The 54,800-nt window shown below is 73.0% G+C and carries 55 protein-coding genes (1 of these 55 running past the window's edge); 24 read left to right on the top strand and 31 right to left on the bottom strand.

What is annotated here, in order from left to right:
* The 4 genes from AB0D28_RS17515 to AB0D28_RS17500 form a co-directional block, all read left to right on the top strand.
* On the top strand, positions 1-643 hold the end of the coding sequence (locus AB0D28_RS17515) for a hypothetical protein (RefSeq protein ID WP_357386847.1). Its footprint begins 1,169 nt before the window's first position; only the last 643 of its 1,812 coding nucleotides appear in the window; its start codon lies off the left edge, out of view; it ends in the stop codon at positions 641-643.
* 189 nt (positions 644-832) lie between these two features.
* Positions 833-2,692 carry a DEAD/DEAH box helicase gene (locus AB0D28_RS17510; RefSeq protein ID WP_357386845.1) on the top strand — a complete coding sequence of 620 codons (1,860 nt, stop codon included), beginning with the start codon at positions 833-835 and terminating at the stop codon, positions 2,690-2,692.
* 137 nt (positions 2,693-2,829) lie between these two features.
* A complete protein-coding gene (locus AB0D28_RS17505; RefSeq protein WP_357386843.1) occupies positions 2,830-3,045 on the top strand; it encodes a hypothetical protein in 216 nt (71 codons plus the stop codon).
* A gap of 129 nt (positions 3,046-3,174) precedes the next feature.
* The gene (locus tag AB0D28_RS17500) at positions 3,175-3,795 is read left to right on the top strand and encodes a putative glycolipid-binding domain-containing protein (protein ID WP_357386841.1); all 621 of its coding nucleotides are present in this window, start codon (positions 3,175-3,177) and stop codon (positions 3,793-3,795) included.
* Positions 3,796-3,804: 9 nt separating this feature from the next.
* Here the strand turns inward: AB0D28_RS17500 and AB0D28_RS17495 are convergent, their stop codons facing one another.
* The 3 genes from AB0D28_RS17495 to AB0D28_RS17485 are packed head-to-tail and all read right to left on the bottom strand — an operon-like array spanning position 3,805 to position 6,250.
* Positions 3,805-4,896, bottom strand: a complete 1,092-nt coding sequence (locus AB0D28_RS17495; RefSeq protein ID WP_357386839.1) for a PLP-dependent cysteine synthase family protein — start codon at positions 4,894-4,896, stop codon at positions 3,805-3,807.
* A 10-nt stretch (positions 4,897-4,906) separates the two neighbouring features.
* A complete protein-coding gene (locus tag AB0D28_RS17490) occupies positions 4,907-5,749 on the bottom strand; it encodes an SDR family oxidoreductase (protein WP_357386837.1) in 843 nt (280 codons plus the stop codon).
* Positions 5,750-5,791: 42 nt separating this feature from the next.
* Positions 5,792-6,250, bottom strand: a complete 459-nt coding sequence (locus AB0D28_RS17485) for an Lrp/AsnC family transcriptional regulator (protein ID WP_018787850.1) — start codon at positions 6,248-6,250, stop codon at positions 5,792-5,794.
* A gap of 255 nt (positions 6,251-6,505) precedes the next feature.
* Between AB0D28_RS17485 and AB0D28_RS17480 the strand changes: the two genes are divergently transcribed.
* Positions 6,506-6,772, top strand: coding sequence for a BldC family transcriptional regulator (locus AB0D28_RS17480; protein WP_357386835.1), 267 nt, complete (start codon positions 6,506-6,508; stop codon positions 6,770-6,772).
* A 51-nt stretch (positions 6,773-6,823) separates the two neighbouring features.
* Here the strand turns inward: AB0D28_RS17480 and AB0D28_RS17475 are convergent, their stop codons facing one another.
* Complete coding sequence (locus AB0D28_RS17475; RefSeq protein ID WP_357386833.1) at positions 6,824-7,468, bottom strand: UbiX family flavin prenyltransferase; 645 nt, start codon at positions 7,466-7,468, stop codon at positions 6,824-6,826.
* A 143-nt stretch (positions 7,469-7,611) separates the two neighbouring features.
* On the opposite strand from AB0D28_RS17475, the gene AB0D28_RS17470 reads away from it, so the two are divergent.
* The gene (locus tag AB0D28_RS17470) at positions 7,612-8,577 is read left to right on the top strand and encodes a terpene synthase (RefSeq protein WP_357386831.1); all 966 of its coding nucleotides are present in this window, start codon (positions 7,612-7,614) and stop codon (positions 8,575-8,577) included.
* Positions 8,578-8,587: 10 nt separating this feature from the next.
* On the opposite strand, the gene mqnP is transcribed toward AB0D28_RS17470, so the two are convergent.
* Complete coding sequence (mqnP, locus tag AB0D28_RS17465; RefSeq protein WP_357386829.1) at positions 8,588-9,493, bottom strand: menaquinone biosynthesis prenyltransferase MqnP; 906 nt, start codon at positions 9,491-9,493, stop codon at positions 8,588-8,590.
* The gene (locus AB0D28_RS17460) at positions 9,493-10,950 is read right to left on the bottom strand and encodes a menaquinone biosynthesis decarboxylase (protein ID WP_357386827.1); all 1,458 of its coding nucleotides are present in this window, start codon (positions 10,948-10,950) and stop codon (positions 9,493-9,495) included. The genes mqnP and AB0D28_RS17460 overlap by 1 nt, the downstream gene beginning before the upstream one ends.
* Positions 10,951-11,076: 126 nt before the next feature.
* Between AB0D28_RS17460 and AB0D28_RS17455 the strand changes: the two genes are divergently transcribed.
* Entirely contained in the window at positions 11,077-11,949 is an 873-nt protein-coding gene (locus AB0D28_RS17455) for an alpha/beta hydrolase (protein ID WP_357386825.1), read from the top strand.
* Between the two features lie 100 nt (positions 11,950-12,049).
* On the opposite strand, the gene AB0D28_RS17450 is transcribed toward AB0D28_RS17455, so the two are convergent.
* Entirely contained in the window at positions 12,050-12,604 is a 555-nt protein-coding gene (locus tag AB0D28_RS17450) for a carboxymuconolactone decarboxylase family protein (protein ID WP_357386823.1), read from the bottom strand.
* Positions 12,605-12,667: 63 nt separating this feature from the next.
* Between AB0D28_RS17450 and AB0D28_RS17445 the strand changes: the two genes are divergently transcribed.
* Complete coding sequence (locus AB0D28_RS17445) at positions 12,668-13,138, top strand: MarR family winged helix-turn-helix transcriptional regulator (protein ID WP_357386821.1); 471 nt, start codon at positions 12,668-12,670, stop codon at positions 13,136-13,138.
* A gap of 9 nt (positions 13,139-13,147) precedes the next feature.
* On the opposite strand, the gene AB0D28_RS17440 is transcribed toward AB0D28_RS17445, so the two are convergent.
* The gene (locus AB0D28_RS17440) at positions 13,148-14,632 is read right to left on the bottom strand and encodes an ATP-binding protein (RefSeq protein ID WP_357386819.1); all 1,485 of its coding nucleotides are present in this window, start codon (positions 14,630-14,632) and stop codon (positions 13,148-13,150) included.
* A gap of 96 nt (positions 14,633-14,728) precedes the next feature.
* On the opposite strand from AB0D28_RS17440, the gene AB0D28_RS17435 reads away from it, so the two are divergent.
* On the top strand, positions 14,729-14,953 hold the full coding sequence (locus AB0D28_RS17435; protein ID WP_357386817.1) for a hypothetical protein: 225 nt from the start codon (positions 14,729-14,731) through the stop codon (positions 14,951-14,953).
* Here the strand turns inward: AB0D28_RS17435 and ccsB are convergent.
* From ccsB to hemL, 6 genes are read right to left on the bottom strand one after another with little or no spacing between them, the layout of a single operon-like run.
* Complete coding sequence (gene ccsB / locus AB0D28_RS17430) at positions 14,922-15,896, bottom strand: c-type cytochrome biogenesis protein CcsB (RefSeq protein WP_357386815.1); 975 nt, start codon at positions 15,894-15,896, stop codon at positions 14,922-14,924. The genes AB0D28_RS17435 and ccsB overlap by 32 nt on opposite strands.
* On the bottom strand, positions 15,896-17,515 hold the full coding sequence (locus AB0D28_RS17425) for a cytochrome c biogenesis protein ResB (RefSeq protein WP_357386813.1): 1,620 nt from the start codon (positions 17,513-17,515) through the stop codon (positions 15,896-15,898). Before AB0D28_RS17425 ends, ccsB begins: the two co-directional genes overlap by 1 nt.
* A complete protein-coding gene (locus AB0D28_RS17420) occupies positions 17,515-18,414 on the bottom strand; it encodes a cytochrome c biogenesis protein CcdA (RefSeq protein ID WP_357386811.1) in 900 nt (299 codons plus the stop codon). The genes AB0D28_RS17425 and AB0D28_RS17420 overlap by 1 nt, the downstream gene beginning before the upstream one ends.
* Positions 18,414-18,989 carry a TlpA disulfide reductase family protein gene (locus AB0D28_RS17415; protein ID WP_357386809.1) on the bottom strand — a complete coding sequence of 192 codons (576 nt, stop codon included), beginning with the start codon at positions 18,987-18,989 and terminating at the stop codon, positions 18,414-18,416. Before AB0D28_RS17415 ends, AB0D28_RS17420 begins: the two co-directional genes overlap by 1 nt.
* Entirely contained in the window at positions 18,989-19,636 is a 648-nt protein-coding gene (locus AB0D28_RS17410; protein WP_357386807.1) for a histidine phosphatase family protein, read from the bottom strand. Before AB0D28_RS17410 ends, AB0D28_RS17415 begins: the two co-directional genes overlap by 1 nt.
* A 3-nt stretch (positions 19,637-19,639) precedes the next feature.
* Positions 19,640-20,977, bottom strand: coding sequence for a glutamate-1-semialdehyde 2,1-aminomutase (gene hemL, locus AB0D28_RS17405; protein WP_357386805.1), 1,338 nt, complete (start codon positions 20,975-20,977; stop codon positions 19,640-19,642).
* A 146-nt stretch (positions 20,978-21,123) separates the two neighbouring features.
* On the opposite strand from hemL, the gene AB0D28_RS17400 reads away from it, so the two are divergent.
* On the top strand, positions 21,124-21,456 hold the full coding sequence (locus AB0D28_RS17400; protein WP_357386803.1) for an STAS domain-containing protein: 333 nt from the start codon (positions 21,124-21,126) through the stop codon (positions 21,454-21,456).
* A 93-nt stretch (positions 21,457-21,549) separates the two neighbouring features.
* Here the strand turns inward: AB0D28_RS17400 and AB0D28_RS17395 are convergent, their stop codons facing one another.
* Together AB0D28_RS17395 and AB0D28_RS17390 are read right to left on the bottom strand one after the other, a co-directional pair.
* Positions 21,550-23,142: an ABC transporter permease gene (locus AB0D28_RS17395; protein ID WP_357386801.1), complete on the bottom strand. Its 1,593-nt coding sequence runs from the start codon at positions 23,140-23,142 to the stop codon at positions 21,550-21,552.
* Positions 23,139-24,065 (bottom strand): ABC transporter ATP-binding protein, encoded by a 927-nt coding sequence (locus AB0D28_RS17390; protein ID WP_357386799.1) that lies wholly within the window; start codon positions 24,063-24,065, stop codon positions 23,139-23,141. The genes AB0D28_RS17395 and AB0D28_RS17390 overlap by 4 nt, the downstream gene beginning before the upstream one ends.
* A gap of 53 nt (positions 24,066-24,118) precedes the next feature.
* On the opposite strand from AB0D28_RS17390, the gene AB0D28_RS17385 reads away from it, so the two are divergent.
* A complete protein-coding gene (locus AB0D28_RS17385) occupies positions 24,119-24,643 on the top strand; it encodes a MarR family transcriptional regulator (protein ID WP_357386797.1) in 525 nt (174 codons plus the stop codon).
* A 4-nt stretch (positions 24,644-24,647) separates the two neighbouring features.
* On the opposite strand, the gene AB0D28_RS17380 is transcribed toward AB0D28_RS17385, so the two are convergent.
* Together AB0D28_RS17380 and AB0D28_RS17375 are read right to left on the bottom strand one after the other, a co-directional pair.
* Positions 24,648-25,205 carry a response regulator gene (locus AB0D28_RS17380; protein WP_357386795.1) on the bottom strand — a complete coding sequence of 186 codons (558 nt, stop codon included), beginning with the start codon at positions 25,203-25,205 and terminating at the stop codon, positions 24,648-24,650.
* Positions 25,202-29,569, bottom strand: a complete 4,368-nt coding sequence (locus AB0D28_RS17375) for a HAMP domain-containing protein (protein ID WP_357386793.1) — start codon at positions 29,567-29,569, stop codon at positions 25,202-25,204. The genes AB0D28_RS17380 and AB0D28_RS17375 overlap by 4 nt, the downstream gene beginning before the upstream one ends.
* A 170-nt stretch (positions 29,570-29,739) precedes the next feature.
* On the opposite strand from AB0D28_RS17375, the gene AB0D28_RS17370 reads away from it, so the two are divergent.
* Positions 29,740-31,794 (top strand): SpoIIE family protein phosphatase, encoded by a 2,055-nt coding sequence (locus tag AB0D28_RS17370; RefSeq protein ID WP_357386791.1) that lies wholly within the window; start codon positions 29,740-29,742, stop codon positions 31,792-31,794.
* 495 nt (positions 31,795-32,289) lie between these two features.
* Here AB0D28_RS17370 and AB0D28_RS17365 read toward each other — a convergent pair whose 3' ends face one another.
* Positions 32,290-33,822, bottom strand: a complete 1,533-nt coding sequence (locus AB0D28_RS17365) for an FAD-binding oxidoreductase (RefSeq protein WP_357386789.1) — start codon at positions 33,820-33,822, stop codon at positions 32,290-32,292.
* A 100-nt stretch (positions 33,823-33,922) separates the two neighbouring features.
* On the opposite strand from AB0D28_RS17365, the gene AB0D28_RS17360 reads away from it, so the two are divergent.
* Both AB0D28_RS17360 and AB0D28_RS17355 read left to right on the top strand, forming a co-directional pair.
* Positions 33,923-36,016, top strand: a complete 2,094-nt coding sequence (locus AB0D28_RS17360; RefSeq protein WP_357386787.1) for a S9 family peptidase — start codon at positions 33,923-33,925, stop codon at positions 36,014-36,016.
* 15 nt (positions 36,017-36,031) lie between these two features.
* On the top strand, positions 36,032-36,175 hold the full coding sequence (locus tag AB0D28_RS17355) for a hypothetical protein (RefSeq protein ID WP_167796966.1): 144 nt from the start codon (positions 36,032-36,034) through the stop codon (positions 36,173-36,175).
* Positions 36,176-36,179: 4 nt separating this feature from the next.
* Here AB0D28_RS17355 and AB0D28_RS17350 read toward each other — a convergent pair whose 3' ends face one another.
* From AB0D28_RS17350 to AB0D28_RS17335, 4 genes are all read right to left on the bottom strand, one after another.
* Positions 36,180-37,691, bottom strand: coding sequence for an FtsX-like permease family protein (locus AB0D28_RS17350; RefSeq protein ID WP_357386784.1), 1,512 nt, complete (start codon positions 37,689-37,691; stop codon positions 36,180-36,182).
* Complete coding sequence (locus AB0D28_RS17345; RefSeq protein WP_357386782.1) at positions 37,688-38,389, bottom strand: ABC transporter ATP-binding protein; 702 nt, start codon at positions 38,387-38,389, stop codon at positions 37,688-37,690. The genes AB0D28_RS17350 and AB0D28_RS17345 overlap by 4 nt, the downstream gene beginning before the upstream one ends.
* A complete protein-coding gene (locus AB0D28_RS17340; RefSeq protein ID WP_357386780.1) occupies positions 38,386-38,922 on the bottom strand; it encodes a PadR family transcriptional regulator in 537 nt (178 codons plus the stop codon). The genes AB0D28_RS17345 and AB0D28_RS17340 overlap by 4 nt, the downstream gene beginning before the upstream one ends.
* A 70-nt stretch (positions 38,923-38,992) precedes the next feature.
* The gene (locus AB0D28_RS17335) at positions 38,993-39,559 is read right to left on the bottom strand and encodes a TIGR03086 family metal-binding protein (protein WP_357386778.1); all 567 of its coding nucleotides are present in this window, start codon (positions 39,557-39,559) and stop codon (positions 38,993-38,995) included.
* A 31-nt stretch (positions 39,560-39,590) separates the two neighbouring features.
* Between AB0D28_RS17335 and AB0D28_RS17330 the strand changes: the two genes are divergently transcribed.
* Positions 39,591-40,379, top strand: coding sequence for an AraC family transcriptional regulator (locus AB0D28_RS17330; protein WP_357386776.1), 789 nt, complete (start codon positions 39,591-39,593; stop codon positions 40,377-40,379).
* A gap of 199 nt (positions 40,380-40,578) precedes the next feature.
* Here the strand turns inward: AB0D28_RS17330 and AB0D28_RS17325 are convergent, their stop codons facing one another.
* Genes AB0D28_RS17325 through AB0D28_RS17300 form a run of 6 tightly spaced genes read right to left on the bottom strand, consistent with a single transcriptional unit; the run spans position 40,579 to position 46,159 of the window.
* Complete coding sequence (locus tag AB0D28_RS17325; protein WP_357386774.1) at positions 40,579-42,117, bottom strand: SpoIIE family protein phosphatase; 1,539 nt, start codon at positions 42,115-42,117, stop codon at positions 40,579-40,581.
* 2 nt (positions 42,118-42,119) lie between these two features.
* On the bottom strand, positions 42,120-43,466 hold the full coding sequence (locus tag AB0D28_RS17320; RefSeq protein WP_357386772.1) for a sensor histidine kinase: 1,347 nt from the start codon (positions 43,464-43,466) through the stop codon (positions 42,120-42,122).
* Positions 43,463-44,476, bottom strand: coding sequence for a SpoIIE family protein phosphatase (locus tag AB0D28_RS17315; RefSeq protein ID WP_357386770.1), 1,014 nt, complete (start codon positions 44,474-44,476; stop codon positions 43,463-43,465). The genes AB0D28_RS17320 and AB0D28_RS17315 overlap by 4 nt, the downstream gene beginning before the upstream one ends.
* Positions 44,473-44,892, bottom strand: a complete 420-nt coding sequence (locus AB0D28_RS17310; RefSeq protein ID WP_357386768.1) for an ATP-binding protein — start codon at positions 44,890-44,892, stop codon at positions 44,473-44,475. The genes AB0D28_RS17315 and AB0D28_RS17310 overlap by 4 nt, the downstream gene beginning before the upstream one ends.
* Positions 44,889-45,299 carry an STAS domain-containing protein gene (locus AB0D28_RS17305; protein WP_357386766.1) on the bottom strand — a complete coding sequence of 137 codons (411 nt, stop codon included), beginning with the start codon at positions 45,297-45,299 and terminating at the stop codon, positions 44,889-44,891. Before AB0D28_RS17305 ends, AB0D28_RS17310 begins: the two co-directional genes overlap by 4 nt.
* Positions 45,299-46,159 carry an STAS domain-containing protein gene (locus AB0D28_RS17300; RefSeq protein WP_357386764.1) on the bottom strand — a complete coding sequence of 287 codons (861 nt, stop codon included), beginning with the start codon at positions 46,157-46,159 and terminating at the stop codon, positions 45,299-45,301. The genes AB0D28_RS17305 and AB0D28_RS17300 overlap by 1 nt, the downstream gene beginning before the upstream one ends.
* A gap of 159 nt (positions 46,160-46,318) precedes the next feature.
* On the opposite strand from AB0D28_RS17300, the gene AB0D28_RS17295 reads away from it, so the two are divergent.
* Positions 46,319-46,675: an STAS domain-containing protein gene (locus AB0D28_RS17295; RefSeq protein WP_018789120.1), complete on the top strand. Its 357-nt coding sequence runs from the start codon at positions 46,319-46,321 to the stop codon at positions 46,673-46,675.
* A 10-nt stretch (positions 46,676-46,685) separates the two neighbouring features.
* Here the strand turns inward: AB0D28_RS17295 and AB0D28_RS17290 are convergent, their stop codons facing one another.
* The gene (locus AB0D28_RS17290) at positions 46,686-47,954 is read right to left on the bottom strand and encodes an MFS transporter (RefSeq protein WP_357386762.1); all 1,269 of its coding nucleotides are present in this window, start codon (positions 47,952-47,954) and stop codon (positions 46,686-46,688) included.
* 49 nt (positions 47,955-48,003) lie between these two features.
* Here AB0D28_RS17290 and AB0D28_RS17285 point away from each other — a divergent pair, with 49 nt between their 5' ends.
* The 4 genes from AB0D28_RS17285 (at position 48,004) to AB0D28_RS17270 (ending at position 49,919) form a co-directional block, all read left to right on the top strand.
* Positions 48,004-48,687 carry an FCD domain-containing protein gene (locus tag AB0D28_RS17285; RefSeq protein WP_357386759.1) on the top strand — a complete coding sequence of 228 codons (684 nt, stop codon included), beginning with the start codon at positions 48,004-48,006 and terminating at the stop codon, positions 48,685-48,687.
* Positions 48,688-48,727: 40 nt separating this feature from the next.
* Positions 48,728-49,198 (top strand): large conductance mechanosensitive channel protein MscL, encoded by a 471-nt coding sequence (mscL, locus tag AB0D28_RS17280; protein WP_187690944.1) that lies wholly within the window; start codon positions 48,728-48,730, stop codon positions 49,196-49,198.
* A gap of 77 nt (positions 49,199-49,275) precedes the next feature.
* Positions 49,276-49,524 carry a hypothetical protein gene (locus AB0D28_RS17275; protein WP_026268772.1) on the top strand — a complete coding sequence of 83 codons (249 nt, stop codon included), beginning with the start codon at positions 49,276-49,278 and terminating at the stop codon, positions 49,522-49,524.
* A gap of 29 nt (positions 49,525-49,553) precedes the next feature.
* A complete protein-coding gene (locus AB0D28_RS17270; RefSeq protein ID WP_357386757.1) occupies positions 49,554-49,919 on the top strand; it encodes a hypothetical protein in 366 nt (121 codons plus the stop codon).
* Here the strand turns inward: AB0D28_RS17270 and AB0D28_RS17265 are convergent.
* Complete coding sequence (locus AB0D28_RS17265; protein WP_357386755.1) at positions 49,882-51,117, bottom strand: benzoate/H(+) symporter BenE family transporter; 1,236 nt, start codon at positions 51,115-51,117, stop codon at positions 49,882-49,884. The genes AB0D28_RS17270 and AB0D28_RS17265 overlap by 38 nt on opposite strands.
* A gap of 58 nt (positions 51,118-51,175) precedes the next feature.
* Here AB0D28_RS17265 and AB0D28_RS17260 point away from each other — a divergent pair, with 58 nt between their 5' ends.
* The 4 genes from AB0D28_RS17260 to AB0D28_RS17245 all read left to right on the top strand — a co-directional run bounded on the left by AB0D28_RS17260 (position 51,176) and on the right by AB0D28_RS17245 (position 54,594).
* Positions 51,176-51,739, top strand: a complete 564-nt coding sequence (locus AB0D28_RS17260) for an XRE family transcriptional regulator (protein WP_357386753.1) — start codon at positions 51,176-51,178, stop codon at positions 51,737-51,739.
* Between the two features lie 93 nt (positions 51,740-51,832).
* Positions 51,833-52,552, top strand: a complete 720-nt coding sequence (locus AB0D28_RS17255) for a protein phosphatase 2C domain-containing protein (protein ID WP_013283512.1) — start codon at positions 51,833-51,835, stop codon at positions 52,550-52,552.
* A gap of 52 nt (positions 52,553-52,604) precedes the next feature.
* The gene (locus tag AB0D28_RS17250; RefSeq protein WP_357386751.1) at positions 52,605-53,804 is read left to right on the top strand and encodes a GNAT family N-acetyltransferase; all 1,200 of its coding nucleotides are present in this window, start codon (positions 52,605-52,607) and stop codon (positions 53,802-53,804) included.
* Between the two features lie 40 nt (positions 53,805-53,844).
* The gene (locus AB0D28_RS17245) at positions 53,845-54,594 is read left to right on the top strand and encodes a ZIP family zinc transporter (protein WP_357386749.1); all 750 of its coding nucleotides are present in this window, start codon (positions 53,845-53,847) and stop codon (positions 54,592-54,594) included.
* Positions 54,595-54,800: the final 206 nt, after the last annotated feature.

Raw genomic sequence — 54,800 nt, 5'->3', positions numbered from 1 at the left:
CCCGCCACCACCGGCGATGACCGGCGCTCCGGACCCGCTGCCCGCGCCGCCGTTCCCGCCACCACCGGCGAGGAGCGACGCTCCGGACCCGCTGCCCGCGCCGCTGTTCCCCGTCCCGCCGGCCGCACCGGCGTTCCCGCCCGCGCGGGCCGCCGTACCAGGTCCGCCGGCCGCGCCGGCCCCGCTCGTCGCGCCACCGGTCACGCCCGGCACGTCAGGCGCCGCGCAGCCGTCGTGGGCCGCCGCACCCGTGCCGGACCCACCGCCCGTGGTGCCGGCCCCGGCGCTGCCGACCTGGCCGCCGCCGGCCGTGCCCGCCCGCGACGCCGACACGACCCGTCCGGTACGCCCGCAGCCCGCCGGCCCGGACCTCGCCACCGCCGCGTACGGCGGGACGGACGGCCCGGGATTCGCCACCGTGTCCTTCCCGCAGGGCAACCCGCTGGAGAACTCCGGTTCCCTGACCGGGCACATCCTGGCCCAGGGCTGGTCCGAGGACAGCCCGGCCGCCCGGGGCGGCAACACCAAGGTGATCATCGTGTTGGCCGTCGCGCTGGCCATGCTCATCGGGATCAGCCTGCTCGTGGTCGTCCTGGCCAACGACGCGTTGAGCGGCCTGACCGGGACCATGCTCATCGAGTGACAGGGGTGAGCCCGCCCACTACCGCCTCGCACTGTCGTGGCGGAGTGGGCGATTCGCCGTACACTTGTCTGCGATCACTGACCCGGCGCGCCCCGACTGCGCGCCCATGGGCGATCTTGCGGGCGATTCGGCGGCGTGACAGGCCGCGGCGGGCCATCGCGAAGATGCGCCCCGCTCGAGAGGTATTTCTTGACCACGTTCGCTGAACCCAGCACGTCCCCGTCCGTCGACCCGACCCCGGAGAACATCGACTTCGCCTCCCTCGGCCTGCCCCGGCAGGTCGTCGAGGTGCTCACCCGGCAGGGCATCACCACCCCGTTCGAGATCCAGCGGGCCACGCTGCCCGACTCGCTCGCGGGCCGCGACGTCCTCGGCCGGGGCCAGACCGGCTCCGGTAAGACGCTCGCCTTCGGCCTGCCGGTGATCTCCCGGCTCGCCGACCGCAACCGGGCCCGGCCGCTGCACCCGCGCGCCCTGGTCCTGGTCCCCACCCGGGAACTCGCCATGCAGGTGAACGACGCCCTGATGCCGCTCGGCAAGGCGGTGGGCGTGTTCCTGAAGACCGCCGTCGGCGGTGTGCCGTACGACCGGCAGATCGACGCGCTGCGCCGTGGCGTGGAGATCGTCGTGGCCACCCCCGGACGGCTCGGCGACCTGATCGAGCGCGGCGTGTGCCGCCTCGACGACGTCGAGATCACCGTGCTGGACGAGGCCGACCAGATGGCGGACATGGGCTTCCTGCCCGAGGTCACCCGACTGCTGGCGAAGACTCCGGCGGACGCGCAGCGGCTGCTGTTCTCGGCCACTCTGGACAACGACGTCGACACGCTCGTCAAGCGGTTCATGACCGACCCGGTCACCCACTCGACCGCACCAGCCACCGCCGCCGTGTCCACCATGGATCACCACCTGCTGCTGATCCCGCCGCACGACAAGTTCGCGGTCGCCGCGTCCATCGCCGCCCGTGAGGGCCGCACCATGCTGTTCGCCCGTACGCAGCTCGGCGTGGACCGGCTGGTCGAGCAGCTCGCGGCCGTCGGTGTGCGGGCCGGTGGGCTGCACGGCGGCAAGACCCAGCGCATGCGCACCAAGACGCTCGCCGAGTTCCGCGAGGGCCGGACGCCCGTGCTGGTCGCGACCGACGTGGCGGCCCGGGGCATCCACGTCGACGGCGTCTCGCTGGTGCTGCACGTGGACCCGCCGAAGGACCCCAAGGACTACCTGCACCGGGCCGGCCGTACGGCTCGGGCCGGCGAGTCCGGCGCGGTGGCGACGCTCGTGCTGCCCAAGCAGCGCCGCACCACGCTGGCCATGATGGAGAAGGCGGGCGTCGAGCCGGCCGAGACCCGGGTCCGGGCGGGCGACGAGGCGCTGGCCGAGCTGACCGGCGCGCGCGAGCCCAGCGGCGTACCGGTGCGGGACGAGCCGGAGCCGCGACGCGGCGGCGGCCCGCGTCGCTTCGGCGACCGCGACGGCCGGGGCTTCGACCGTGGCGGACGCGGCTTCGGCGGCGGACGCGACTTCTCCGACCGTGGCGAGCGCCGCTTCGGCGACCGTGACGGCCGGGGCGAGCGCCGCTTCGGCGACCGGCCGGCGGGCGAGCGGTTCGCTGATCGCGGCGGTGACCGCCGGTTCGGCGACCGGCCGGCGGGCGAGCGCTACTCGGGCGAGCGGTCCGGCGGCGAGCGCCACTTCGGGCGGCCGGAGCGCCGCGACGACCGGAGCTTCGGCGGCCAGCGGTCCGACGACCGCGCTCCGCGCGGCGACGACAGGCGCTTCGGCGAGCGGTCCGACCGGCCGTACGGCGACCGGCAGCGGCCGGTGGCCGGACGCGGGTACGACCGCGACGAGCGGCGGTACGACGACCGGCCCAGTGGTTCGCGCGGCTTCGGCGACCGGCGCCAGGACGACCGCCCGCAGGCCGAGCGCCGTTTCGGTGACCGGGGCGACGCGCGTCCGGCCGAGCGCCGGAGCGGTTTCCGGGCCGAGGGGCGGGGCCGGGACGACAGGCGCGGTTTCGGCGGTCGTCCGCCGGCACGTACCCACTGATCTGAGCGCACCCACTGCCGCCGTCGAGCATCCGCTCGGCGGCGGCAGTGCGTCTGTGGTGATTTCGGCTCCCGTTCTAGCTGCGCGGCGTGAGGACGGGATACCGCCGGGTCGGCTCATTCCCTACCTTCGAAGTCGTGACCAAGGAGACGGGACCGGGCGAGCTTGTCGCGGCCGGTGAGATCTTGAAGATGCTCGGCGTGGGCAGGTCGAGATTCCGCGAGATCCGGCGGCACCCCGCATTCCCCGCGCCGTATCAAGAGCTGTCGGTCGGCGCGGTCTGGTTGAAGCGGGACGTCGAGCGGTACATCAGGGAGCACCGGCAGCCCCGGCCAGCGGACGACGACGAGTAGGCCCGGGTTCCCGGAGCCGCTCGCCCGGCTGAGGGCGACGAGCAGGGATAGGCAGGCAACAAGCCCGGGACCGGGGCGGCGTTCGCGCATCCGCTGCCGCCGACGGCCGGGTCGCGTAACGTCCGGACCATGCCGAAGTCGCTCTTCTGGGCCCGGACCGACACCGCCGGCTGCGAGCACGTCGTGCTCGACGGTGGGCAGGGGCTGACCGCGCAGGGCGTGGCACTCGCCGTGGATCCGGTCCCCTACACGTGCCGCTACCGCCTGGCGCTCGCGCCCGACTGGTCGACGAACCGGCTGGAGGTCGAGGCCGAGGGCGCCGGCTGGTCGCGGAGCGTACGCCTGGAGCGGGGCGGGGACGGGTGGCGCGTGCGTACCGGCGAGGAGGGTGACCTGGACGCGGCGCTGAGCGCGGCGGGTCACCCACCGGCGGGCCTGCCGGGTACCGACGATCCGGGCCGGCTGGCCGAGGCGCTCGACGTGGACCTGGGCGGCTCGCCGCTGACGAACACGCTGCCGATCCGCCGGATCGGGCTGGGGCGGCTGCCCGCCGACCTGGCGACGGCCGTGAACGTGGCCTGGGTGTTGCTGCCCGGCCTGGCAGTGGTGCCCGCCGAGCAGGTCTACACCTCGCTGGGTCCGGGCCGGGTTCGGTACGCCAGCGGCACGTTCACCGCCGACCTGGAGGTCGATCCGGACGGTTTCGTGGTGCGCTATCCGGGGCTGGCCGAGCGGGTCGACCCGCGCTGACCGCCCGGTTCAGGCCGGCCAGGCGCCCTCGGTCAGGAACCGGTCGATGGTGGCGAGGTGCGGGGCGAGGTCGAGGCCCTGCGCGGCCACCCACTCGTCGGAGTAGTAGGTGTCGACGTACCGGTCGCCCGGGTCGCAGATCAGCGTGACCACCGACCCGGTACGCCCGGCGGCGCGCATCTGCGCGATCAGCCCGAACGCGCCCCACAGGTTGGTGCCGGTGGAACCGCCGACCCGGCGGCCGAGCACGGCCGAGCCGGCCCGCATCGCGGCCAGCGACGCGGCGTCCGGCACCTGCACCATCCGGTCCACCACGCCGGGCAGGAAGGACGCCTCGACGGTGGGCCGCCCGATGCCCTCGATCCGGGAGCCCCGGTCGGTGGAGACCGACCAGTCGCCGGCCTGCCAGGCGGGGTAGAACGCGGAGTTCTCCGGGTCCACCACGCAGAGCTTGGTGGGCAGCCGGCGATAGCGGGCGTAGCGGCCGATGGTGGCGCTGGTGCCGCCGGTGCCGGCCCCGACCACGATCCAGGCGGGCACCGGGTGCCGTTCCAGCGCGAGCTGCGCGTAGATCGACTCGGCGATGTTGTTGTTGCCCCGCCAGTCGGTGGCCCGCTCGGCATAGGTGAACTGGTCCATGAACCGGCCGCCGCTGTCCTCGGCGAGCCAGCGCGCCTCCACCACCACCTTCGACGGGTCCCCGACCAGGTGGCAGCGCCCGCCCTGGAACTCGATCTGGGCGATCTTCTCCGGCGACGTGGAGGCGGGCATGACCGCGATGAACGGCAGCCCGAGCATCCGGGCGAAGTACGCCTCGGAGACGGCAGTCGAGCCGGACGACGCCTCGACGATCGTGGTGTCCGGGCCGATCCAGCCGTTGCAGAGGCCGTAGAGGAACAGCGAGCGGGCCAGCCGGTGCTTCAGCGAGCCGGTGGGGTGCACCGACTCGTCCTTGAGGTAGAGGTCGATCCCCCACTCGCGGGGCAGCGGGAAGGGCAGCAGGTGGGTGTCGGCGGAGCGGTTGGCGTCCGCCTCGACCGCGGCGATCGCCTCGGTCACCCAGCGCCGGCTGGCCTCGTCGCACCGGTCGAAGTGAGTCACGACGGCAACGTTACAAGCGAGGTGACCTCGCGTTTGCCTGGACCCGGCGGGTCTGCCGCCGCTGGCCGGCCCGCCCGGCGGCCCGGATCACCGGTGTGAGGGCCAGCGCTAGCCGGGGGAAGGCGTCCAGGAGCCGTACCTGGGCGCCACGCCAGCGCGGCAGGCTGACCACCGGGCGGGGCCGCCGGGCCAGCCGCACGGCCCGCGCGGCCACCCGCTCCGGCGTGAGCAGCGAGCCGGTGAAGGACGCCAGCGCTCCCGGGTCGTCCAGCTTGTCGTGCAGCATCGGCGTCCAGATCCCGTCCGGGCACAGGCACGACACGTGTACGCCCCCGACGCCGGCCATCCGCAGGTCGCTCTGCGTGCCGAGGCTGAACGCGAGCAGGGCGTGCTTGCTGGCCGCGTACACCGTCTCGCCCGGCGCGGCGATCAGCCCGGCCAGCGAGACGACGTTGAGCACGTGGCCGCGGCCCTGCTCGCGCATCACCGCGACGGCGGCGAGCGTGCCGTTCATCGCGCCGAGCGCGTTCACCTCGACGACCGCGCGCCGGGTCGGGGCGTCGTGCGCCCAGGACGGGCCGGTGACCAGGATGCCCGCGTTGTTCACCCAGAGCCCGAGGCCGCCGGGCGCGGCCGCCGCCTCGGCGGCGACGTCCGCGCAGGCGGATTCGTCGCGTACGTCGAGGGCGCGCGACCAGCCACCCAGCGGTGCGGCGGCTTCCGCCACGGCACCCGCGTCGACGTCGGTGAGCAGCACGTTCCACCCGTCGGCGTGCAGGGCGGCGGCGATCGCCCGCCCCAGCCCGCCGGCCGCGCCTGTGACCACCGCCGCACCGCGTCCCGAGCTCGTCATCGGCGCACGGTAACCGCAACCCCCGCGCGGAGGCCAGAGGCGTCAGGCGGTGGGGGGTTCCAGCGGCTGCGGGCGGTTCTCCCACTTGGTCGACAGCGCGATGCTGGTACGGGTGGACGCCACACCGGCCGTCCGGTTCAGCCGGACGATCAGCTGCTCCAGCTCGGCGATCGTGCCGACTCGCGCCTTGAGCAGGAAGGACTCGACGCCGGCCATGAAGTAGCAGGACTCGATCTCAGGAATGCGGCGGAACGACTCCAGCACATCGTCGGTGTCCGCGTCGGAGTCCTCGATGATGCCGATCAGCGCGGTGACGCCGAGCCCGATCGACTCCGGCTCGACCTCGGCCCGGTACGCCCGGATCACCCCGCTGGACTCCAGCTTGCCGACCCGCTCGTGCACGGCCGGGGCGGAGAGGCCGACCTGACGGGCCAACTCGGCGTACGACAGACGGGCGTTGCCCCGCAGCAACTCCACGAGGCTCAGGTCGATCGTGTCCACGGAGAGTGACCCTATCCGCTCGACGGCTACCGAACGCGGTCGGTACCCGCGGCCCGGCCCTTCACAAACGTACGATCAGGGGGTTCTCCGCCGGTACCATTTCCGAACTTCCCAGTGTGTGCGTTTTTCGCGTTTGACGGACACGCCCGGTAGCCGGTGCTGTAATTGCCATACGTCCCTCATGACGGCTCTGGGCTCGCACCGGCCGGGGGCAGTGTGTTCAGCCGGGGGCTTCGTCGACGCGAGGAGGGGGCTGTGGACACTGGAGATCGCCTGCTGACACCGGGTGAGGTCGCTGCGCTGTTTCGGGTGGACCCGAAGACCGTGACCAGATGGGCAGCGGCCGGCCGGATCGGCAGTATCCGGACTCCAGGAGGGCACCGCCGGTTTCGGGAATCCGAGGTGCGGGCCCTGCTCGAGGGGGAGGGCATGCTGGACGAGGCGGAGGACATGGGCAAGGCCCGCAACATGGGCCAGACCGCTTCCACCGGCCCCGGACCGGCGAACGCCGGCATGTACTGAACGTACGGGGCGCGGTCCGGCCGAGGGCCGCGCCCCCGCACGCCGGGCCGGTCAGTCCGCGGCGGCCTCCCGGCGCCCGGCGGCCACCTCGCCGGACCACCGCCGGAACAGCGTGTGCTCCACGCCGAGCGCGTCGAGCACCTTCCCGGCCACGAAGTCCACGAGTTGCCCGGCGGACGCCGACGCGCCGGCGCCGTAGAAGCCCGGGCTGGCCGGCAGCACCACCGCGCCGGCGTCGTGCAGCGCGATGAGGTGTTCCAGGTGACTGCGGGTCACCGGCGTCTCCCGGGGCACCACGACGACCGGGCGGCGCTCCTTGAGGTTCACCTCGGCGGCGCGCTGGAGCAGATCCTTCGACAGCCCGATCGCGATGCCGGCGCACGCGGCGGTGCTGGCGGGCACCACCGCCATGCCGCGTACCCGGTAGGAGCCGCTGCTCGGGCCGGCGGCCAGGTCACCGGCGGGCCAGTGCCGCAGGTCCGCGCCGGTGAGGTCGCGGTCGAGCCAGGCGGCCAGGTCCTCGGCCCAGTGCCCGTCCCGGAACGGCCGGCCGGTCTCGTCCAGCACCGTCAGCCGGGCCGCCCGGGAGACGATCAGGTCCACCGCCTGGCCGGCGTCGAGCAGTGCCCGGACGACAGCCGCCGCGTACGGCGTGCCCGAGGCTCCGGAGACACCCACCACCCATGGTTCGCGCATGCCCTCAAGCGTGCCTGGTCGCGGCGGACGCCGGGCGGGGACCCCCGTTCGGTCGGCCCGCCCGGGATGTCCAGCGGGTTCACGCGACATCCCACGGCATGAAAGTCTTCGATCGGCGATCGACTTCCACGGAGGGGCCGGTGATGACGGGGGCGGTGCTGCGGGCGCTGCGCTCCGACTGCCCCGTCGCACCCCGCATCTCCCCGTACGCCGACCGGGTGCAGGGCTGGCTGGTGGAGCACGTCGACCGGCTCGGCCTGCCGGCTGACCCGGACACCCGGCGACGGCTGGCGCGGGCCGGCTTCGCCCGGTACGCGGGCCGCCTCTACCCGGACGCCACCGAGCCCGACCTGCGGGTGCTCACCGCGCTGTTCACCTGGTTCTTCCTGGTCGACGACGCCTGCGACGGGCGGGACGGGCTGACCCCGGCGCAGATCCGCGCGTTGCGCGACGGCGCGCTCGCGTTGCTGCGCGAGGGTCCGCGCGCCCGCCACCCGGGCTTCTCCGGCCCGCTGCGGCGTCTGCTGGTGCAGGCGTGGCGGGAGCCGCGCCGCCGGATGCCGGCCCGGTGGCGGCTGCGTTTCGCCGACGCGGTCGCCGACCACCTCGACGGGGTGCACCGGGAGGCCACCGCCACCACGTCCGGCCGTCCACCGGGCGTCGCCGAGTACGTGCGGCTGCGCCGGGCCACGTCGGCGGCGTACGTCTCGTACCCGCTGATCGAGTTCGCGTCCGGGCGTCCGCTGCCCGACGCGGTCTACCACCATCCGGCGCTGCGCCGGCTCGCCGACCTCGCGAACGACCTGCTGTCCTGGTTCAACGACATCGCCTCGCTGGAACGCGACCGGGCCACCGGCGGCGGGCACAACCTGGTGCTGGCGATGGCCGCCGAGCGGGGCCTGCCGGTGCCGGCGGCGGTCGACCTGGTGGCCGGGCACTGGCGGGCCGAGATGGGGCGATTCGCCGCGCTCCTGGCGGCGGCGCCGTCGTTCGGGCCGACGCTCGACCAGGCCGTCGCCGTCCACCTCGACGGCCTGGCCGCCGCCGTGCGCGGCACCGTCGACTGGACGCTGGAGAGCGCCCGCTACCCGGTCGGCGCGACGCCGTGAGCCGGTCCGTTTACGGCCGCAGGCCGAGCCGGATCACCAGGTCGAGCAGCGCGAGGACGAACAACGCGATGCCGACGAAGCCGTTCGCGGTGAAGAACGCCCGGTTGACCTTGCTCAGGTCGGTGGGGCTGACCACCATGTGCTGGTAGGCGAAGGCGACAGCGGTCAGCGCCAGCCCGATCCACCACAGCCAGCCGAAGCCGACCCAGGCGCCGAACCAGATGAACAGCGCGAACGTCACCACGTGCGCGACTGTGGAGGCGTGCAGCGCGAAACGCCGGCCGTACCGGGCGGGGACGCTGTGCACGCCGATCTCCCGGTCGATCTCCGAGTCCTGGCAGGCGTAGATCAGGTCGAAGCCGCCGATCCACAGGCCCACCGCCGCACCGAGCAGCCACGCCGGACCGGAGCCGTCGAGCGTGCCGGTGACCGCCAGCCAGGCGCCGACCGGGCCGACCGCCTGGGCCACCGCGAGGATGGCGTGCGGCCAGTTGGTGAACCGCTTGCCGTACGGGTAGACCACCAGCGGCACCACGGCGAGCGGCGCGAGCACCAGGCAGAGCGGGTTGAGCAGGGCGGCTGCGGCCAGGAACACCACGAGCGCGACCGCCGCGCCGGTCCAGGCCGTCCGCACGCTCACCGCGCCGGTGACCAGTTCCCGGTTCTCCGTACGCGGGTTCCGCGCGTCGATCCGCCGGTCCAGGATCCGGTTCGCGGCCATGGCGAACGTCCGCGCGCCGACCATCGCCACGGTGATCAGCAGCAGGTCTCCCCAGCGCACCCGGCCGCCGTTGAGCTGCATGGCGGTCAGCGCCGACAGGTACGCGAACGGCAGCGCGAAGACGGAGTGCTCGATGGCGACGAGCTTGAGGAAGGACGAGACCCGGCCGGGCCGTTCCTGTACTGCCGCCGTCATCAGATCCCGTATTCCTTCCAGCGCTTGTCGACGAGCGAGACCACCTCGGGCGACATGCGCATCTCCTCCGGCCAGCCCCGGGTGTAGCCCTCCTCGGGCAGCTTCCGGGTGGCGTCGATGCCCGCCTTGCCACCCCAGAACTGCTGGTACGAGGCGTGGTCGAGGTGGTCGACCGGCCCTTCGGTGAGCATCAGGTCACGGGCGTAGTCGACGTTGCCGAAGGCGCGGAACGCGACCTCGTTGTAGTCGTGCACGTCGCAGTCCTCGTCGACGATCACGATCAGCTTGGTCAGCGACATCATGTGCGCGCCCCAGATCGCGTTCATGACCTTCTGCGCGTGCTTCGGGTAGCGCTTGCGGATCGACACGATCGCGCAGTTGTGGAAGACACCGGCGGCGGGCAGGTCGTAGTCGACGATGTCCGGGATCAGGAAGCGCAGCAGCGGCGCGAAGATCCGCTCGGTGGCCTTGCCGAGACCGTGGTCCTCCTGCGGCGGCTGGGACGTGACGATCGAGTGGTAGACCGGGTCGCGCTGCGTGGTCATGCACTCGATGTGCATGACCGGGAACGGCTCGACCGGCGTGTAGAAGCCGGTGTGGTCGCCGAACGGCCCCTCGGGCAGGCGCTCGCCCGGCTCGATGTAGCCCTCCAGCACGATCTGCGCGTGCGCCGGCACCTGAAGCGGGACGGTCAGGCAGTCCACCATCTCGACCCGCTCACCGGCGAGGAACCCGGCGAACAGGTACTCGTCGATGTCGGCCGGCAGCGGCGCGCTGGCCGAGTACGCCACGACCGGGTCCGCGCCGATCGCGATCGCCACCGGCAGCCGCTGGCCGAGCCGCTCGGCGACGGCGTGGTGCGCGGTCGAGTTCTTGTGGATCTGCCAGTGCATGCCGATGGTGTTGTGCGAGTGCTGCTGGAGCCGGTAGAGCCCGAGGTTGCGCTTACCGGTCTCCGGGTGCTTGGTGTGGGTCAGCCCGAAGTTGTGGAAGATGCCGCCGTCGCCGGGCCACACCTGCAACCCGGGCAGCCGGTTCAGGTCGACGTCGTCGCCCCGGTAGACGACCTGCTGACAGGGGGCGGTCTTGACCTTCTTCGGCGGCATCGACTTGAGCTGCATGACCTTGCCGAGGCCGCCCATCATCCCGGAGAAGCCCTGCGGCAGCTCCGGCTTGAGCATCTCGCCGATCCGCGCGCCGATCTCGTCGAGGTGTTCCACCCCGAGCGCCATCGCCATCCGCTTCTCGGTGCCGAACAGGTTGATCGCCACCGGCATCTCGCCCCGGGTGGGGCGCTCGAACAGCAGCGCGGGCCCGCCGGCCCGGACGGTGCGGGTGACGATCTCGCTGATCTCCAGCGTGGGGTCGACCGGCGCGCTCACCCGCCGCAGCTCGCCCGCACGCTCCAGCGCCGCGAGGAAGTCCTTCAGATCGGTGTACGGAAAGCGAGCCGCCATAACCCCCATCCTCCCCCACCTCCCTGAGATGCAAGGAAGGGCCCCTTGTTAACGCATCCGGTGGAGGCGGGGCCCCCTGTTAACACCTTCGCCGCATGGACGGAGGTCGGCCGGGTAGTCGGCGGCATGGACGAACCGCGGGTGCCGGCGGGCTTCACCGAGCAGCGGGCCAGAGCCGGCGACGTGGAGATCAACTATGTCCGGGGTGGCCGGGGGCCGACCCTGGTGCTGCTGCACGGCTATCCCCAGTGCTGGCGCATGTGGCGGCACGTGCTGCCGGAGCTGGCCCGGTCGTACGAGGTGATCGCCCCGGACCTGCGCGGCTTCGGCGACAGCGACGCCCCGCCCGGCGGATACGACAAGAAGACGATCGCCGCCGACCTGCACCGGCTGCTGACCGGTCTCGGTCTCGCCGAGGAGATCCGGCTGGTCGGGCACGACCTGGGCACCATGGTCGCGTACGCCTACGCCGCCGCCCATCCCGAGTCGGTCACCCGGCTGGTGCTCAGCGAGGCGCCGATCCCCGACGAGAGCATTTACGCGATCCCGGCGCTGACCGCCGTCGGCCCGGCGGTGTGGAACTTCGGCTTCTTCAACGTCCCCAACGGCCTGCCCGAGCAGCTCGTCGCCGGGCGGGAGGCGCTCTGGGTCGACCGGTTCACCGACTCCATCATGGTCAACAAGGGCAGCCTGGGCCCGGGCGACATCGAGGAGTACGCGGGCCACCTGCGCGACGAGGCGCACCTGCGGGCGAGCTTCGGCTATTTCCGGGCGTTCGGGCAGGACGTCGCGGACAACACGGCGTACCGGGGCACGAAGCTGCCGATGCCGGTGCTCGCCGTCGGCGCGCAGGCCAGCCTGGGCGGGCAGGTGGCCGAGCAGGTCCGCCGCTATGCCGGCGCGGTCACCGGGGCGGTGGTGGAGGACTGCGGCCACTGGCTGTTCGAGGAGCAGCCGGCGAAGCTCACCGCGCTGCTGCTGCCGTTCCTGCGGGGCTGACCGGCGCCGCGCGGCTCAGTGCCGACGGGCCGACCGACGTTGCGCATCACGTGGCGGAGTTGTGCCACACATCAGCTGTCGGATCACATGGCGTAGGGCCTCAGGCGGCGGGCGTCCAGGCGTACGCGGCCAGCGGCGGGTCGAGCGGCGCCTCGGTGAGCCGGTTGGCGAACGTGGAGATCGTGTACGTGCCGACGCCGAGCACCACGTCCAGCGCGTGCCGTGGCTGCCACCCGGCGGCGAGCAGCGCGTCCAGGTCGGCGTCGGGGACCGCGCCCCGGTGGTCGAGCACGGCGACGGTGAAGCGGCGCAGCGCCTCCAGCCGGGGGTCGGGTACCGTCGCGCCGGTCCGTAGCGCCTCGATCAGCGCCGGCGCGGCGGCGTGGCGGACCAGCGTCGCGGTGTGCATCGCCACGCAGAGGTGGCAGCCGTTGCGGGTGGCGACGGTGAGCACGACCACCTCCCGGGCGACCGGGTCCAGGTCGGTGGCCTCGAACGCGGCGTTGGCGGCGAGGAAGCCCTTTAGTAGTTCGGGCGAGCCGGCCATCAGGCCGACGGCGGCGGGCAGATGGCCCAGTGAGCGGCGTACGCCGGCCATGACCGGGCGGGCGGCGGCGGGCGCGGTGTCCGGCTCGTACGCGGTGAAGCGGGACATGACTGTGCCCCTCTCGTAAGATGGTCAACGTGGTTGACGGAATGGTAAACGTGGTTGTCGAACATGGCAACGCCTGACCGCCCCGGCTTCGCGCTACCGCTGCTCCTGCTCGCCGGCTTCCGTACGCTCGTCGACGACCTGCACGCCGAACTGGCCCGCCAGGGGCACCCCGAGCTGCGCCCGGCCCACGGCTTCGTGCTCCAGGCCGTCGGCCCGGCCGGGACCACCGCCTCCGACCTCGGCCAGCGCCTCGGCGTCTCCAAGCAGGCCGCCGGCAAGACGGTGGACCGGCTGGTCGCCCTCGGCTACCTGGAACGCGTGGACGACCCCGGCGACGCCCGCCGCAAGCTGGTCCGGATGACCGCGAAGGGCCGCGACGGGCTGCACCGCTCGGCGGTGGTCTTCGACGAGCTACGCAACCGCTGGGCGGCCACGCTCGGCGCGGACCGGGTCGCCGCCATCGAGGACGACCTACGCCGGATGGTCCCCGCCGACGTGTTCCGCCTGGACGTCCCCGGCTGGTTCGGCGGGTGAGACGCCCGCTCAGCGCCCGTAGAGAAGTGCCGGGTCTACCAGGACCACATCCGCCCGACCGGCCGCGGCGTCGACGAGGTCGTCCTCGAAGCCGTGGCCGCCCGCCAGCAGCAGCCGCGCTCCGCCCGCGTCGAAGCCGGGTCGCTGCCGCACCAGCAGGGCCCGGATCCGCTCCAGCCGCTGGAGGTCGGCCCGGCCCAGCCGGCGACCCCACTTGACCTCACCGATCGCCAACAACGGGCGAGGGCCGTCGCCCGGTGGCGGCTCGCCCACCGCGACCAGGTCGAGTTCGTGACGCGTCCGGGTGTCCGGGTCGGTCAGCGTCGCCGCGCTCACCTCGGCGACGTGCCCGCCGAGAAGCTCGGGTTCGGCGAAGCGCAGCGACCACTGCCGCACGATCTCCTCGAACCGGGGCCCGAGCACCGCGCTTGCGTAGCGCCGCTGTGAACGACGCCAGACGTCGGCTCCGCGCCGCTGCTCCAGAGCCGTCCACGCCGGGCGCATCACTGCCTGGTAGAAGGTGATCAGCGGTTCGGTGATCCGGTAGCTGCTGCGACCGCTGCGCAGCGGGTCGGGCTCACGCACCAGCAGTCCGGCGTCCTCCAGCACGGTCAGCGGGTGCTGGAGGTCGGTGGCCTTCCGCCCGATGTAACCGGCGATGCCGCCACGGCTGGCGTTCCCTTCCGCGACGGCGGCGAGAACCGAGTGGTACAACGCGGTGTCCCTCAGGTCCGGATCCTCGGCCAGCAGGTACCGGGCCTCACGGAACAGCGGCCGGGCCGGGTTCAGGACCGTCCGCACGATCCAAGCGTCGAAGTCGTCCGGCCCGGCCGGGGTGTCGTCCTGGACGTACTCCCGGCGGTACGCGGGGGTGCCGCCGACGACGGAGAAGACGCGTACCGCCAGCAGCGGGTCGTCGATCTGCCAGAAGGCCGCCGCAGCGCGGAAGTCCAGTGGCTGCACCGGCAGTTCCAGACCGGCCCGCCCGCGCAGCGGCGCCGATCCGGCGAGCAGTCCTCCCATGAAGGACAGCGCCGAGCCGCACAACAACAACCGCGCCCGGGAGCCGGTCCGCTCCGGACGGCCGGGCGTCAGCGCATGCTGGATGATCGACGGCAGGTCACGGGCCGCACGCACCAGGTACGGGAATTCGTCGAGGACGACAGTGACGGGGCGTTCCCGTCCCAGCGCGAGCAGCGCGTCGACCGCAGCACCCCAGTCCGGCAGGTGGACGGGACCGGGTGACCCGGAGTACGCGCCCAGCGCCTCACCCAGCCGGCGCAGCGATTCCGTCGACGTCGCCTCGGTAGCGCCGAAGTAGAAGCCGTCGCTCGCCTGCGCAAGTTGGTACAGCAGCAGGGTCTTGCCCTGCCTGCGGCGGCCGCTGACCACGCCGAGCGTCGCGCCGGGCCGGTCGTCGGCCACGAACCGGGCCAGTTCGGCCCACTCGACGTCCCGGTCGAAGATCTCTGCGGGCTTTCCGAGCACCGGCATACCGACACCACACTTCTTATAACTACAGTTCTAAGAAGTGTAGTCCTACATTCTGCGTCACTGACAGCTTCGCCGACGGCGGTTCATCATCGACGGATGGACGACGCGTACGTGGCAGGTGACCCGGACGGCCTCAGCCCGCTCCAAGCGGAGATCCGCGACGCCGTGGCCCGCGAACTGCACGCCCAGTTCGCGCTGCGGGCGGACCGCCTCGAACTGGCCGACCTGCCGGAGGTGGCCTACCAGGTCACACGCCGGGTGGACGAGGTGCTGAGCGGTCGCCCGGCCGCTACACCCCGGCGTACGAGTGCAGGCCGGTGAAGAAGAAGTTCACGCCGAACAGGTTCATCATCACGGTCAGGAAGCCCACGATGGAGATCCAGGTGGCCACGTTGCGCTTCACGCTCGGCGTGGCCCGGGCGTGCAGGTAGCCCGCGTACACCACCCAGGAGATGAACGCCCAGGTCTCCTTCGGGTCCCAGCCCCAGGCGCGACCCCAGGCCGCCTCGGCCCAGATCGCACCCGCGATCACCGCGAAGGTGAAGATCGGGAACGAGAAGGCGTGCAGCATGAAGGTCAGCCGTTCCAGCCCGGCCGCCTCCGGGAGGCGGCGGGCCAGGGTGTACGGGAAGCTGCGCCGCCCCTGCTCCCAGCCGGACCGCATCAGGTACGCGGCGGCGGGCACCACGCCGAGCAGGAAGATGCCCGAGGCGAAGATGATCGTCGAGACGTGGATGATGAACCACCACGACTGCAGCGCCGGCATCAGCGGCTCGATCGGCACGTAGAGCTTCAGCTCGGCGAACGCCAGCAGCAGCACCATGACCAGCGTCAGGAACAGCCCGAGCCGGCGCAGCCACGGCTGCTTCCAGAGCACCACGAGCCAGGCCGCCATGCCGATCCAGGTGCCGGTCAGCACGAACTCGTACATGTTGCCCCAGGGCATCCGGTCGGCGGCGAGGCCCCGGGTGACCACGGCGCCCAGGTGCAGCGCGGCGGCGAGCACGGTGAGCCAGCCGGCGATCCGGCCGGCCAGCACGGCCCGCGCGCCGGTGCGGTCCGGGCGCTGCGGCGTGGCCGGGACGGCCGGCTCGTCGATCGCGCCACCGGCACCGCCGACGCCCGCGCCCACCAGCTCACGCGCCGGTGCGGCAGCGGGCACCTTCCGCGCGTTGCCCAGCGCGAACTCCACGGCGTGGCTGATCATCGCGATCAGGTACGCCAGGATCGCGAACGCGACCAGCTGGTCGGAGAGTGCGGACATCACTCGTCTCCTTCTCGCGCCCGCCGCGCGTCCGGCGCGTCACCGCTCACCGCGGCGACGAGCTGCGCGAACTCGTCGGCGAACCCAGGGTGCTCGGTGCGCGGCAGCCCACCGGCCTCCACCAAACTACTACCGCTCGTCGGAGATCCACCCTCGGGGGCCGAAACCCGGAACCAGACCCGGCGCCGCCGGGCGAACAGCGAACCCATCAGGCCCAGCAGCAGCGTGCCGCTCGCCACCAGCAGCAGCGTCTGACCGGGCGCGTGCCGGACCGCCAGCGTGACGTACGGCTCGGTGCCGAGGAACTCCAGCGTGCTGCCGTCGTCGAGGGTCCACTTCTCCCCCGGCCGCAGCAGCTTGGTGCCGATCTCCTTGAGCTTGCCGTCGTCGATCTGCCGCCGGTCCAGCGCGTAGACCGAGCCGGGGATGCCGGCGTCCATCCCGAGGTTCCCCCGGTACGCGGTCAGGTTCACCATCGGGTTCCGCTCGGCCGGGTACTGCGACGAGACGTACGGCGCGCTCTCCGGCCCGGTCGGCAGGTAGAGCCCGTCGAAGGCGATCTGCTGGTCCGGGGCGCGGGCGCCGGTCTTCGGGTCGACGTTGGCGTCCGGGAAGATCGCCACGCCCTCCTCGGTCGCGTTCGAGTCACCGGTACGCAGGAACGGCGCGTCGCTGGTCTGGCTGCGGCCGTACTTGTCGGTGTACTTCAGCAGCGGCGCGTAGCCGTTGCCGAGCAGGTAGACGTTCGCCGAACCGAGCCGCAGCGGCGAGTTGACCGAGAAACCGGCGGTCCGCGCCTCGCCGCCCGGCTCGTCCACCGTCACCGTGGCCCAGTAGCGGGACGCCAGCCCGGACGGCAGGTAGTCGGCCTCGAACTTCTCCAGCGTCAGGCAGAACGGAGGCAGGTCGGAGCTGTCCACGCGCGGGCCGAGCGACGCCTCGGCGTACTGCTGGCGGGTGTTGCAGAACGCGTTGTCCGCGCCCGCCACCAGGATGCGGTTGCCGTGCCAGCCGTACCAGGAACCGAGCGCCACCCCGAGCAGGACGGCGACCAGCGACACGTGGAAGAGCAGGTTGCCGGTCTCCTTGAGGTAGCCCTTCTCGGCGGAGACCTCGTTGCCGCGCACGGTGACCCGCCAGCGGCGGCGACGCAGCACCGCCGCGATCGCCTCCGGGTCGGCGGCGGCCGGGGCCTCCAGCACCGCGTGCTGCGGCAGCCGGTCGAACCGTCTCGGCGCGGCCGGCGGCCTCATCCGCAGCGCGCGGACGTGATCGCGGGCGCGGGGCAGGATGCAGCCGATCAGCGAGGTGAACAGCAGCAGGTAGATCGCGGAGAACCAGACCGAGCCGAAGACCTCGAACGCGCCGATCTGATCCAGCCGGGGCGCCAGGTCGGGGTGGTCGACGAACCACTGGTTGACGCGTTCCGGGTTGACGCCGCGCTGGGGCAGCACCGAGCCGGGGATGGCCGCGACGGCGAGCAGGAACAGCAGGATCAGCGCGGTACGCATGCTGGTGAGCTGCCGCCACGAGTTGCGCAGCAGCGCCAGCACCGGGTTGACCCGCCGCCGGGGCGCCTGCGCGGGCGGGGTCGACGGCCGGTCGTCGACTGTCGTCATCAGATGCTCACCTCGCCCACGCCGACGGTCGTCTGCAACCAGATCACCACGTTCACCCAGCCGCCGGTGATCAGCGCCAGGCCGATCGCGATCAGCAGCGCACCGCCGATCCGGGTGACCCAGCGGCTGTTGCGCCGGACGGCGCGGAAGACCCCGAGCAGGCGCTGGAAGCCCAGCCCGAAGACGACGAACGGTATCCCCAGCCCGAGGCAGTACGCCACGGCGAGCAGCACAGCCCGGTCGGTCCCGCCCTCGGTGGCCGCCATGCCGAGCACCGCGCCGAGCGTCGGGCCGGTGCAGGGCAGCCAGCTGAGCGCGAAGACCGCGCCGAGGACCGGTGCGCCGAGCAGCCCGGCGGCGGGCAGCCAGCGGATACGGAACTCGCGCTGCATGCCGGGGATCACACCGAGGTAGCCGAGGCCGAGCACCACCACCAGCGCGCCGATGACGATCTCCAGCGTGCGCTCGTACCGGAAGAAGAGCTTGCCGACGCCGGAGAAGAGGATCGCGGTGGCGACGAACACGACTGTGAAGCCCGCGATGAACAGCAGCGTTCCGGCGAGCACCCGGCCCTTGACGGCGGCGGCGGTCCGTTGCGGCGCCGCCCGCTCGGCGACGCTCACGCCGCCGCCGGTGCCGCCGCCCGCGCTGGTGCCGCCGCCCGCGCTGGTGGTGCCGGTGTTAAGAAGGGGCCCTTCCTCTACCGGAGGCGTTAAAAGGGGGCCCTTCCTTGCACCCTCCAGGTCGGAGCCGGCCAGGCCCGTCACGTACGACAGGTAGCCGGGCATCAGCGGGAGCACGCACGGGGACAGGAAGCTGACCAGTCCGGCCAGTGCCGCCGCGCCGACCGCGAGCAGCAGCGGGCCGGACTCGGCGAGCTGGCGGAACGTCTCGCCCATCAGCGGGAGCCGTTCGGCGGCGGCGACTCGGCGGCGACCTTCTCGACGATCGGCCGCAGCTCGTCCCGGGTGACGGCCCGGCGGATCACCACGGCGACCCGGCCCTCGCGGTCGAGCACGACGGTGGCCGGGGTGGTGTTCGGCGGGATGTCGAAGTTGAGCGCCTGCCGGCTGGCCGGGTCGAAGATGCTCGGGTACGTGACCCGGCCCTCCTCGAAGGCGATCGCCTTGTCCTTGCTGTCCTGCACGTTGATGCCGAGGAACGTCACGCCGGAGCCCTTCGTGGCCTGGTAGGTGGCCTCCAGGTCGTCCGCCTCGGCGCGGCAGGGGGCGCACCAGGAGCCCCAGAAGTTGACCACGACGACCTGGCCACGATCGCGGGAGATGTCGTAGCTGCCGCCGGTGAGCAGCTCACCGCTCACCTTCGGCGTCTTGGAGCGCTGCTCGGGGGCGCAGGTGACCGTCGAGCCGTCGGCGTCGCACCGGCTCTCCTGGCTGTCGGAGGAGCAGCCGACCAGCGCCGTACCGGCGGTGACGGCGGCGAGCAGGGCGGCGGCGAGCCTCCGGGTGAGCATCAGGCCCCCTTGGCCGTCCGGGCGGTCGGCGAGATCGAGACGAGGTGGGCGGCCGGCTCGGAGTACCCGATACCGGCGATCTTGGCGCCGTCGAAGTGGAACGAGGTGAGGCTGGCCAGGCCGCACTGGCGGCGACGCGGGTCGTGCCAGAGGCGCTTGCGCTCGACGTGCCGGCGCAGCGTCCAGATCGGGAGCTGGTGCGACACGAGGACAGCCTCACGTCCCTCGGCGGCGACCCGGGCGGCGTGCAGCGCGGCGAACATGCGCTCGGCGATGACCCGGTACGCCTCACCCCAGGACGGGGTCACCGGGTCGCGCAGCACCCACCAGTTGCGCGGGTCACGGAACGAGCCGTCACCCGGCGAGACCTTCTTGCCCTCGAACCAGTTCGCGCTCTCGATCAGCCGCTCGTCGACACCGACGGAGAGGCCGAACTGCGCCGCGATCGGCTCGGCGGTCTGCTGGGCACGCTCCAGCGGGCTGGCCACCACGTGCACGACGGTCCGGTCGGCGAGCGCCTGTGCCGCCGCCTTGGCCATCTGCACGCCCAGCTCGGAGAGGCGGAACCCGGGCAGGCGGCCGTAGAGGATGCCGTCCGGGTTGTGCACCTCGCCGTGCCGCAGCACGTGCACCACGGTCTCCGCCATTGGTTACCCTCCGTGTCCTGCTGCTGCCGCCGCCCGCGCCGCCACCGGCAGGGCGGCGGCGATCTGCTCCCACGCGGCGTCGTCGATCGCGGTCGAGACGAACCACGACTCGAACGCGCTCGGCGGCAGGTAGACGCCACCGGCGAGCATCGCGTGGAAGAACGCCTTGAACGCGGGCACCACCTGGGTGCGGGCGCTGTCGTAGTCGCGCACGTCCGCGTCGGTGAAGAAGACCGAGAACATGTTGCCCGCTGTGGAGAGGCGGTGCGGCACGCCCGCCGCGGACAGCGCCTCGGTGGTGAGCTTGCCCAGCGCGGCGGCGGTCTCGTCGAGCCGCCGGTAGAGCGCGTCGTCGGCCAGCCGCAGCGTGGCGAGCCCGGCCGCGCAGGCCAGCGGGTTACCGGAGAGGGTGCCGGCCTGGTAGACCGGGCCGGCCGGGGCGAGCCGGGCCATGATCTCCGCGCGCCCGCCGAACGCCGCGGCGGGCAGGCCACCACCCATGACCTTCCCGTACGTCCACAGGTCCGCGTCCGACGGGTCGAGGCCGTGCCACCCGGCGCGGGACACCCGGAACCCGGTCATCACCTCGTCGACGATGAGCAGCGCCCCGTTGGCGTGGGCGATGCGGGCCAGCTCGGCGTTGAAGCCGTCGCGGGGGGCGATCACGCCCATGTTGCCGGCGGCTGCCTCGGTGATGATCGCGGCGATGTGCTGCCCCTCGGCGGCGAACGCCTCCTCGACCGCGCGCAGGTCGTTGTACGGCAGCACGATGGTGTCGCCGGCCGCCGCGCCGGTCACGCCGGGCGAGTCGGGCAGGCCGAAGGTGGCCACGCCGGAGCCGGCGGCGGCGAGCAGCGCGTCGGAGTGGCCGTGGTAGCAGCCGGAGAACTTAATGATCTTGGCGCGGCCGGTGAAGCCGCGGGCCAGCCGGATCGCCGACATGGTCGCCTCGGTGCCGGAGTTGACCAGGCGTACCTGCTCCACCGGCGTCCGCGCGATGATCTCCTCGGCCAGGTCGACCTCGCCCGGCGTCGGCGTGCCGAAGCTGGTGCCGAGCACCGCCGCCTCGCGCAGCGCCTCCACCACGGCCGGGTGGGCGTGGCCGAGGATGAGCGGGCCCCAGGAGCAGACCAGGTCGACGTAGCGCCGGCCGTCGGCGTCGAAGAGCCACGGACCCTCCCCCCGGACCATGAAGCGCGGGGTGCCGCCGACGGCACGGAACGCGCGTACGGGAGAGTTGACCCCGCCGGGCACGACGGCCTTGGCGCGGTCGAACAGGGCCTCGGAGGCCGGGGCGTCGGCCGGGTAGCGGCCGGATCCGGCGGAATGCGTCTCGGTCACGATGGGGCCATTGTGTCAGCGCCGGAGTGCTGCCTGGCAGGCACCCCGCAACGGGGGTTACCAGGCTCACCTGCCGGAGCGGCGCGACGGGCCGACGGCGATCGGCTCGACAGGCCCGATGGTCGAGATCGCGATAGGCTGACCGGGTGGATCGTGCCGAACTGTCCATCACCGTACACCGGACGGGTGACGAAGCAGTGCTTCGCCTGGCCGGTGAGATCGACATGCTCACGGCCGCCCAGCTCTCGACTGTGGTGAACGAGGTGCTGGCGGATCCGCCCCCGCGCATCGTGCTCGACCTGGCCGGGGTCACGTTCTGCGACTCGCAGGGCCTCGGCACGCTCGTGGTGCTCAGCCGCAAGGCCAGTCACGCCCAGTGCCTGCTGATCCTCACCAACGTGGGCGACTTCCTGATCCGCGTCCTGGACATCACGGGCCTCCGCAGCGCCCTGATGATCCGCAACGAAGCCACCCAGTAACGCACGCCCCGCCTTCGCGATCTTGCACTTGCGGCCCTCGACCTGGGCGATGTGCCCCTTTCGCCGGGGCCGCAAGCGCAAGATCGGCGCGGCCTAGGCGACGGGGAGGTCGCGGCGGCGGAATGTGAGCAGACCCGCTGTGGCCAGGGTGACCGCCAGGGCGGTCAGCACGTAGAGCGGGGTGGGGGCCCAGGTGTCGCGGAGCACCTGCGGGGTGTGCGTGAACGGCGACGCGTCCAGCAGCCACTGGTCCAGCTCCAGCACGGCGCCGAGCTGACCCAGCAGCACGCAGGCCGCCAGCACCACCCAGGCGGCCGACGCGAGCCGGGGCAGCAGGCCGTAGAGCAGCACGGCGAGCCCGGCCAGCACCCACGCCGCCGGCACCTGGGCCAGGCCGGCGGCGAGCATCCGGCCCAGTTGGCGGGGCACGTCACCGGTGCTCAGCCCGTACGTCAGGCCGGTGGCCAGCCCGGTCACCGCGAGCACCACCACCGGGCCGAGAAGCGCGAACGTCACGTGGGAGAACAGCCAGGTCGAGCGCCGGGTCCCGGTGGCGAGCACCGGCTCGGCGTGCCCGGCGGACTCCTCCGCGCGCATCCGCAGCGCGGCCTGGATGCCGTACCCGGCGGCGGCCAGCCCGGCCAGGCTCAGCGTGACCCCCAGGTAGGCGTCGGCCATCCCCGACGCCCCGCCGAGCCGGGCCACGATCTCCTCCATCCGCGGACTCCCCTCGACCGACCGGCCGGCCGCCTCGGCCGCGCCGCCGAGGATCAGCCCGAGCAGGCCGAACCCGACCGACCACCAGAGGATCTGCCCCCGGTGCAGCCGCCAGGCCAGCCCGAACGGACCGGACAGGGCACCACTCGCGGCGGCCGGGCCGAGCCGGGGCGGCAGCACGCCCGCGCCCAGGTCGCGGCGGACCGAGATCGGGTACGCGAGCGCCGCGAGCAGCGCCGTCGCGGCCAGCGGCAGGAGCAGCACCCACCACCGCTCCCCCTCGTACGGGCGGGCCCGGGCGGCCCAGCCCAGCGGGGACAGCCAGCTCGGCCAGTCGTTGCTCGCGGTGTCCCCGGCCAGGCGCAGCCCGAACGCGGCGCCGAGACCGGCGAGCCCGATGCCCCGCGCCCCACCGGCGGTCTCGGTCAACTGTGCCGCCAGCCCGCCGAGCGTGGCGAACACGACGCCGGTCAGCACGGTGACGAGGCCGTACGCCACCGAGCCGCCGACCGGCAGCCCGGTCGCGACCAGCCCGGCGGCGGTGAGCAGGCCGAGCAGCAGATCCGCCGCGTACGTGACGAGCAGCGCGGCGGTCAGCCCGGCGTGCCGCCCGAGCACGTTGCCGCCGAGCAGTTCCCGCCGGCCGGCCTCCTCCTCGGTGCGGGTGTGCCGGATGACGGTGAGCAGGCTGGCCAGCGCGACGATCAGCAGCAGGAATCCGCTGCGCTGGGCGGTCAGCCCGCCGACGCTGTCGCCGTAGGCGGGGCCGAGCAGCGCGACGATGGACGGGTTGCGGGCGGTGCCCTCCAGGTACGCGGCCCGCTCGGCGGCGGTCGGGAACAGCCCGGCGAAGCTGGCCGCGTACGTCATCGGCAGCACCGCGAGGATCAGCACCCACAGCGGCAGCAGGAGGCGGTCCCGGCGCAGGATCAGCCGGACCAGGTGGCGGGTGCCGGTGAGCGTGCTCATGCCCGGTCCGCCGTCTCGGGGCGCGCCGTGTCGGAGGGCGCCGCCGTCTCGTAGTGCCGCAGGAACAGCTCCTCCAGCGTGGGCGGCGTGCTGACCAGGCTGCGTACCCCCAGCTCGGTGAGCCGGCGCAGCGCGGCGTCGAGCGCGGCGGTGTCGACGTCGAAGCGCACCCGCCGCCCGTCCACCCGCAGGTCGTGTACGCCGGGCAGGTCGGCCAGGCCGTCGAGCGGCGCGGCGACCTCGGCGTCGATCGCGGTGCGGTGCAGGTGGCGCAGGTCGCCCAGCGTGCCGGACTCGACGGCCCGGCCAGCCCGAATGATCGTGACCCGGTCGCAGAGCGCCTCCACCTCGGCCAGGATGTGGCTGGACAGCAGCACGGTGCGTCCCTCGTGGACGGCCCGGCGGACCCAGTGCTGGAAGACCTCCTCCATCAGCGGGTCGAGCCCGGAGGTCGGCTCGTCGAGGATGAGCAGTTCGACGTCGGAGGCGAGCGCGGCGACCAGGCCGACCTTCTGCCGGTTGCCCTTGGAGTAGGTGCGGCCCTTCTTGCGCGGGTCCAGCTCGAACGACTCCAGCAGTTCGGCGCGGCGTCTCGGGTCCAGCCCGCCGCGCAGCCGCCCGAGCAGGTCGATCACCTCGCCGCCGCTGAGGTGGGGCCAGAGCGTGACGTCACCGGGCACGTACGCGAGGCGGCGGTGCAGCGACACCGCGTCCCGCCAGGGGTCGCCGCCCAGCAGCCGGGCGGCCCCCGCGTCCGCCCGCAGCAGGCCGAGCAGCACCCGGATGGTGGTCGACTTGCCGGATCCGTTCGGGCCGAGGAAGCCGTGCACCTCTCCGGTGCGGACGGTCAGGTCGAGCCCGTCGAGAGCCCGGGTGCGGCCGAACGTCTTCACCAGTCCGGACACATCGATTGCTGTTTCCATACTTCAGAAGTTACGCTCGTTTCACAAACTTGTGAAGACTGTAGGGTCACGGGGTGAGTGTCGAGGAGCCGACCATGAACGTGCCGCCCCAGCACGACGAGGAGGAGGTCCACCTCTTCGTCGAGCGGATGGCGATGGCCTTCGCCGACGTGGGCTTCCCCCGGATGGCCGCCCGGGTCCTGTTCACGGTGATGAGCGCCGACGACCCGCTCACCGCGGGCGAGATCGCCGCACGGCTCGGCGTCAGCGCGGCAGCCGTCAGCGGCGCGGTCCGCTACCTGACCCAGTTCGCCATGCTGATCCGCGAGCCGGTCAAGGGGTCCCGGAGCGACCGCTACCGGATGCCCGACAACCCGTGGTACGAGGCGACGATCACCAAGACCACGCTCTACAAGAACTTCATCGACATCGCGGCCGGCGGGGTCGACGCGCTGCACGGGCGCAGCACCCCGGCCGGCGAGCGGGTCGCCGAGATGCGCGACTTCTTCCTCTTCGTACAGGAGGAACTGGAATCGCTCGGCGACCGCTGGCGGGCCCGGCGGGCCGCGACCGGGCACGGTGGCCCGGCCGGCGGCTGAACCGTCAGCGGGCGTTGCCCCAGCGCGCCTGCTCCAGCAGCTCCACAGCGCGCTCCCGGGTCGACGGGTCGTCGTCGGCGCGCAGCAGCGCCGTCGCCTCGTCCACCGCGTCGGTCAGGTGCCGCCACTGCAGATCCCGCTCGCGCACCAGGTCCGACTGGGCGGCGAGCTGCCGCGTCTTCACCCACAGGTCGACGAAGACCGTCACCTTCGCGCGCAGCACCCACGGGTCGAACGGCTTGGTCAGGTAGTCGACCGCGCCGGCCGCGTAGCCGCGCAGAGCGAGCTGGGCGTCCTTGTCCGCGGCGGTCAGGAAGATGATCGGTACGTGCCGGGTGCGCTCGCGCCGCTTGATGTGGGTGGCCGTCTCGAAGCCGTCCATGTCCGGCATCTGGGCGTCCAGCAGGATCACCGCGAAGTCGTCCACCAGGAGCTGCTTGAGCGCGGCCTCGCCACTCTCCACCGCGACCGACTGCACCGGGAGACCCTGGAGGATCGCCTCCAGCGCCATCAGGTTCTCCCGCCGGTCGTCCACCAGCAGGGCCTTGGCCGTCTGCGTCACGCGTTCTCCTCGTCGCCTCGGCTCCGGCTGATCCAGGACGCCATCAGTTCGATCAGCTCGTCCAGGTCAACCGGCTTGGTGATGTAGTCGCTGCCGCCGGCGCCGAGCGCCGACTCCCGGTCGCCGGGCATCGCCTTGGCGGTCAGGAAGACGATCGGCAGGTCCGCGAACCGGTGGTTGCGGCGGATCTGCGCTGTCGTCTCGTACCCGTCCTGGTCCGGCATCATGGCGTCCATCAGGACGATGTCCACCTCGGGGTGCTCGGCGAGATGGCGCACGCCGTCCGCCCCGTTGTCCGAGTACAACACGGTCATCCCGTGCAGTTCCAACGCGGACGTCAGCGCGAACACGTTCCGTACGTCGTCGTCAATGATCAGCACGGTCACGCCGTCCAGGCGCCGGGTCGCCGGCGTCTCCTGTGGCTGCGGCAGCTCCATCGGCATGAGCAGCGACGACGGCAGGCCCGCGCGGCTCGGCGACGGCGGGGCCGGCGCCACCACCGCGTCCGGCGCCAGCACATCGGGTACGAAGAGAGTGAACGTCGAACCCTGACCGGGCGCGGACGAGACGGTGATCGTGCCGCCGAGCAGGCGGGCCAGATCGCGGCTGATGGACAGGCCGAGCCCGGTCCCGCCGTAGCGCCGGCTGGTCGTGCCGTCCGCCTGCTGGAACGCCTCGAAGATCAGCGACAGCTTGTCGTCGGAGATCCCGATGCCGGTGTCGATCACGGTGAACGCGATCACCCGCTGCGCGTTCGTCAGCGCCGGCACGTCGAAGACGGCGTTCTCGGCCGCCGGGCCGATCCGCAGCGTCACCGCGCCGTTGTCGGTGAACTTCACCGCGTTCGACAACAGGTTGCGCAGGATCTGCTGCAACCGCTGGGCGTCGGTGACCAGCGCGGGCGGCAGGTCGCGGCTCACCCGCACCTGGAAGTCCAGGCCCTTCTCCTCGGCCTGCGGCGCGAACGCCTGCTCCACGTAGCCGCGGATCTCGGCGAACTGGATCTCGGTGGGCTCCACGTCCATCCGGCCCGCCTCGATCTTGGACAGGTCGAGGATGTCGTCGATCAGCGACAGCAGGTCCGACCCGGCGCCGTGGATGGTCCGGGCGAACTCGATCTGCTTCGCGCTGAGGTTGCGCTCCGGGTTCTCGGCGAGCAGCCGGGCCAGCAGGAGCAGCGAGTTCAGCGGCGTACGCAGCTCGTGGCTCATGTTCGCCAGGAACTCCGACTTGTACGCCGACGCGCGGGTGAGCTGCTGCGCCTTCTCCTCCAGGCCGAGGCGGGCCAGCTCGATCTCCCGGTTCTGCGTCTCGATGTTGGCCTTCTGCTCGGACAGCAGCTTCGCCTTGTCCTCCAGCTCGGCGTTCGTGCGCTGCAACTCGGCCGACTGGTCCTGCATCTCGTGCGCCAGCCGCTGCGACTGCGCCAGCAGCTCCTCCGTACGCCGGTTGGCCTGGATGGTGTTCACCGCGACGCCGATGGTGAGCACCAGCCGCTCCAGGAACGCCAGGTGCAGCTCGGAGAACGTGGCCACGCCGGCGAACTCGATCACGCCGAGCAGTTCGCCCTCGAACTGGACCGGCAGCACCACCAGGTCGGCCGGGGGCGTGTCGGCCAGCCCGGACCGTACGACGAGACGCCCGTCCGGCTGCGCCTTGACCCGGATCGTCCGGCGCGACAGCGCGGCCTGCCCGACCAGCCCCTCACCCGGGCCGAACGTCACGTCGTGCCCCCGGGCCACGTACCCGTAGGAGGCGGTGAGCCGCAGCCGCATGCTGCCCTCGGAGCTGTCCGCCAGGAAGAACGCGCCGAGCTGCGCGTCCACCAGCGGGGTCACCTCCTGCATGATCATCCGGCAGACCTCGCCCAGGTCGCGCTGGCCCTGGAGCAGACCGCCGATCCGGGCCAGGTTCGAGTCCAGCCAGCCCTGCTCGGCGTTCTTCTTCGTCGTCTCCCGGAGGGTGACGATCATCTGGTTGATGTTGTCCTTCAGCTCGGCGACCTCGCCCTGCGCCTTCACGTTGATCCGCTGGGTCAGGTCGCCGCGGGTCACCGACGTGGAGACCTGCGCGATGGCACGCAACTGCGTGGTCAGCGTCGAGGCGAGCTGGTTGACGTTCTCGGTGAGGTCGCGCCACGTACCGGAGACGCCCTTGACCTGGGCCTGACCACCCAGCTTGCCCTCGGTGCCCACCTCACGCGCGACCCGGGTCACCTCGTCGGCGAACGACGACAGCTGGTCCACCATCGTGTTGACGGTGTTCTTCAGCTCCAGGATCTCGCCCTGCGCGTCCACAGTGATCTTCTGACCCAGGTCACCGTTCGCCACGGCGGTGGTGACCGAGGCGATGTTCCGCACCTGGCTGGTCAGGTTCGACGCCATCGAGTTCACGTTGTCGGTCAGGTCCCGCCACGTACCCGAGACGCCCTTGACCTGGGCCTGACCACCCAGCTTGCCCTCGGTACCCACCTCACGCGCCACCCGCGTCACCTCGTCGGCGAACGACGACAGCTGATCCACCATCGTGTTCACGGTGGACTTCAGCTCCAGGATCTCGCCCCGGGCGTCCACAGTGATCTTCTGCGACAGGTCACCCTTCGCCACCGCCGTCGACACCTGGGCGATGTTGCGCACCTGCGCGGTCAGGTTCGACGCCATCGAGTTCACGTTGTCGGTCAGGTCGCGCCAGGTGCCGGCGACGCCGCGCACCTGGGCCTGGCCGCCGAGCTTACCCTCGGTGCCCACCTCACGGGCCACCCGCGTCACCTCGTCGGCAAACGACGAGAGCTGATCCACCATCGTGTTGACAGTGGACTTCAGCTCCAGGATCTCGCCCCGGGCGTCCACTGTGATCTTCTGCGACAGGTCACCCTTCGCGACGGCGGTGGTGACCGAGGCGATGTTCCGCACCTGGCTGGTCAGGTTCGACGCCATCGAGTTCACGTTGTCGGTCAGGTCCCGCCACGTACCCGAGACGCCCTTGACCTGGGCCTGACCACCCAGCTTGCCCTCGGTACCCACCTCGCGCGCCACGCGTGTCACCTCGTCGGCGAACGACGACAGCTGGTCCACCATCGTGTTGACGGTGTTCTTCAGCTCCAGGATCTCGCCCTGCGCGTCCACAGTGATCTTCTGACCGAGGTCGCCCTTGGCGACAGCCGTGGAGACCTGGGAGATGTTGCGGACCTGGCTGGTCAGGTTGCCGGCGAGCTGGTTCACGTTCTCGGTGAGGTCACGCCAGGTGCCGGAGACGCCGCGCACCTGCGCCTGACCGCCCAGCTTGCCCTCGATGCCCACCTCGCGCGCCACGCGTGTCACCTCGTCGGCGAACGACGACAGCTGATCCACCATCGTGTTCACGGTGTCCTTCAGCTCCAGGATCTCGCCCTGGGCGGCCACCGTGATCTTCTGCGACAGGTCACCCTTCGCCACCGCCGTCGACACCTGGGCGATGTTGCGCACCTGCGCGGTCAGGTTCGACGCCATCGAGTTGACGTTGTCGGTCAGGTCCTTCCAGGTGCCGGCCACGCCCGGCACCTCGGCCTGGCCGCCCAGCTTGCCCTCGGTGCCCACCTCACGCGCCACCCGGGTCACCTGCTCGGCGAACAGCCGCAGCGTGTCCGTGAGCGAGTTCATCGTGTCGGCCAGCTCGGCCACCTCGCCGCGCGCCCCGACCGTGATCTTCTGCGACAGGTCGCCCTTCGCCACGGCTGTCGCCATCTGCGAGATCGACCGCACCTGCCCGGTGAGGTTCGACGCCATGGTGTTCACCGAGTCGGTGAGGTCCTTCCAGGTGCCGGCCACCCCGCGTACGTCGGCCTGGCCGCCCAGCTTGCCCTCGGTGCCCACCTCGCGGGCCACCCGGGTCACCTCGTCGGCGAACGACGACAGCTGATCCACCATCGTGTTCACGGTCCGGCCGATGCGCAGGTACTCACCGCGCAGCGGGCGACCGTCGATCTCCAGCGCCATGTGCTGGGACAGGTCGCCGTCGGCCACCGCCACGATCACCCGGGCGATCTCGGTCGTCGGCCGGCCCAGGTCGTCGATGAGCGAGTTGACCGCCCGCTGCCCCTCCGCCCACGAACCGTCCAGGCCCTCGTCGTCCAGGCGCTCGGTGAGCCGGCCGTCACGGCCGACGATCCGGCTGATCCGCCGCAGGTCGAGGTGCTGCCGCTCCTGCAACGACACCACGTCGTTGAAGGCGTCGGCGACCTCACCGGGCAGACCCGCCCGCCGGGGCAGGCGCACCCGCAGGTCGCCGCGCCCCACCCGGCGCAACGCCTCGACCAGTTCGCCGAGGAGCACCTCGTGGTCGGACGCGGACGGGTCAGCGGTCATCGACTGATTCACCGTGGCCATCGTTCCTCGCTCCGCTCGGGCTCGTGCGGTCACACGGGCCATCCCATCATTGTGCCGCGCGATCCGTCGAGGTCACCGCGTGTGATCGCGCGTCACGCGCGGTATCAGCCCGGCCGGCGGGTTCGGCCGGATGCTTGGCACCCGGGGTGGGCGCGGTGGAGGATACGAAGGTGTCAGCGGAGGCAGGGCCTGCTAGCGGCGGCGCGAACGAGCGCGTCCGCCGGGTCCGCCTCCCCGCCGACCGGCGCACCCCGGCGGCCGCCCGCGCGCTGGTGCGCACCATGCTGCTCGAAGCGCGGCTGCCCGAACTGCTGAACGAGGCGCTGCTGCTCACCACCGAGTTGACCACGAACGCCGTCGAACACGCCCGAACCGAACTGGACATCGAGGTCGACACCGACCGCAACGGCCTCACCGTGACCGTCACCGACTTCGCCTCCGGCCCGGTCGACGAGCTGATCGTGGGTGTGCGAAACACCACGTCCGACATCACCGAGGTGGCCACCCGAGGGCGCGGGCTGCTGCTCGTCGACCACTTCGCCAGCCGGTGGGGCACCACGTACCTCCCCACCGGCAAGGGCGTCTGGTTCCGCCTCGACCGGCCCGGCCCCGGCGGTTCCGCCCGGCCGTCGGCCGGCCCACTGCGCGTCGCCGAACGGACCAGCGACGGTACGCCGAGCGCCGCGGCCATGAGCGACTTGATGCAGATCACCCCCGACGCGTACGCCGACGAGCCGCTGTCCGAGTTCGCCACCGGGCTGCTGACCCGGGTCGCCGAGATGGTCGGCGCCGCCGGTGGCACGGTCCGGCTGGACCGGGGCGACGGGCTCGGCACCCAGGTGTTCGCCAGGTACGGCCGGCCGCCGCGCGAGGACAACGAACTGCTGCGCGTGCCGTTGGCCGTGCACCGGCCGTACTCCGGTGAGCTGGAGCTGGACGCGGCACCCTCGGCGTACGCCCGGCCGCTCGCCGTGCTGGCCGCCGAGCGGCTGTCGCTGCACCTGGAGAACGACAGGCTGCGCCGCGCCGACGTACGCCGCTCCACCTGGCTGACGTTCCTGGCCGAGGCCAGTGAACTGCTCGCCCAGTCGCTCGACGTCGAACTGACCATGGCGCTCGTCCCGCAGCTCGTGGTGCCCCGGCTCGGCCAGTGGTGCGCGGTGCACACCACCGACGAGTGGGGCCGGCTGCGGCTCGCCGCGTCGAGCCACGCCGACGAGGCGATGCTGCCGCAGCTGCACCGGACCCTCCAGGAGACCGGCCCGGACTCGATCCAGTCGCGGCTGCGCGAGGCGTCCCGCAACGCCGCCCAGGTGCCGCTCGGCGGGCCGATGGAGGGCTTCGCCGTACCCCTCATCGCCCGTGGCCAGCGGCTCGGCACCCTCGCCGTGGGCCGGCACCAGCGGCACCGGCACGACCCGGACGAGGTCTCGGTGCTGGAGGACGTGGCCCGCCGCGCCGCCCTCGCCATCGAGAACGCCCGCATCCACGCCGAGCGCCGCCGGGTCGCCCAGACGCTCCAGCAGTCGCTGCTGCCGCCGGTGCTCCCGGTGGTCGAGGGCATCGGCTTCGCCGCCGAGTACGTCCCGACCGGCGACGACGCGGAGGTCGGCGGCGACTTCTACGACGTGCTTCCGCTGCCGGACGGCCGCTGGCTCGTGGTGGTCGGCGACGTGTCCGGCAAGGGCGTGCAGGCCGCCGCCGTGACCGGGCTGGTCCGGGACGTGATCCGGGTGCTCGTCGGCGACGGCAAGCCGCTGCCCGAGGTGCTCGGCCGGCTCAACGAGACGCTTGTCGAGCGCGGCGGCGGACGCTACTGCACGCTTGCGCTCGCGTCCGTCGCACCCGGCGACGGCGACCAGCTCGACGTCTCGCTGCACCTGGCCGGTCACGACCGCCCGGTCCTGCTGCACGGCGGTGGCGGCGCGACGTTCGTCGGTGTGGGCGGTACGGCCCTCGGCCTGCTCGACGCCATCACCACACCGACCGCCGAGCTGTCGCTCAAGCCCGGCGACGCGCTGATCTTCTACACCGACGGCGTCACCGAGCGGCGACGCGGACGCGAGCTGTTCGGCACCGAGCGGCTGCGCGAGTCGGCGGCGCCGCTGGCCGGGTACTCGGCCGACGTGGTGGCCGCCCGGCTGCGCGCCACCACCATCGCCTTCTCCGCCGAACCCCCACGCGACGACATAGCCGTCCTGGTCCTCCGAAACGACACCCCCTAACCCCCGGCCCCGGCCCCGGCCCCGGCCCCGGCCCCGGCCCCGGCCCCGGCGATCATGAACTTAGCCGCTCAATTCGCCCGATTCCTCGCCGCCAACTTCATGGTCAACCCGCTCCGGCCCGCCCGCCACGGACGCCTGAGCCGGCCCCTCGTGGCACCCCAGCCGCCCGCCTCGCGCCTCAACCCGCCCATCGGCGGTGATCAACGAGTTTGTGTCCTCTGGGGGCGCGAAATCTGACGCAAAGTCCTTGATCACCGGGCGAGGCGAGGCGATCACCGGGCGAGGCGGGGCGGGCCAGGGCGGGGCGGGGACGGAGGACGGGGACGCGGGTGGAGCCGAGGCTGAGTGCGGGCCGGGGGTGCCCAGCAGGTGGGGACGCCCGGCAGGCAGGGTGCTCCGGCGGGTGCGCCGGCAGGTGTGGGCGCCCCCCGGCGGGCGGGGCACCGGCACGGGTGGGCCGGGCGTCGGCAGGCTGGTGCCCAGGGGCGGGGCTGGTCAGAGGCCGCCGGGTAGGCGGCCGGGGGCCAGTCGGCGGTGCGGGTCCAGGTGGGCCTTGGCGCTGCGCAGTCGCGGCAACGCGGGCAACTCGCCCCAGAGGTCGACGCCACGGCGTACCGCCGCGGGCGCGGCCACCACCACGCACCGGCCCCGCCGGGCGATCAGCACACTGCGGACCGCGGTGAGGATCGAGGCGACCCGGTCGGGTGGCAGCGCGCCGGACAGGGCGGCGTGCACGGTGCCCGAGCCGGCCGAGCCGCGTACCGGCACCGGGGCGCCGGTGGCGTCGCGCAACGCGTAGACGGCGGCGTGCAGGTCGTTTATCGGCACCTCGATACGCAGCGCCGTGTCGCCTGGCGCGAAGGGGTAGCGCCCCCACCATTCCGGCGCGTGGTGACTGACAATCGTCTCGGGGCCGAGGATCGCGGTGAGGCGCTCGGCCCGTTCGGTCACGTCGGCCGGGCCGCCCTCCAGCAGCACCACCAGGCTGCCCGCCGCCGGGCGGCCGGTCACCGCGGGATGGTCGGGGCGGTTGACCACCGACGGGTGCGTGGCCGGAATCCGTCGCCGGGGCAGCGGCACCGGCACCGGCAGGTCCAGCTCCACGGCGGCCGGGTCGACGCCGGCGGCGAGGACGGCCTGCACCAGGTCGTGCACCTCCAGCGGCGTCCAGACCGGGCGGGACACCCAGAGCCGGCCGGCCGGTACGGCGTGCACCCGCATGGTGGCCGAGACGAGCACGCCGAAACCGCCCTGCGAGCCGCAGAGCAGCCGGGCCACGTCCAGCCCGGGCACCTCGCCCCGGCCGAGGATCGCATCGCCGCCACCACGAACCGGATCGTCGCCGAACACACCACCGGCGGAACCGCCGCCCCCGGCGGGACCGCTGTCACCGGCGGAACCGCCAGCGCCCGCCGGACCGCGCCCGCCCGCCCGGCCACCGCCACGGCCGGGGGCGGCTCGGCGGAGGGCCGCCGTGCCGGACTCGCCGACGCTCACCAGCTCGCCGTCGGCGTCGAGGTAGCGCACGCCGACGAGCTGGGCACACGGGCTGCCGTGCCGGTGCCGCAGCGGGCCGGTCTCGTCGGCGGCGAGCACACCGCCGAGCGTCGCGCCGGGCGAGGGCGCGTCGACCGGCAACCGCTGGTTGGTGCGCGCGAGCGTGGCCTGGACCGCGCGCAGCGGCGTACCGGCGCCGATCTCGGCCACCGCCGCGTCGCGCGACTCGTGCCAGACCCCGGCGAGGCGGCCGGTGTCGAGCATGATGTCCACCTGCGCCGGTGCGGCGCCCCAGTCGATCTTCGTGCCGGCGCCGCGGGGCACCACGGTCAGGTCGTACGCGGCGGCCAGCCGCAACACCTCCGCGGCGGCGTGCGGGCCGCCCGGCACGGCCACCCACCGGGCGGTACGGCCGGCCACCTCGTCGGCCGGGCCGGCGAAGCGGGCGAACGGGTCGCCGCAGATCGCGGCCAGCTTCCGGGTGATGTCGAGGGCTCCGAGTCGGTCGGTGGAACGTGCCGCATCCGCCATGGCGGCTATCGTACACATGTTCGAAAGACCTGGCGGCGAGTCGCGGGATTCGGTCGGCGGGCGACCCCGGCGGCCGCCCGGCGCCCGGTAACGTGGCGCCGTGACCGAAACCCCACCGCCCGTCGCCAAGCGCGTCCCCACCGAGCGCGTCCATCACGGTGACACAGTCCTCGACGAGTACGCCTGGCTCGCCACCAAGGACGACCCGGACACGATCGCGTACCTGGACGCGGAGAACGCGTACACCGAGGCGCGCACCGCCCACCTGGCCGGGCTGCGCGCTGAGCTGTTCGAGGAGACGCGCCGGCGCACCCAGGAGACCGACCTGTCGGTGCCGACCCGCAAGGACGGCCACTGGTACTACACCCGCACGGTCGAGGGTCAGCAGTACGGCGTGCAGTGCCGGCGCGCGGTCCGGCCCGGCGAGACCGCGCCCCCGGTCAGCGCGGACGGCGCCCCGCTCGACGGTGAGGAGGTGCTGCTCGACGGCAACCAGCTCGCCGAGGGGCACGACTTCTTCTCCCTCGGCGCGTTCGACGTCAGCCCGGACGGCCGCTGGCTGGCCTACTCCACCGACTTCTCCGGCGACGAACGCTTCACGCTGCGGATCAAGGATCTGACCACCGGCGAGTCGCTGCCGGACGAGGTGCCGGACACGTTCTACGGCACCGCCTGGTCGAGCGACGCGTCCACGCTGTTCTACGTGACAGTGGACGACGCGTGGCGGCCGAACCGGGTCTGGCGGCACACCGTCGGCACGTCGTCCAGCGAGGACGTGGTGGTGTACCAGGAGGACGACGAGCGGTTCTGGGTCGGCGTCGAGCTGACCCGCTCGGAGCGCTTCGTGGTGATCGACATCCACAGCAAGGTCACCAGCGAGGTCCGGGTGATCCCGGCGGCCAACCCGACCGGTGAGCCCGCCGTCGTCGCGCCACGGCGTCAGGGCATCGAGTACGCGGTGGAGCACCACGGCCACCGCTTCCTGATCCTGCACAACGACGGCGCTGAGGACTTCGCGCTCGCTTACACCTCGGCGGACGCGCCGGGCGAGTGGACGCCGCTGATCCCGCACACGCCCGGCACCCGGCTGGAGGCCGTCGACGCGTTCGAGGACCACCTCGTCGTGTCGCTGCGCGCAAACGGGCTGACCGGCCTGCGGGTGCTGCCGGTGGGCAGCGACGACAGCTGGGACATCGACTTCCCCGAGCCGATCTACAGCGTGGGGCTGGACGCGAACCCGGAGTACCGCACGAACGAGGTGCGGCTGCGTTACACGTCGCTCGTCACCCCCGACTCGGTCTACGACTACGACCTGGTGACCCGCGAGCTGACGTTGCGCCGGCAGAAGCCGGTCCTTCCCGGGCCGGACGGGCGGCCGTACGACCCGGCCGACTACGAGCAGCACCGGGACTGGGCACTCGCCGAGGACGGCACCCGCGTACCGATCTCGCTGGTCTGCCGCCGGGGCACGCCGCGCGACGGCTCGGCCCCCGCTGTCATCTACGGCTACGGGTCATACGAGGCGAGCATGGACCCGTGGTTCTCGATCGCCCGGCTGAGCCTGCTCGACCGCGGCGTGATCTTCGCGGTGGCGCACATCCGGGGCGGCGGTGAGCTGGGCCGGCGCTGGTACGACGAGGGCAAGCTGCTGGCCAAGAAGAACACGTTCACCGACTTCGTGGCCTGCGCCCGGCACCTGGTCGAGGCGGGCTGGACGGCGAGCGACCGGCTGGTCGCCCGGGGCGCGTCGGCCGGCGGCCTGCTGATGGGCGCGGTGGCGAACCTCGCGCCGGACGCGTTCGCCGGGATCGTCGCGCAGGTGCCGTTCGTGGACGCGCTCACCTCGATCCTCGACCCGTCGCTGCCGTTGACGGTCACCGAGTGGGAGGAGTGGGGCAACCCGCTCGACGACCCCGAGGTCTACGCGTACATGAAGTCCTACACGCCGTACGAGAACGTGACCGCCGCCGACTACCCGGCTGTCCTGGCGGTGACCAGCCTCAACGACACCCGCGTGCTCTACCACGAGCCGGCCAAGTGGATCGCCCGGCTGCGCGCGCTCGCGCCGTCCGGCGACTACCTGCTCAAGACCGAGATGGGCGCGGGCCACGGCGGCCCGAGCGGCCGGTACGACTCCTGGCGCGAGGAGGCGTTCGTCAACGCCTGGATCCTCGACCGCGTCGGCCGGGCCTGACCCGTACCCGATCGGATGAGCGACGAGGAGCAGCCGGCGGCGCGACGCGCGCCCGCCTGGCTGCTCCTCGTGGTGGTCGCCGCCGCGCTCGTGGTGTGCTGCTGTTCGACTGTCATCGGGCTGGCCGTCGCCGGCTCCGCCGGCCTGCTCGGCCGCTGACCGGTCAGGTGCTGCGCAGTTCCTCGACCGAGGTCGCGGCGCGCAGGAACAGCAGGCCGGCCACGACCGTGCACAGCACCGCCGCCAACCCGCTCGCCGCGAGCCAGGCCAGATGATCCCACGGTACGTCCGGCGGGACCGTCGTCTTCGGCACCCACTCGACGCGAATGTACGGCGCGGCGGTGGCCGGATCGCCGCACAGATCCGCACCGGCGTCGCAGAAGGTTCGCGCGAAGCCACCGTTCCCCGGCGCCGGCATGACGCCCCGGACCAGCAGGTAGCCGACGGTCAACGCGAGCCCGATCGCGGGTACGGCGGGGGCGAGCGCGGCCCAGAGCAGTGCCCGGCCGATGGTGGCTCGTGGCACGCCGGTCGCCACCTGCGCCGCGTACGCCCGTCGCCGGCTGGTGATGCCCTCGACCACCGCCACGAGCAGCCCACCGCCGGCGATCGCCATCGCCACCACGACCGCGAGGTCGACCAGGTCCATCGCGCCGAGGTAGAAGCCCGGGTCGGCCATTCCGGAGCCGGTGCGGCGGGTCACCTCGGCCTGGGCCTGGAAGTCGGCACGCATCGCCGCGGCACCGGCGCCGAAGATCAGCGCGGCGAGCAGGGCGGCGAAGGTGCGGCTGCCGGCCCACGGGTCGGCGACCAGCCGGCGGGCGGCGAGCAGGGCGGCCGGGCCGCGTCCGTGCCGGTGCAGCAGCCGGCCGGTGTGGTACGAGATCCAGCCGGTGCCGGACACGACACCGATCGTCGCGGTCAGCCCGCCGACGACGAGCAACGTCGGCACCTGCCAGTCGGGTGCCACGGCGCCACGCCGCTCGTACCAGAGCAGGAGCGGGCGGATCGCGGCGAACATGGCCAGCGCGGCGAGGATGAGCACGCCCGGCCACGGCCAGGGCGCCCGGGTGCGGACCTTGCGCACGACGCCGAACGGGGTGGTGGTGACCCGCCGCAGCAGCAACGCGCTCACCAGCGCGGCGGCCAGCGGCAGGCCGAGCACGACGGCGGCCACCGCCATCGGCGCCGGGTGCACGTCGGTGGGCAGCGGCAGCCGCCCGTCCGCGTCGGGCCGGTGCAGCAGCCCGCGCCCGGCCAGGAAGACGGCTAGGCCGACGAGGGTGCCGATCAGACTCGCCACGCCGGTCTCGGCGACCGCGACCCGGGTGACCTGCCCGGGGGTGGCACCGGCCAGCCGGAGCGCGGCCAGCCGCCGGTCCCGGCCCGGCGCGCCGAGGCGGGCACACTGTCCGGCCAGGCCGAGGACCGGCACGCAGAGCAGCAGCAACGCGAACGCGACGCCGGGACGGAGGCCGGGTTCCCGCAGCAGGGCGTTCGTGTACTGGTCGGACTGCGTCCAGGCGTCGCCGGGCGGCTTCACCACCGACAGCACTGTCAGCGCGGCCAGCCCGGCCAGCGTCGCGAGCGCGGCGCTCAGCGCGGTGAGCACCACCCGGGCGACGTCGGTGCGGGTGCCGGCCAGCGCGAGCCGCAGCAGCGTGCCCGGTCTCACCGTGACCCACCCGGCAGCGCCGGGTCGAGCCCGAGCCCGGTGTGGTCGACCATGCCGTCGCGCAGGCTGACCTCCCGGTCCGCGTACGCGGCGATGCGCGGCTCGTGGGTCACCAGCACGACAGTGGTGCGCTGCTCGCGGGCCAGCCGGACGAGCTGGGTGAGCACCTGCTCGCCGGCCAGCGTGTCGAGCGCGCCGGTCGGCTCGTCAGCGAAGATCACCCGTGGTTCGGTGACGAGCGCCCGGGACAGCGCGCAGCGCTGCTGCTGCCCGCCGGACATCTCACCCGGCCGGGCGTCGGCGACGTCGGCCACCCCGAGCCGGTCCAGCCAGGAGAGCGCCGCGGTCCGCGCCGCTCGCCGCCCCGTGCCGGCGAGCAACAGCGGAAGCGCGACGTTCTCCGCGGCGGTCAGCTCGGCGACGAGCTGACCGAACTGGAACAGCACCCCGAATTCGGTACGGCGCAGCCGCGAGCGCGCCGCCTCCGACCACGTGTCGATCCGTTCTCCGCGCCAGGTGACCTGACCGGCGTCGGGGCGCAGGATGCCGGCGAGGCAGTGCAGCAGCGTGGACTTGCCACAGCCGCTCGGGCCGGTGACCGCGACGATCTCGCCTTCGGCCACGTCGAGCGTCACACCGCGCAGCGCGGGGGTGTGACCGTAGGCGCGGACCACTCCGCGCGCTTGCAGGAACGTCACGAGCGCACCTCCCGGTGCCAGTCGGCGACCCGGTCCAGGGTGGTGTGCAGCCACCGGAGATCGGCGTCGAGGTGGGCGATGGCGAAGTCGGCGGCGACCACCTCGTCGAGGCGGACGCCGGGGGTCGTCTTCAGCGCGGTCAGTTCGCGCAGGCGTTGCGTGTGCGCCTGCCGCTGGGCGATCAGGTAGGTGCGGGCCTGGCCGACGTCGGCCACCAGGAGCGCGACCACCACCTTGGCGAAGAGCGTGCTGGCCACGTACGGCATCGGCGGCTCGACGGTGCCGAGCCAGTGGTCCAGCGCCGCCCGCCCGTCGTCGGTGAGCGCGTAGGCGGTCCGGTCCGGACCGCCGTCCCGCTCCTGGCCGGTCGGCACGACCAGGCCGTCCCGGTGCAGGCGGGCCAGCGTGGCGTAGACCTGCCCGAAGGCGAGCGGCCGGGCCCGGGGCAGCCGCTCGTCGTGCGCACGCTTCAGCTCGTAGCCGTGGCGTGGCCCGGCGGCGAGCAGCCCGAGCAGGACGTGCTGAGTGGACACTCCCTTACTATTCGCTGAGTGAATAGCACTGTCAAGAACGGCCCGCGCGGGACAACGCGGGCCGTTCGGTTCAGCGGGCCCAGGCCGGGTCGCGGCCGGTCCGGCCGAGCAGCGCGTCCATGCCGTCCGGTGCCGCGCCGGTGGGCACCGGCGGGCCGAACGCGCCCATCTTCTGTCCCATGTCGCCCATCCGGTCCATGAACTCGTGCCCCGCCGCCACCACGGCCGGGTCCACCGCCAGTTCCTGGCCGGTGGCCCGGGCGAGGTCCCATCCGTGGACGGCGAGGTCGATCAGGGCCATCAAGCCGACCGTCTCCTGCGGCAGCCCCATCCCGGGCGAGACGCCATCCTGCGCGGCCGGGTCGGACCACGCCTCGGTCAGCCGGTCCGTCTCGGCAGCGAACCGCTCCCGCCAGCCGCCGGTCAGATGGTCGGCCTTGCCGGACCAGTCGACCTCCTCCCGGCGGGCCAGCGTCTGGAAGTTGACCACCACGTCGAACAGGTGGCCGAGCAGGTCGCGCACCGTGTAGCCGGGGCAGGGCGTGGGCAGACCCAGCTGGTCGTCGGAGATGCCGCGTACCACCGCCACCGTACGCGGCGCCGCGACGGCGAGCAGCTCACTAGTCTTCGTGCTCATAGGGGCAGCGTATGAGGGCGGTCTTGAAGAAATGCGACACGAACCGCGACGCGACAACCGGGGCATCCTCGATCCGGACCGGCTGCGCCGGCGGGTACGGTTCCGACGCCGGCTGCCCGCCCCGGCGCTGCGCCTGTGGGTCGAGCACTACTGGCTGATCGACTGGGACCTGGACGAGCCGTTCGAGCAACGGGTGGTGCCGCACCCGGCCGTGAACGTGGTGTTCCAGGCGCAGGAGGGCGCGCCCGAACAGGGCGAGATCGCCGGCGTCGACACCGGCCTGTTCGCCGTCACGCTGCACGGCGCCGGCCGGGTCTCCGGCGTCCAGTTCCGCCCGGGCGGTTTCCGGCCGTTCTGGCGGCGCCCGGTCGCCGAGTTGACCGGCCGGCGCGTACCGATCCCGGACGGGCCGGTCTGCCCGGGCACCGACGACGAGCGCTGCGCGAAACTGGACGCCCTGCTGACCTCGTGGTCGCCGGTCGCTGATCCGCTCGCCGCCGAGGCCACCGCCCTGGTCGAGGAGATCCGCGCCGACCGGACCGTGCTACGGGTCGCCAACTTCGCCCGGCGGCACGCCGTCTCCACCCGCCGGCTCCAGCGCCTCTTCCTGGACCACGTCGGCGTCGGTCCGAAGTGGGTGATCCGCCGCTACCGGCTCCAGGAGCCGATCGAACAGGCCGCCGCCGGGCCGCTCGACTGGTCGCGGGTCGCCGCCGATCTGGGGTACGCCGACCAGGCCCACCTGGTCCGCGAGTTCACCGCCGTCACCGGGGTCTCCCCCGCCGCGTACGCCCGCTCGCTGGCCGCCCTGCGCCAGTGAGGCGCGGTCCTCAGCCCGACCGCCGCGGTCTCCCGGTCTCCCGGACTTGCTCTGCACCCCCCGGCGCGCCGCTCTGCTCCCGCCCACGACCACCCGCCGCGCACCCATCAAGCAACCGGAGAGATCTTGGTACGAAAGTGCCCCCATAGGGGCCATTCCGTACCAAGATCTCGCAGTTGCCGATGGGCGCGGAACACGGTCAGCGGCGGCGGACCGCCACCACCGCCACGTCGTCCTGGATCTCCGGCGGCGCCAGCTCAACCAGCAGTCGCTGGCAGAACTCGTCCAGGTTGTCGTCGACCCGGGTGGCGGCCACGCCGAGCGCCGCCATGCCGTCGTCGATGGTGGCGTCCCGCCGTTCGATCAGCCCGTCGGTGTAGAGCACCAGCGTGGCCCCGGCGGGAAGCACGAACTCCAGATCCGGCGGGCGCTTCGCGCGCACCCCGAGCAGCGGCGCGGACTGCGCCACGAACTCGACCCGGCCGTCGCGGCTCAGCAACGCCGGCAGGTGCCCGGCGCTCGCCAGCCGGACCAGCCCCGTCGGCGGGTGGAGCAGCAGCACGCAGATGGTGGCCAGCTCGTTCGGCAGCAGGGTTCGCATCAGCTCGTTGACCCGGTCCAGGATCACCCCGGGCTGATGGCCCTCGACCGCGTACGCCCGCACCGCGTGTCGCAACTCGGCCATCACGGTTGCGGCGTGCAGCGAGTGCCCGGCCACGTCGCCGATCGCCACCAGGAGATGCCCGTCGAGCATCACCAGCTCGTAGAAGTCGCCGCCCACCTCGGTCTGCGCGCTCGCCGGCTCGTACCGGACGGCCAGGTCCAGGCCCACGACGTCGGGCAGCCGCTGCGGCAGCAGGCTGCGCTGCAACGTCACAGCGATCCGGTGCTCCTCGTCGAAGGACCGTTGCGCCTCCACCGCCGAGGCGACCGCCTGGGCGAGCTGCACCAGCACCGGCGTACGGACGGTCTGGGTGGCGGTCGGCACCACCACGTAGAGCGGGGCGCGGTCCTCCCGCAGCCGGGAGGCGGCAACCGTCACCGTGTCACCGTCCGGCCAGTCCGCCACCGCCCAGTTGGCCGGCTCGTCGACCCGCACCCGGGTGCCGATCGGCACGCCGGTGTCGTCCACCACCCACGGCACGATCCGGGCCGGCGTGTGCGGGTCGTCCGCCACCCCGGCCAGGCAGTCCCCGTCGAACGTCTCGGCGACCACCGCGGCCGGGGCCTTGAAGATCCGCGCCGCGCCGCTCGCGGCGGCCTCCAGCAGCCGGACGAAGTTCGGCGTCGCGTGCATCTCCACTGTGGCGTCGGCGAGCGCGGCCAGCCGTTCGGCGAGCTGCTCGGCACGCAGCCGGGCCTGGTAGTAGCGCAGCACCGCGTGGGCGGTGGCGACCAGTTCCTCCGGCTCGATCGGCTCGGCCAGGTAGGCGTCCGCGCCCCGGGTGAGACCCTGCGCCCGGTCCACCACGTCGACCGCGTGGGCGGAGACGTGGATGACCGGGATGTACGGGTACTCGTCCTTGATCCGCTCGCACACCTCGAAGCCGCTCATGTCGGGCAGCCGCACGTCGAGCACCACGAGGTCGATGTGTTCCCGGCCCACCCGCTCCAGCGCCGCCGTGCCGTTCTCCGCCTCGACGGTGACGAATCCGGCCCGGGTCAACCAGTTGACCAGCAGGTATCGCTTGGGGCCGCTGTCATCGACCACAAGCACGGTCACCGGCCCGCCGTCCACCGTCACGCTCCGCCCGCGGGGAGGACCACTGTGAACCTGCTGCCCCGGCCGGGTTCGCTGGTGAGCTCCAGCGTCCCGCCGAGCAGCGTGATCAGCCGGCGCGCGTACGGCAGGCCGAGCCCGGTGCCACCGACCCGGGTCGTGCCGGGCACCTGGTAGAACTCCTCGAAGACCCGTTCGTGCAGCTCCGGCGGGATGCCCACACCGGTGTCGGTGACCGAGAGCGTCCACTGGTCGCCCTGACGTTCGGCCCGCAGGCGCACCTCGCCGCGCTCGGTGAACTTCAGCCCGTTGTGCAGCAGGTTGCGCAGCACCTGGGCGAGCAGCACCTCGTCCGAGCGCAGCGTCGCCTGAGCCGGCGGTTCCTCCACCACCAGCTCCACCTCGGGGCGCGCGGCCAGCGCCCGCAGCGTGCCGCGCAACTGCCCGAACACCGCGCGCAGATCGACGTCGGACCAGTCCGGCTCGATCCGGCCCGACTCCGCCTTGGCCAGGTCGAGCAGCTCGTTGACCAGCCCCAGCAGGTCGCCCGCCGAGGATCGGATCAGCCCCACCTGACGGGCCTGTTCGCCGGTGAGCGGGTCGGAGGCGGAGTCGGCGAGCAGCCGGGCCAGGCCGATGATCGCGGTGACCGGGGCGCGCAGCTCGTGGCTGACGTTCGCCAGGAAGCGGCTCTTCGACTCGCTGGCGGACCGCAGTTGGGCGGACTTCTCGTCCAGCTCGGCGTAGAGCGCCACCACGCCGCGGTTGGTCTCCTCCAGCTCCTCGGTGAGCTGGTTGTAGAGCGCCATCACACCACGGTTGGTCTCCTGAAGCTCGGAGTTGAGCACCGCCAGCTCGTCGCGCTGGCTGCGCACCTCGTCGAGGGCGGTGATGAGCTGCGCGTTCTGGGCGGCCAACTCGTCAAGCGCGGAACCCGGCGCCCGCTCGGCCAGCTCGGCGCGCAGCTCGGCGGCGCGCTCCACCGTCAGCTCCTCGCTGTTGTCGGGCACTCGTCGGGACATCCTCACGACCGTATCGCCATCGACAGCCACCACCCGCAACGTGTCCACCAGTCGCGCGACGGCGCCGGACTGCGGCTCGTACCGCCCGCCGGGGAGCGGACGCAGCGGCGACAGGTCCACCTGGAGGACCCGGCGGCCGACGGCGTCGCGGTCGAGGGCGAACGTGACGTCCGCGCCGTCGACACCGTGCAGCAGCTCCCGGGCCACCTCGCTCAGCGCGGTGGCGATCCGTACCTGGTCCTGGTGTTCCAGCCCGACCGCCGCGGCCACCTCCCGGCCGCGCTGCCGGACCAGGAAGATGTCCTGCTCCACCCGGAGCGCGAGGTGCAGGAGGGGTTCGGTCATGCCGCCCCCCGGGCCACCAGGACGCAGGCGTCGTCGCGTCGGACACCGGCGTCACGCAGCAGAGTCGCGGCGGCCAGCAGCGGGTTGCGGCCGGCGAGCCCGGGATAGTCGTCCAGATCCCAGCGATCCACCACCCCGTCACTGTGCATGACCAGGGTGGCGTCGCGCGAGAAGGGGTAGTCGTATCCCCGGATCGCCGGACGCTGGTGCCCGGCGATGCCCGGCAGCGAGACCAGCCCGCGCCGTCGCTCGCCCGGCGCGACGATCATCGCGGCGATGTTGCCCAGCCCGGCGTAGCGGAGGATCCCGGCGGCCGGATCCGGTTCGGCCACGGCGAGCGCGGCGCCCCGGGTGTGCGAGATGGTGGCGTGCAGGTGGCGCACCACGACGTCCGGCGGCCCGTCCGGCGCCGAACGGAACGCGGACACGGCCGCGCCGGTCGCGGCGGCGGCGAGCGGCCCGTGTCCCAGTCCGTCGGAGACCAGCACCTGCCGCCGGCCGTCCAGCTGGCGGACCGCGTACCCGTCGCCGCTGGTCTGCTCGCCGGTGATCGGCCGGGCCAGCCCGGCGGCCCAGTCCGGCTCGGGCGGCGCGTCGTCCCAGACCTGGACGACCAGGACGGTGCCCCGGCCCGGCGACGAGTAGCCGTCGAACCGGCTCGACTGCCGGGTGATCGCGCCGAGACCGATGCCGAGCGTGCCAGCTGTGGAGTGGCCGTCGACGGAGGAGAGCGTGAGGTCGGCCATGCCGGGGCCGGAGTCGATGGCCACCAGTTCCACCCCGGCCCGCTCGCCCCGGCGGGCCGGACGCATCAGGAGCGTGCCCTCGCGGGCGTGCTTGACCAGGTTGCTGGTGATCTCGGCGGTGACGATGGCCAGGTCCGCGACGCGCGGCGCGCTCAGTTCGAGCTGCCGGCCGAGGCGTTCGGCCGCCCGGCGTACGCTGCCGGCTGTCGCGCCGGTGTCGACCCGGAACCAGATGCCGTGGTCAGGTACCACGTCGGAGATCATCGCGACCACTTGGTGACGGTGATCCGCGTCCCCTCGCCGACAGCCGTCCGGATGTCGAAGTCGTCGACGAGCCGGCGGGCGCCGCTCAGCCCCAGGCCGAGCCCGCCGCCTGTGGTGTAGCCGTCGGTGAGCGCCAGGTCGAGGTCGGGGATGCCCGGTCCCTCGTCGGCGAAGACGATCCGTACGCCGCGCCGCCGACCGTCGGACACGGTGCTCACCTCGGCGCTGCCCCCACCGCCGTAGATCAGCGTGTTGCGGGCCAGCTCGCTGGCGGCGGTGACGAGCTTCGTCTGGTCGACCAGGGAGAGCCGGGTCGCGACGGCTGTGGTACGCACCAACTGCCGGACCCGCACCACGTCCTCGTCGCTGCGGATCGCCTGCGTCGCCGGCACACCCAGGTCGACGCCCACGGTCATGCCGTCGCCGTCGTCTCGGTGTCCTCGTCGTCGGCCGCCTCGTCCCACTCGTCGGGACGGCTGGCCGCGATCAGCTCCATGCCGCGCTCGACGTTCAGCGCGGTACGGATGCCGTTGAGCGACAGCCCCAGCTCGACGAGCGTGATGGCGACGGCCGGACGCATGCCGACCACCACCGTCTCGGCGTCCAGCACCTTCGAGATGGACGCGATGGTCGACAGCATCCGGCCGACGAAGGAGTCGACGATGTCCAGCGCCGTGATGTCGATGATCACGCCGTGGCAGCCGGTGGCGACGATCCGCTCGGCCAGGTCCTCCTGCAGCTGGATCGCCGTCTGGTCGGACATGTCGACCTGGATGGAGACCAGCAGGATGTCGCCGATCTTGAGGATCGGCACCCGTTCCATCAGGACTCCCGGCGCGGGCGGCGGGCGGTGGTCTCGACCCCGGTCAGGCGCAGCACGTGGCGCAGCGCGTCGGCGAGGCTCGCCTTGGTGGCGATGTCACCGAACTCGATGCCGAGGGCCACGATCGTCTGGGCGATCTGCGGGCGGATGCCGGAGATGATGCAGTCGGCGCCCATCAGCCGGGCGGCCACCACGGTCTTGAGGATGTGCTGGGCGACCTGAGTGTCGACCGCCGGCACGCCGGTGATGTCGATGATCGCGTAGGGCGAGCCGGTGTCGACCAGCGTCTGGAGCAGTCGCTCCATCACGACCTGGGCGCGGGCCGAGTCCAGCGTCCCGACCAGCGGGACGGCGACCACGCCCTCCCAGAGCTTGACCACCGGGGTGGACAGCTCCAGCAGTTGCTCCGCCTGGTCGGCGATCAGGCTCTCGCGGGCCCGGACGAACGTCTCGAACGTGAACAGCCCCATCTGGTCGACCAGCGCGGAGAAGGCGACGAAGTCGCGCAGGGCGTCGGTGCCCTTCTCGTCCTCCAGCACCTCCAGCAGGGTGTCCTTGAGCGCGAACACGCTGATCGCGGTCTCGGTCGCGGAGAACCCCTGCCGGGCCCGGTTTGTGGACAGCTCGGACAGCACCGCCCGCAGCTCACCGCCGTACTCGTCGGCCAGGTCGGAGACACCGTGCTGACCGGCCTCGACCAGCGCCCGGTGCAGTTCCTGGACCTGCCGGGCCAGCTCGGCCCGGCTCAGGCGACCGCGCAGCGAACTCGCGACGATCTCCGTCCAGCGGTTGGTCAGCCGATCCGCGTGCTGACTGAGCAGGTGGGCGAGCCGACCACCCTGTTCGGCGCTCATCGCCATGCTGACCTCCCTGATTTGGACGGGCGGACTCTATCACCGGAGCCTGACGCGCTACTTGTCGCAGAGCAAAGAATGATCGGCCGCACCTGTGACCGCTCCCGTTCTGCGCGACGCGCCCGTCGTGGGATACCGTTTCCCCCGAACACAGGAGGTCGACGAATGTCCTTGACGGTGCACACGGAACAACGCGGCGACGTGGTCGTCGTGTCGGTCGCGGGCGAGCTGGACATGGCCACGGCACCGCAGCTCCAGGACCAGATCACGGATCTGCTGGACAAGGGGCGCAGCCGCCTCGTCTTCGACCTGGCCGAGGTCTCGTTCTGCGACTCCACCGGCCTGTCGGTGTTCGTCCGGGCGAAGAACAACTGCGACGAGGCCGGTGGCGTGGTCCGGCTGGCCGCCCCGCAGCGCGGCGTGCTGCGCATCCTCGAGGTCAGCGGCCTGGTCGAGGTGCTGCACACGTACCCGACGGTGGAGCAGGCCGTCGCGGGCGATCCCACCCCGGCCTCCTCCTGACCGATCCCGCTCAGCGCTCGTCCTCGATGTAGCGGGGACGGGCGATCACCATGCCCGCAGCCGTCTGCACGGCCAGCGCCACCAGCAGGAAACCGATCGGGGCGGTCCAGCCGCCGGTCGCCTCGTAGAGGATGCCCACCAGCAGCGGCCCGAGCGCGGCGATGACGTACCCGGTGCTCTGCGCGAACGCGGACAGCGCCACGGTGCCCTCGGCGGTCCGGGCGCGCAGCCCGATCGTGGTCAGGATGAGCGGGAACGCGCCCTGGCCGAGCGCCAGCAGCAGCACCCACAGCGGTGCCAGGCCGTGCGGGGCGAGCGCCAGACCGGTGTACGCGGCGGCGGAGAACACAGTCAGCGACAGCACCAGCGGGCGCAGCGTGGCCAGCCGGCCGGCCAGCGCCGGCATCATCAGCGCCACCGGCACGCCCAACGCGGTCACGCCGGCGAGCAGCAGCCCGGCTGTCTCCGGCCGGTATCCGGCGTCCCGGAACAACTGGGCCAGCCAGCCCATGATCGCGTACCCGCTGAGCGACTGCGCCCCGAAGTAGACAGCCATGGCCCAGCCGAGCCGGGTCCGGCCCGGCTGCACCCGGGCCGGGGCAGCGACCGCCACCGCCGGGGGCGCGGCCCGTCGCGCGGCGCGGGCCCGCAGCGCCAGCGGCACCCACGGGAGTACGGCCAGCGCGGCCAGCCCGGCCCAGATGCCGAGTCCGGCCCGCCAGGAGCCGAACGCGTGCGCCACCGGCACGGCGGAGGCGGCGGCCACCGTCGTGCCCACCGTCAGGGCCATCGTGTACGCCCCGGTGACCAGTCCGGTGCGGTGCGGGAAGTGCTGCTTGACGAGCATCGGCAGCAGGATGTTCGCCACCGCGATGCCGGCCAGCGCGAGCGCGCTGGTCAGCACGAAGATCGCCGCCGAGCCGGTGACCGCGCGCAGCACCTGCCCGACGGTGAGCGCCAGCATGGCCAGCACCAGCACCCGGGGCGCGGCCCAGCGGCGGACCAGCCACGGGGTGAGCGCGCCCAGCCCGGCGAACGCGATGGTGGGCAGGGTGGTGACCAGGCCGGCCATCGCGCCGGACAGCCCCAGCCCGACCCGGATCTCGTCGAGCAGGGCGCCGAGGCTGGTCACCGCGGCCCGCAGGTTCAGCGCGACGAGCAGCATCCCCGCGAGCACGAGCAGGCCGCCCCGGACCGGACCGGCCGCCGGGGCGGGGGCCGGCGCGGATGCGGCACCCGGCGTGGGCACTGCCGCGGCGGGCGCAGTTGGCGGAGTCATGACCTCGAACCTACAATCATGGGATGAATTTCGGCACGAGGTGTAACCCGTGACACCCGCCCGGGATTCCGTCACCGTGCCGCCCCGCGGTCACCGGGTCCGGCAGACGATCGAAGCGCTCCGGGAACGGATCCTCGGCGGCGAGTGGCCGGTGGGCGGGCGCATCCCCACCGAGCCGCAGCTGGTCGCCGCGCTCGGCGTCGGGCGGAACACCGTCCGCGAGGCGGTCCGGGCGCTCGTGCACGCCGGGGTGCTGGAGTGCCGGCAGGGCTCCGGCACGTACGTGGTGTCGACGGACGAGCTAGCGCCGGTGGTGGCCCGCCGGCTCACCGACGACCGGATGACCGAGGTGGTCGAGGTCCGGCGCGCGTTCGAGGTGGAGGCCGCCCGGCTCGCCGCGCTGAGGCGTACCCCCGACGACCTGGCGGCGCTCGACGGCGCGCTCGCGGCCCGCGAGGCCGCCTGGCGCGGCGGCCGGGTGAACGAGTTCGTCGAGGCGGACGCCGCGCTGCACACGGCCGTGGTGGCCGCCGCGCACAACGCCATGCTGGCCGAGCTGTACGCCTCGGTCGGCGCCGCGCTGCGCAGCACTGTGGCCCAGGCGATGGGCGAGGCGCTGACCCCGGAGCGGTACGTGGATCACGGCCGGCTGGTCGAGGCGATCCGGGCCGGCGACCCGCAGCGGGCGGCGATCGAGGCCGGTGCTTTTCTCGAAGGCCCCGCCGAGGCATAGGTTGTCCCCGACGCAGACTCATCAGGGCACGGGAGTACGGATGCTCAAGGGCTTCAAAGACTTCATCATGCGCGGCAACGTCGTCGACCTCGCGGTCGGTGTCGTCATCGGCGCCGCGTTCACAGGCGTGGTGACCCAGCTCACCAAGTCGTTCCTGGAACCGCTGGTACGCGTGTTCATCGCGCTGATCACGGGCAGCAAGGACGGCCTCAGCGGATCGACCCCGAAGTTCCGGGGCATCCCGTTCGACTGGGTGGCCTTCGTCAACGCGGCGATCACGTTCGTGCTCACCGCGGCGGCGCTGTACTTCCTCGTCGTCTACCCGATGAACAAGCTCGCCGAGCGCCGCAAGCGCGGCGAGGAGCCGCCGCCCTCGGCCCCGAGCGAGGAGGTCAAGCTGCTCACCGAGATCCGGGACGCGTTGCTCGCCGGCAACCACGGCACGCCCGGCCAGCGCAGCGCCCTGGACGACGTGCTCGGCCGCCGGCAGGAGCCGCCCGCGCCGCGCTGACGCCATAGCCGATCGGCCCCCGCGACGATCTCGCGGGGGCCGACGTGCATCGAACACATGTTCGATAGAGTCCGGGCATGGAGCAGCGCAGGCACTGGTGGAACGGGAAATGGGGACGCCTCGCCCGGCGTGACGTCTTCCTCCGGGTGGACGGCGACCGCTGGCACGTGGAGCAGCGGGCCGGCGGCGCCGAGGGGGTCTCCCGGTTCTACGAGCACGCCAGCGTCGAGGAGGCCGAGGAGACGGTCCGGGCGCTGCTGGACGGCACCGACACCTGGCGCGAGCTGTCCCCCCGTCCGCCGGGCGGCTGGGCCCCGTCCGTTTAGCGCCCGCGCGCCCCGGGAACCGCTTCCGCATGAGCCAGCAGCAGGACACCGTCTCCCGGGTCACCACCGGCATGCGCGTGGTCGACTCCGCAGGCGTCGAGGTGGGCACAGTCGATCTCGTGCAGCGCGGCGACCCGGCCGCGGTGACCGTGCAGGCACCCGCACCTGTCGACCCGGGCAGCAGCCTGGACGAGCTGATCGAGTCGGCGGCGGTCGACGAGCCGGACGTACCGGCCGACCTGGCCGCCCGGCTGCTGCGCGACGGCTACCTCAAGGTCTCCACCGAGCTGGTCCGCACCGGCGCGGTCTACGTGCTGGCCGACCGGATCGCCGCGGTGAGCGACGGCGCGGTACGCCTCACCGTCCCGGTCGCGGAGCTACCCGCCGAGGAGTGACCTCGACCGCTTCCCTCTCACCCCGTGTGGCCTGCTCCGGCACGGACGGGGTCGCGCGGCGGCGGAACAGCAGCAGCATCAGCCAGCCCGCTATCAGGCCCCAGAACGCGCCGCCCACCCCGAGCAGGCTCACCCCGGAGGCGGTGACCACGAACGTCACCACCGCCGCCTCCCGCGCGCCCGGCTGGGCGACCGCCGCCGTGACCGCGCCGGCGAGCGCGCCGAGCAGGGCGAGCCCGGCGACGGCCTCGACGAGCACCGGCGGAGAGAGCAGCACCAGGGCGGTGGCCACGCCGGCGCCCATGCCGAGCAGGGCCAGGCCGATCCCGGCGGTGACCGAGGCGATCCAGCGCCGTTCCGGGTCAGGGTGGGCGTCCGGTCCGGCGGCCAGGGCGGCGGTGATCGCTGCGAGGTTCACCGCGTGGCCGCCCGCCGGGGCGCCGAGGGCGGTGGCGAGGCCGGTCACCCGCAGCGCCGAGCCCAGCGGGGCGCGGTAGCCGTACCCGGCGAGCACAGCGGTGCCGGGCACGTTCTGGGCGGCCATGGTGACCAGGAACAGCGGCAGCGCGAGCCCGACGACTGCGGGCAGCGTCCAGGCCGGCGCGGTGAGCGCGACGACGGGTGCGGCGTCCAGCCGGGCCGGCCCGGAGGTGGTGAGCGCGATCGCGACCACTGCCACGGCGAGCGCGCCGGGCACCGCCCAGCGGCGGGCGAACCGGTGCAGCAGCAGCCAGACCAGCACCACCGGCCCGGCCAGCCGGGGCACCTCGACCAGGGCGCGTACCGGTGCCGTACACAACGGCAGCAGCACCCCGGCGAGCATGGCGGAGGCGATCGGGGCGGGGATCGCGGCGACCGCGCGGCCGAGCGCGGGGATCAGCCCGGCCGCGATGATCAGCAGCCCGGCGACCAGGAAGGCGCCGACTGCGGCGGGCCAGCCGCCGGGGACCGGCCCGGTGGCCACGAGCAGCGCCGCGCCCGGCGTGGACCAGGCGATGGCGAGCGGCAGCCGGTGCCGCAGGCCGAGCCAGACCGCGCAGGCGCCGCTGGCGACGCAGAGCGCGAGCAGGCCGGAGGCGGCCTGGTCCGGATCGGCGCCGACCGCGCGCAGCCCGGCCAGGACGACTGTGAACGAGCTGGCGAAGCCGACCAGGGCGGTCACCACGCCGGCCAGGACGGGTTGGAGCCGACCGCCCATGCCCACCTCCTCCGACCGTTCCGTTTACGGAACGGCACGGTGTAGCACGATAGCCCCCATGACAGCCGCCGCACCAGCCGACGACCGGGGCGCCCAGGAGGTGGGCCGGCGCATCCGCTCGCTCCGTACCGAGCGGGGCATCTCCCTGTCCGAGCTGGCCCGCCTCGCGGGCGTCGGCAAGGCCACGCTCTCCGGCCTGGAGAACGGCGTGCGCAACCCCCGGCTGGAGACCCTGTACGCGATCACCGCGCAGCTCGGCGTACCGCTGACCGCCGTGCTCTCCCCGCCCGGCGAGACGCCGACCGTACGCGGCACGGCGGTCGGGGCAACGCTGCTTGAGGTGTTCGACGACAGGGAGGCGACCTACGAGCTGTACCGGATGCGGGTCGGCCCGGGGCCGGCGCAGCTCTCCCCCGCCCACTCCGGCGGCGTCACCGAGCACGTGACGATCTTCTCCGGGGCGCTGCGCGCCGGCCCGGCCGACGCCCCACTGACCGCCGGCCCCGGGGGCTACCTGCGGTGGACCTCCGACGTGCCGCACGTCTATGCGGTGGTGGGCGAGGAGGAGGTCCACGCGAGCCTTCTGCTGCGTTATCCTCGTCCGTCCACACCGGACAGTTGACGCATACCCAGGATGTAAGCGGATGACATTTCTTTCAGTAGACCCGCCAGCGCGTGCAGACGCGGAGCCGTTCTTCTTGGCAAGCTTGTCGTCATGACGCTCATCCTCCGCTCGGCCATCCTCAACGACGTCGGCCTCGTCCGGACCAACAACGAGGACTCCGCCCTCGCCGGTGACCGCCTCGTGGCGGTGGCCGACGGCATGGGCGGACTCCCCGCCGGCGAGGTGGCCAGCGAGATCGTCATCCGGATCCTGGACGAGCTGACGCCGCCCACCGGCGCCGACGAGGCGGCCGACGCGCTGCGCGCCGTGGTCAGCACCGCGAACCAGCGCATCCGCGCGGCCATCACGGTGGACCCGGCCCGCGACGGCATGGGTACCACGCTGACCGCCGCCCTGCTCGCCGGGGACACCCTGGTCCTGGCGCAGGTCGGCGACTCCCGCTGCTACCTGCTGCGTGACCACGAGCTGACCCAGCTCACCCGCGACGACACGTTCGTGCAGGCGCTCGTCGACCAGGGCGCGCTCTCCCGTGACCAGGCCCGGCACCACCCCCAGCGCTCGCTGGTCACCCGCGCGGTACAGGGCTCCGACGCGCCACCCGCCGTCGGCGCGCTCACCGTCTTCCCCGGTGATCGGCTGCTGCTGTGCAGCGACGGCCTCTCCGACTACGTGGAGGACGCCGCCATCGCGGCGGCGCTCGCCACCTACGGCGACCGCCAGCAGTGCGGCGAGCAACTGGTGAAACTGGCCCACCAGGCCGGCGCGCCGGACAACGTGACGGTGGTCATCTCGGACGTCACCGAGGCGTGAGCCGCCGCCCTTTCCGGTTGCGGACCACGGCGGGTGCGGCTGGGATGAACGGATGCACATTCGCCGGCTGGCCGCCGATGAACGACTGACCACCAGCTTCCCGCTCCAGGCGTACGCGTTCGAGGCCTCGCCGATGGGCGCCACCCGGACCGACCAGTTCCGCGCCTACCTGCCGTACAACGCCGGGAACACGACGCTGGTGGCCGAGGAGGACGGGGTCACCGCGGCGGCCGCGTCGGCGATACCGATGCGGCAGAACCTGCGCGGCGCGGTGCTGCCGATGGCCGGTGTCGCGGGCGTGGCCACCCATCCGCTGGCCCGCCGGCGCGGCCACGTCCGCACGCTGATGCGGCAGCTCCTCGACGACATGCGCGACGAGGGCCACCAGCTCACCGCGCTGCACCCGTTCCGCGCCTCGTTCTACGAGCGCTTCGGCTACATCGGGCTGCCCCGGCGGCGTACCGCGATCTTCGACCCGGCGGACCTGGCGCCGCTGCTGCGCGCCGAACTGCCCGACGAGCTGGTCTGGGAGCGGATCGGCGCGGGGTATCCGAGGTGGCGCGCGTACACCGAGCGGTGCCTGCGCGAGCGGCACGGCTTCGCGGTCTTCCCGGACTTCCGGGCGGTCGGGCTGCGCGACCGGGACGACCGCTGGCTGGTGAGCGTGGTGCGCGGCGGGAAGACGGTCGGCGCGGTCACCTACCGGATCGACGACCATGCCGGCACGCTGCTCGCCGACGACCTGCTCGTCGACGACCCGTACGCCCGCGCGTCGGTGCTCCAGTTCTTCGCCCGGCACGTCGACCAGGTGGCGCGGATCAGCGTGCAGGTGACCCCCGACGAACTGCCCGAGCTGTGGCTCACCGACCTCGACGTGCGGGTGGAGGCGCGGGTGGCCCGGCCCGACCCGACCGCGCCGATGGCCCGGCTGCTCAGCCTGGAGGCGCTGGCCGAACAGCCGGTCGGGGCCGGCCGGGTGCTGGTCGAGGTGGTCGCCGACAGGTGGCTCGCCGGCCGGCACCTGCTCGACGGCACCACCGGCAAGCTCGCGGTGCTGCCGGCCTCCACCGCCGCCGAGGGCAGCGTGCCGACCGCGCGGCTCACCGCCGCCGGTCTGTCCGCCCTGGCGTACGGCGTGCTCGACCCGGCCGAGGTGGTCGTACGCGGGCTCGGTGAGGTTCCGGTGGACGCGGCCGGTGAGCTGCGACGGCTCTTCCCCCGGGAGCTGCCGCACCTGTTCGCCGACTTCTGAGGCGGGTTGGCGGCACGCGCCCGGGGGTAGGGTGCAGCGCGTGCCGGAGTGGCTGGAAGCGGGATTCTGGGGCCTGCTCGCCGGGTCGGCCCTGCTGATCGGGGCGGCCGTCGGGTTCTTCGCGCGCGTACCGCGCCCGGTGACCGCCTCGGTGATGGCGTTCGGGGCGGGCGTGCTGCTCTCCGCCGTGTCGTTCGAGCTGATCGACGAGGCGCACGAGCAGGGCGGCCTGCTGCCGGTGGCGATCGGCGCGGCGGCCGGCGCGCTCGCGTACACCGGGGCGAACGTGCTGCTGGCCCGGCACGGCGCCCGGCACCGCAAGCGTTCCGGCGACGAGCAGCCGTCCGAGCGGGAACAGCCCGGCTCGGGCAGCGCCATCGCGGTCGGCGCGCTGCTCGACGGCGTACCCGAGTCGGTGGTGATCGGCGCGAGCCTGCTGGCCGGCGGCCCGGTCAGCCTGGTCACCGTCATCGCGGTGTTCCTCAGCAACGTGCCGGAAGGGCTTTCCAGCGCGGCCGGCATGCGGCTGGCCGGGCGCACCCGGCGCTACGTGTTCGGGCTGTGGACGGCCATCGCGTTGATCTCCGGTGCGGCGGCGCTGGCCGGGTACACGCTGCTCGGCGGCGCACCGCCGGAGGTGCTGGCGACGATCACCGCGCTCGCCGCCGGCGCGATCCTGGCGATGATCACCGACACCATGGTCCCGGAGGCGTTCGCCGACGCGCACCTGCTGGTCGGGTTGATCACCGTGCTCGGTTTCCTGGTCGCGTTCGCGCTCTCGCACGCCTGACCGGCCCGCCCGGCACCCGGCTGATCATGAAGTTGGCCGCCTCGCCCGCGCGCCTCGCACCCCGCCCTCTTCAGCCCGTGATCAAGGAGTTTGTGTCACCCAAGGAGATCAACTAGGGCGTGTTTCATAAGCCGGTCAGAGCCACTCGCAGATGATGGTGATGGTCAGGACGGCCTGGAAGCGGACGGCTAACTTGTCGTAGCGGG

The sequence above is a fragment of the Micromonospora sp. NPDC048169 genome (assembly GCF_040652815.1).
Lineage (GTDB): Bacteria > Actinomycetota > Actinomycetes > Mycobacteriales > Micromonosporaceae > Micromonospora.
This window is presented reverse-complemented; position numbering and strand designations above follow the sequence as displayed.

What these genes read in the sequence shown, in the direction of transcription:
- AB0D28_RS17365 (WP_357386789.1), bottom strand. Translation starts at nt 33,822, where the DNA reads ATGGCGGATGCGGCACGTTCCACCGACCGACTCGGAGCCCTCGACATC.
- AB0D28_RS17440 (WP_357386819.1), bottom strand. Translation starts at nt 14,632, where the DNA reads ATGCCGGTGCTCGGAAAGCCCGCAGAGATCTTCGACCGGGACGTCGAG.
- AB0D28_RS17290 (WP_357386762.1), bottom strand. Translation starts at nt 47,954, where the DNA reads ATGACTCCGCCAACTGCGCCCGCCGCGGCAGTGCCCACGCCGGGTGCC.
- mscL (WP_187690944.1), top strand. Translation starts at nt 48,728, where the DNA reads ATGCTCAAGGGCTTCAAAGACTTCATCATGCGCGGCAACGTCGTCGAC.
- AB0D28_RS17320 (WP_357386772.1), bottom strand. Translation starts at nt 43,466, where the DNA reads ATGACCGAACCCCTCCTGCACCTCGCGCTCCGGGTGGAGCAGGACATC.
- AB0D28_RS17375 (WP_357386793.1), bottom strand. Translation starts at nt 29,569, where the DNA reads ATGGCCACGGTGAATCAGTCGATGACCGCTGACCCGTCCGCGTCCGAC.
- AB0D28_RS17390 (WP_357386799.1), bottom strand. Translation starts at nt 24,065, where the DNA reads ATGGAAACAGCAATCGATGTGTCCGGACTGGTGAAGACGTTCGGCCGC.
- AB0D28_RS17425 (WP_357386813.1), bottom strand. Translation starts at nt 17,515, where the DNA reads ATGACGACAGTCGACGACCGGCCGTCGACCCCGCCCGCGCAGGCGCCC.
- AB0D28_RS17255 (WP_013283512.1), top strand. Translation starts at nt 51,833, where the DNA reads ATGACGCTCATCCTCCGCTCGGCCATCCTCAACGACGTCGGCCTCGTC.
- AB0D28_RS17445 (WP_357386821.1), top strand. Translation starts at nt 12,668, where the DNA reads ATGGCAACGCCTGACCGCCCCGGCTTCGCGCTACCGCTGCTCCTGCTC.
- AB0D28_RS17355 (WP_167796966.1), top strand. Translation starts at nt 36,032, where the DNA reads ATGAGCGACGAGGAGCAGCCGGCGGCGCGACGCGCGCCCGCCTGGCTG.
- AB0D28_RS17265 (WP_357386755.1), bottom strand. Translation starts at nt 51,117, where the DNA reads ATGGGCGGTCGGCTCCAACCCGTCCTGGCCGGCGTGGTGACCGCCCTG.
- AB0D28_RS17250 (WP_357386751.1), top strand. Translation starts at nt 52,605, where the DNA reads ATGCACATTCGCCGGCTGGCCGCCGATGAACGACTGACCACCAGCTTC.
- AB0D28_RS17270 (WP_357386757.1), top strand. Translation starts at nt 49,554, where the DNA reads ATGAGCCAGCAGCAGGACACCGTCTCCCGGGTCACCACCGGCATGCGC.
- AB0D28_RS17335 (WP_357386778.1), bottom strand. Translation starts at nt 39,559, where the DNA reads ATGAGCACGAAGACTAGTGAGCTGCTCGCCGTCGCGGCGCCGCGTACG.
- AB0D28_RS17395 (WP_357386801.1), bottom strand. Translation starts at nt 23,142, where the DNA reads ATGAGCACGCTCACCGGCACCCGCCACCTGGTCCGGCTGATCCTGCGC.
- AB0D28_RS17455 (WP_357386825.1), top strand. Translation starts at nt 11,077, where the DNA reads ATGGACGAACCGCGGGTGCCGGCGGGCTTCACCGAGCAGCGGGCCAGA.
- AB0D28_RS17435 (WP_357386817.1), top strand. Translation starts at nt 14,729, where the DNA reads ATGGACGACGCGTACGTGGCAGGTGACCCGGACGGCCTCAGCCCGCTC.
- AB0D28_RS17490 (WP_357386837.1), bottom strand. Translation starts at nt 5,749, where the DNA reads ATGACGAGCTCGGGACGCGGTGCGGCGGTGGTCACAGGCGCGGCCGGC.
- AB0D28_RS17275 (WP_026268772.1), top strand. Translation starts at nt 49,276, where the DNA reads ATGGAGCAGCGCAGGCACTGGTGGAACGGGAAATGGGGACGCCTCGCC.
- AB0D28_RS17415 (WP_357386809.1), bottom strand. Translation starts at nt 18,989, where the DNA reads ATGCTCACCCGGAGGCTCGCCGCCGCCCTGCTCGCCGCCGTCACCGCC.
- AB0D28_RS17420 (WP_357386811.1), bottom strand. Translation starts at nt 18,414, where the DNA reads ATGGGCGAGACGTTCCGCCAGCTCGCCGAGTCCGGCCCGCTGCTGCTC.
- AB0D28_RS17460 (WP_357386827.1), bottom strand. Translation starts at nt 10,950, where the DNA reads ATGGCGGCTCGCTTTCCGTACACCGATCTGAAGGACTTCCTCGCGGCG.
- AB0D28_RS17330 (WP_357386776.1), top strand. Translation starts at nt 39,591, where the DNA reads ATGCGACACGAACCGCGACGCGACAACCGGGGCATCCTCGATCCGGAC.
- AB0D28_RS17310 (WP_357386768.1), bottom strand. Translation starts at nt 44,892, where the DNA reads ATGACCGTGGGCGTCGACCTGGGTGTGCCGGCGACGCAGGCGATCCGC.
- ccsB (WP_357386815.1), bottom strand. Translation starts at nt 15,896, where the DNA reads ATGTCCGCACTCTCCGACCAGCTGGTCGCGTTCGCGATCCTGGCGTAC.
- AB0D28_RS17315 (WP_357386770.1), bottom strand. Translation starts at nt 44,476, where the DNA reads ATGATCTCCGACGTGGTACCTGACCACGGCATCTGGTTCCGGGTCGAC.
- AB0D28_RS17500 (WP_357386841.1), top strand. Translation starts at nt 3,175, where the DNA reads ATGCCGAAGTCGCTCTTCTGGGCCCGGACCGACACCGCCGGCTGCGAG.
- AB0D28_RS17260 (WP_357386753.1), top strand. Translation starts at nt 51,176, where the DNA reads ATGACAGCCGCCGCACCAGCCGACGACCGGGGCGCCCAGGAGGTGGGC.
- AB0D28_RS17410 (WP_357386807.1), bottom strand. Translation starts at nt 19,636, where the DNA reads ATGGCGGAGACCGTGGTGCACGTGCTGCGGCACGGCGAGGTGCACAAC.
- AB0D28_RS17450 (WP_357386823.1), bottom strand. Translation starts at nt 12,604, where the DNA reads ATGTCCCGCTTCACCGCGTACGAGCCGGACACCGCGCCCGCCGCCGCC.
- AB0D28_RS17295 (WP_018789120.1), top strand. Translation starts at nt 46,319, where the DNA reads ATGTCCTTGACGGTGCACACGGAACAACGCGGCGACGTGGTCGTCGTG.
- mqnP (WP_357386829.1), bottom strand. Translation starts at nt 9,493, where the DNA reads ATGACGGCGGCAGTACAGGAACGGCCCGGCCGGGTCTCGTCCTTCCTC.
- AB0D28_RS17305 (WP_357386766.1), bottom strand. Translation starts at nt 45,299, where the DNA reads ATGGAACGGGTGCCGATCCTCAAGATCGGCGACATCCTGCTGGTCTCC.
- AB0D28_RS17470 (WP_357386831.1), top strand. Translation starts at nt 7,612, where the DNA reads ATGACGGGGGCGGTGCTGCGGGCGCTGCGCTCCGACTGCCCCGTCGCA.
- AB0D28_RS17300 (WP_357386764.1), bottom strand. Translation starts at nt 46,159, where the DNA reads ATGGCGATGAGCGCCGAACAGGGTGGTCGGCTCGCCCACCTGCTCAGT.
- AB0D28_RS17475 (WP_357386833.1), bottom strand. Translation starts at nt 7,468, where the DNA reads ATGCGCGAACCATGGGTGGTGGGTGTCTCCGGAGCCTCGGGCACGCCG.